Origin of the sequence: Methylobacter sp., from assembly GCF_030680395.1 — a bacterium.
GTDB lineage: Bacteria > Pseudomonadota > Gammaproteobacteria > Methylococcales > Methylomonadaceae > Methylobacter_A.
Genome location: NZ_JAUXVR010000009.1, coordinates 173,015 through 230,685, shown reverse-complemented (window position 1 = coordinate 230,685; position 57,671 = coordinate 173,015). Strand labels below are relative to the sequence as shown.

Annotated in this window: 50 protein-coding genes (2 of these 50 running past the window's edge); 22 read left to right on the top strand and 28 right to left on the bottom strand. The window is 47.6% G+C overall.

The window, feature by feature from the left end; translation table 11 throughout:
* Positions 1–1,266: the 5' portion of an arylsulfatase gene (locus Q8L79_RS06025; RefSeq protein WP_305268978.1), read on the bottom strand. 1,101 nt of this gene lie to the left of the window's left edge; only the first 1,266 of its 2,367 coding nucleotides appear in the window; it begins with the start codon at positions 1,264–1,266; its stop codon lies beyond the left edge, outside the window.
* A 220-nt stretch (positions 1,267–1,486) separates the two neighbouring features.
* The gene (locus Q8L79_RS06020) at positions 1,487–1,690 is read right to left on the bottom strand and encodes a hypothetical protein (protein WP_305268975.1); all 204 of its coding nucleotides are present in this window, start codon (positions 1,688–1,690) and stop codon (positions 1,487–1,489) included.
* 659 nt (positions 1,691–2,349) lie between these two features.
* Between Q8L79_RS06020 and Q8L79_RS06015 the strand changes: the two genes are divergently transcribed.
* Complete coding sequence (locus Q8L79_RS06015; RefSeq protein ID WP_305268973.1) at positions 2,350–4,284, top strand: triacylglycerol lipase; 1,935 nt, start codon at positions 2,350–2,352, stop codon at positions 4,282–4,284.
* A gap of 216 nt (positions 4,285–4,500) precedes the next feature.
* Here the strand turns inward: Q8L79_RS06015 and Q8L79_RS06010 are convergent, their stop codons facing one another.
* Complete coding sequence (locus Q8L79_RS06010) at positions 4,501–5,121, bottom strand: lipid-binding SYLF domain-containing protein (protein WP_305268970.1); 621 nt, start codon at positions 5,119–5,121, stop codon at positions 4,501–4,503.
* Between the two features lie 191 nt (positions 5,122–5,312).
* On the bottom strand, positions 5,313–5,645 hold the full coding sequence (locus Q8L79_RS06005) for a putative quinol monooxygenase (protein WP_305268967.1): 333 nt from the start codon (positions 5,643–5,645) through the stop codon (positions 5,313–5,315).
* 865 nt (positions 5,646–6,510) lie between these two features.
* Between Q8L79_RS06005 and ltrA the strand changes: the two genes are divergently transcribed.
* A complete protein-coding gene (ltrA, locus tag Q8L79_RS06000; RefSeq protein WP_305268964.1) occupies positions 6,511–7,839 on the top strand; it encodes a group II intron reverse transcriptase/maturase in 1,329 nt (442 codons plus the stop codon).
* Between the two features lie 407 nt (positions 7,840–8,246).
* Here ltrA and Q8L79_RS05995 read toward each other — a convergent pair whose 3' ends face one another.
* The 13 genes from Q8L79_RS05995 to Q8L79_RS05935 form a co-directional block, all read right to left on the bottom strand.
* Positions 8,247–9,350, bottom strand: coding sequence for a sigma-54-dependent Fis family transcriptional regulator (locus Q8L79_RS05995; protein WP_305268961.1), 1,104 nt, complete (start codon positions 9,348–9,350; stop codon positions 8,247–8,249).
* The gene (locus Q8L79_RS05990; RefSeq protein ID WP_305268959.1) at positions 9,335–10,222 is read right to left on the bottom strand and encodes a GAF domain-containing protein; all 888 of its coding nucleotides are present in this window, start codon (positions 10,220–10,222) and stop codon (positions 9,335–9,337) included. Before Q8L79_RS05990 ends, Q8L79_RS05995 begins: the two co-directional genes overlap by 16 nt.
* 753 nt (positions 10,223–10,975) lie before the next feature.
* Positions 10,976–12,697, bottom strand: coding sequence for a bifunctional protein-serine/threonine kinase/phosphatase (locus tag Q8L79_RS05985; protein WP_305268957.1), 1,722 nt, complete (start codon positions 12,695–12,697; stop codon positions 10,976–10,978).
* Positions 12,698–12,741: 44 nt separating this feature from the next.
* Complete coding sequence (gene cynS, locus Q8L79_RS05980; protein WP_305268954.1) at positions 12,742–13,185, bottom strand: cyanase; 444 nt, start codon at positions 13,183–13,185, stop codon at positions 12,742–12,744.
* A gap of 86 nt (positions 13,186–13,271) precedes the next feature.
* Positions 13,272–14,081: a formate/nitrite transporter family protein gene (locus tag Q8L79_RS05975; RefSeq protein ID WP_305268951.1), complete on the bottom strand. Its 810-nt coding sequence runs from the start codon at positions 14,079–14,081 to the stop codon at positions 13,272–13,274.
* Between the two features lie 416 nt (positions 14,082–14,497).
* Complete coding sequence (locus tag Q8L79_RS05970; RefSeq protein ID WP_305268948.1) at positions 14,498–16,234, bottom strand: bifunctional protein-serine/threonine kinase/phosphatase; 1,737 nt, start codon at positions 16,232–16,234, stop codon at positions 14,498–14,500.
* Positions 16,235–16,381: 147 nt separating this feature from the next.
* On the bottom strand, positions 16,382–17,860 hold the full coding sequence (locus Q8L79_RS05965) for a NarK family nitrate/nitrite MFS transporter (RefSeq protein ID WP_305268945.1): 1,479 nt from the start codon (positions 17,858–17,860) through the stop codon (positions 16,382–16,384).
* Positions 17,861–18,214: 354 nt separating this feature from the next.
* Entirely contained in the window at positions 18,215–19,483 is a 1,269-nt protein-coding gene (locus Q8L79_RS05960; protein WP_305268941.1) for an alginate export family protein, read from the bottom strand.
* 62 nt (positions 19,484–19,545) lie between these two features.
* On the bottom strand, positions 19,546–21,387 hold the full coding sequence (locus Q8L79_RS05955; protein WP_305268939.1) for an ABC transporter ATP-binding protein: 1,842 nt from the start codon (positions 21,385–21,387) through the stop codon (positions 19,546–19,548).
* A gap of 12 nt (positions 21,388–21,399) precedes the next feature.
* Positions 21,400–22,416 (bottom strand): ABC transporter permease, encoded by a 1,017-nt coding sequence (locus tag Q8L79_RS05950; RefSeq protein WP_305268937.1) that lies wholly within the window; start codon positions 22,414–22,416, stop codon positions 21,400–21,402.
* Between the two features lie 65 nt (positions 22,417–22,481).
* Positions 22,482–22,835 (bottom strand): cupin domain-containing protein, encoded by a 354-nt coding sequence (locus Q8L79_RS05945; protein WP_305268935.1) that lies wholly within the window; start codon positions 22,833–22,835, stop codon positions 22,482–22,484.
* A 75-nt stretch (positions 22,836–22,910) separates the two neighbouring features.
* Positions 22,911–24,311 carry a CmpA/NrtA family ABC transporter substrate-binding protein gene (locus tag Q8L79_RS05940; RefSeq protein ID WP_305268933.1) on the bottom strand — a complete coding sequence of 467 codons (1,401 nt, stop codon included), beginning with the start codon at positions 24,309–24,311 and terminating at the stop codon, positions 22,911–22,913.
* Positions 24,312–25,161: 850 nt separating this feature from the next.
* Complete coding sequence (locus Q8L79_RS05935; RefSeq protein ID WP_305268930.1) at positions 25,162–27,402, bottom strand: methyl-accepting chemotaxis protein; 2,241 nt, start codon at positions 27,400–27,402, stop codon at positions 25,162–25,164.
* A gap of 898 nt (positions 27,403–28,300) precedes the next feature.
* Here Q8L79_RS05935 and Q8L79_RS05930 point away from each other — a divergent pair.
* Complete coding sequence (locus Q8L79_RS05930; protein WP_305268928.1) at positions 28,301–29,218, top strand: GAF domain-containing protein; 918 nt, start codon at positions 28,301–28,303, stop codon at positions 29,216–29,218.
* A gap of 55 nt (positions 29,219–29,273) precedes the next feature.
* Here the strand turns inward: Q8L79_RS05930 and Q8L79_RS05925 are convergent, their stop codons facing one another.
* Positions 29,274–29,663 carry a DUF2721 domain-containing protein gene (locus tag Q8L79_RS05925; RefSeq protein ID WP_305268925.1) on the bottom strand — a complete coding sequence of 130 codons (390 nt, stop codon included), beginning with the start codon at positions 29,661–29,663 and terminating at the stop codon, positions 29,274–29,276.
* A 274-nt stretch (positions 29,664–29,937) separates the two neighbouring features.
* A complete protein-coding gene (locus Q8L79_RS05920; RefSeq protein WP_305268923.1) occupies positions 29,938–31,227 on the bottom strand; it encodes an EAL domain-containing protein in 1,290 nt (429 codons plus the stop codon).
* On the opposite strand from Q8L79_RS05920, the gene Q8L79_RS05915 reads away from it, so the two are divergent.
* From Q8L79_RS05915 to Q8L79_RS05880, 8 genes are all read left to right on the top strand, one after another.
* Complete coding sequence (locus Q8L79_RS05915; protein WP_305268921.1) at positions 31,216–31,488, top strand: hypothetical protein; 273 nt, start codon at positions 31,216–31,218, stop codon at positions 31,486–31,488. The genes Q8L79_RS05920 and Q8L79_RS05915 overlap by 12 nt on opposite strands.
* Before the next feature lie 316 nt (positions 31,489–31,804).
* Complete coding sequence (locus tag Q8L79_RS05910) at positions 31,805–32,773, top strand: PDC sensor domain-containing protein (RefSeq protein ID WP_305268919.1); 969 nt, start codon at positions 31,805–31,807, stop codon at positions 32,771–32,773.
* A 133-nt stretch (positions 32,774–32,906) separates the two neighbouring features.
* On the top strand, positions 32,907–33,821 hold the full coding sequence (locus Q8L79_RS05905) for a hypothetical protein (protein ID WP_305268917.1): 915 nt from the start codon (positions 32,907–32,909) through the stop codon (positions 33,819–33,821).
* A gap of 948 nt (positions 33,822–34,769) precedes the next feature.
* Positions 34,770–35,861: a hypothetical protein gene (locus tag Q8L79_RS05900; RefSeq protein ID WP_305268916.1), complete on the top strand. Its 1,092-nt coding sequence runs from the start codon at positions 34,770–34,772 to the stop codon at positions 35,859–35,861.
* 103 nt (positions 35,862–35,964) lie between these two features.
* Positions 35,965–36,336: a hypothetical protein gene (locus tag Q8L79_RS05895; protein WP_305268914.1), complete on the top strand. Its 372-nt coding sequence runs from the start codon at positions 35,965–35,967 to the stop codon at positions 36,334–36,336.
* Between the two features lie 25 nt (positions 36,337–36,361).
* The gene (locus tag Q8L79_RS05890; RefSeq protein WP_305268912.1) at positions 36,362–37,054 is read left to right on the top strand and encodes a C39 family peptidase; all 693 of its coding nucleotides are present in this window, start codon (positions 36,362–36,364) and stop codon (positions 37,052–37,054) included.
* 18 nt (positions 37,055–37,072) lie between these two features.
* Positions 37,073–37,561, top strand: a complete 489-nt coding sequence (locus Q8L79_RS05885) for a hypothetical protein (protein ID WP_305268910.1) — start codon at positions 37,073–37,075, stop codon at positions 37,559–37,561.
* A gap of 623 nt (positions 37,562–38,184) precedes the next feature.
* The gene (locus Q8L79_RS05880; RefSeq protein ID WP_305268908.1) at positions 38,185–39,510 is read left to right on the top strand and encodes a transporter; all 1,326 of its coding nucleotides are present in this window, start codon (positions 38,185–38,187) and stop codon (positions 39,508–39,510) included.
* Positions 39,511–39,558: 48 nt separating this feature from the next.
* Here Q8L79_RS05880 and Q8L79_RS05875 read toward each other — a convergent pair whose 3' ends face one another.
* The gene (locus tag Q8L79_RS05875) at positions 39,559–40,134 is read right to left on the bottom strand and encodes an ANTAR domain-containing response regulator (protein WP_305268905.1); all 576 of its coding nucleotides are present in this window, start codon (positions 40,132–40,134) and stop codon (positions 39,559–39,561) included.
* A 340-nt stretch (positions 40,135–40,474) separates the two neighbouring features.
* Here Q8L79_RS05875 and nirB point away from each other — a divergent pair, with 340 nt between their 5' ends.
* The 4 genes from nirB to Q8L79_RS05855 all read left to right on the top strand — a co-directional run bounded on the left by nirB (position 40,475) and on the right by Q8L79_RS05855 (position 45,096).
* Positions 40,475–43,012, top strand: coding sequence for a nitrite reductase large subunit NirB (nirB, locus tag Q8L79_RS05870; protein WP_305268903.1), 2,538 nt, complete (start codon positions 40,475–40,477; stop codon positions 43,010–43,012).
* Complete coding sequence (gene nirD, locus Q8L79_RS05865) at positions 43,012–43,374, top strand: nitrite reductase small subunit NirD (RefSeq protein ID WP_305268901.1); 363 nt, start codon at positions 43,012–43,014, stop codon at positions 43,372–43,374. The genes nirB and nirD overlap by 1 nt, the downstream gene beginning before the upstream one ends.
* Positions 43,371–44,288 carry a PhzF family phenazine biosynthesis protein gene (locus Q8L79_RS05860; RefSeq protein WP_305268898.1) on the top strand — a complete coding sequence of 306 codons (918 nt, stop codon included), beginning with the start codon at positions 43,371–43,373 and terminating at the stop codon, positions 44,286–44,288. The genes nirD and Q8L79_RS05860 overlap by 4 nt, the downstream gene beginning before the upstream one ends.
* A gap of 193 nt (positions 44,289–44,481) precedes the next feature.
* The gene (locus tag Q8L79_RS05855; protein ID WP_305268896.1) at positions 44,482–45,096 is read left to right on the top strand and encodes a hypothetical protein; all 615 of its coding nucleotides are present in this window, start codon (positions 44,482–44,484) and stop codon (positions 45,094–45,096) included.
* Positions 45,097–45,317: 221 nt separating this feature from the next.
* On the opposite strand, the gene Q8L79_RS05850 is transcribed toward Q8L79_RS05855, so the two are convergent.
* Positions 45,318–45,440 (bottom strand): hypothetical protein, encoded by a 123-nt coding sequence (locus Q8L79_RS05850; RefSeq protein ID WP_305268894.1) that lies wholly within the window; start codon positions 45,438–45,440, stop codon positions 45,318–45,320.
* A gap of 154 nt (positions 45,441–45,594) precedes the next feature.
* Here Q8L79_RS05850 and Q8L79_RS05845 point away from each other — a divergent pair, with 154 nt between their 5' ends.
* Positions 45,595–46,122 (top strand): transposase, encoded by a 528-nt coding sequence (locus tag Q8L79_RS05845; protein ID WP_305268891.1) that lies wholly within the window; start codon positions 45,595–45,597, stop codon positions 46,120–46,122.
* A gap of 481 nt (positions 46,123–46,603) precedes the next feature.
* Here the strand turns inward: Q8L79_RS05845 and Q8L79_RS05840 are convergent, their stop codons facing one another.
* Together Q8L79_RS05840 and Q8L79_RS05835 are read right to left on the bottom strand one after the other, a co-directional pair.
* A complete protein-coding gene (locus Q8L79_RS05840; RefSeq protein WP_292551366.1) occupies positions 46,604–47,338 on the bottom strand; it encodes a slipin family protein in 735 nt (244 codons plus the stop codon).
* The gene (locus Q8L79_RS05835) at positions 47,338–48,714 is read right to left on the bottom strand and encodes a nodulation protein NfeD (protein ID WP_305268878.1); all 1,377 of its coding nucleotides are present in this window, start codon (positions 48,712–48,714) and stop codon (positions 47,338–47,340) included. The genes Q8L79_RS05840 and Q8L79_RS05835 overlap by 1 nt, the downstream gene beginning before the upstream one ends.
* Positions 48,715–48,926: 212 nt before the next feature.
* Here Q8L79_RS05835 and cobO point away from each other — a divergent pair, with 212 nt between their 5' ends.
* The 6 genes from cobO (at position 48,927) to Q8L79_RS05805 (ending at position 53,224) form a co-directional block, all read left to right on the top strand.
* Complete coding sequence (gene cobO / locus Q8L79_RS05830) at positions 48,927–49,463, top strand: cob(I)yrinic acid a,c-diamide adenosyltransferase (protein ID WP_305268875.1); 537 nt, start codon at positions 48,927–48,929, stop codon at positions 49,461–49,463.
* A gap of 152 nt (positions 49,464–49,615) precedes the next feature.
* The gene (locus tag Q8L79_RS05825) at positions 49,616–49,987 is read left to right on the top strand and encodes a hypothetical protein (protein WP_305268874.1); all 372 of its coding nucleotides are present in this window, start codon (positions 49,616–49,618) and stop codon (positions 49,985–49,987) included.
* A gap of 201 nt (positions 49,988–50,188) precedes the next feature.
* A complete protein-coding gene (locus Q8L79_RS05820) occupies positions 50,189–50,524 on the top strand; it encodes a cold shock domain-containing protein (protein WP_305268872.1) in 336 nt (111 codons plus the stop codon).
* A gap of 73 nt (positions 50,525–50,597) precedes the next feature.
* On the top strand, positions 50,598–51,269 hold the full coding sequence (locus Q8L79_RS05815; RefSeq protein ID WP_305268870.1) for a hypothetical protein: 672 nt from the start codon (positions 50,598–50,600) through the stop codon (positions 51,267–51,269).
* A gap of 45 nt (positions 51,270–51,314) precedes the next feature.
* Entirely contained in the window at positions 51,315–52,370 is a 1,056-nt protein-coding gene (locus Q8L79_RS05810; RefSeq protein ID WP_305268868.1) for an AI-2E family transporter, read from the top strand.
* A complete protein-coding gene (locus Q8L79_RS05805) occupies positions 52,343–53,224 on the top strand; it encodes a DUF3530 family protein (protein WP_305268867.1) in 882 nt (293 codons plus the stop codon). The genes Q8L79_RS05810 and Q8L79_RS05805 overlap by 28 nt, the downstream gene beginning before the upstream one ends.
* A 37-nt stretch (positions 53,225–53,261) precedes the next feature.
* Here Q8L79_RS05805 and Q8L79_RS05800 read toward each other — a convergent pair whose 3' ends face one another.
* The 5 genes in view from Q8L79_RS05800 to Q8L79_RS05780 are tightly spaced (at most 45 nt apart) and all read right to left on the bottom strand, a layout consistent with a single transcriptional unit that may run on beyond the window.
* Positions 53,262–53,822 (bottom strand): serine O-acetyltransferase, encoded by a 561-nt coding sequence (locus Q8L79_RS05800; protein WP_305268866.1) that lies wholly within the window; start codon positions 53,820–53,822, stop codon positions 53,262–53,264.
* Positions 53,815–54,573, bottom strand: a complete 759-nt coding sequence (locus Q8L79_RS05795; RefSeq protein ID WP_305268864.1) for a DapH/DapD/GlmU-related protein — start codon at positions 54,571–54,573, stop codon at positions 53,815–53,817. The genes Q8L79_RS05800 and Q8L79_RS05795 overlap by 8 nt, the downstream gene beginning before the upstream one ends.
* Positions 54,570–55,403 carry a hypothetical protein gene (locus tag Q8L79_RS05790; protein WP_305268863.1) on the bottom strand — a complete coding sequence of 278 codons (834 nt, stop codon included), beginning with the start codon at positions 55,401–55,403 and terminating at the stop codon, positions 54,570–54,572. Before Q8L79_RS05790 ends, Q8L79_RS05795 begins: the two co-directional genes overlap by 4 nt.
* A 45-nt stretch (positions 55,404–55,448) precedes the next feature.
* Positions 55,449–56,483, bottom strand: a complete 1,035-nt coding sequence (gene nadE / locus Q8L79_RS05785) for an NAD(+) synthase (protein WP_305268861.1) — start codon at positions 56,481–56,483, stop codon at positions 55,449–55,451.
* Positions 56,484–56,504: 21 nt separating this feature from the next.
* Positions 56,505–57,671, bottom strand: the 3' portion of a protein-coding gene (locus Q8L79_RS05780) for a class I adenylate-forming enzyme family protein (protein ID WP_305268859.1). Its footprint extends 408 nt past the window's final position; 1,167 of the gene's 1,575 nt are visible here — the last part of the coding sequence; the start codon falls outside the window, past its right edge; its stop codon occupies positions 56,505–56,507.

The window sequence follows — 57,671 nt, the reverse complement described above, 5'->3', positions numbered from 1 at the left end:
GGCCATGTGCGGGTAGGTTTCTGCGCTACCCCATTTATCCAGCATCTTGAGCATATCCGGTACCGTTTCCTGCACATGGTTGAAATAGGTCATCTCGCTGAACATGCCGTTGCGGCCGCCCTCGGCACTGGTGCCGTTGTCGCCGTACACGAAGACAACCAAGGTGTTGTCGAGCTGGCCGGTATCTTCAATGGCCTTGATAACCCGGCCGACTTCATGGTCGGTCATATCAACGAAGCCCGCGAACACTTCCGCCTGACGTGCGAAGAGCCGTTTTTCGTCGTCCGACAGCGAATCCCATGCCGGAATCGCCTCGGGTTTTGGCGCGAGTTTAGTGTCTTTGGGCACAGTGCCGTTTTCAATCTGCCGCGCCAGAATCTGTTCGCGCATCTTGTCCCAACCCTGATCAAATTTGCCCTGCCAACGCGCGATCCATTCCTTCGGTACATGATGCGGCGCATGCACCGCGCCCGGCGCGAAATAGGTGAAGAACGGTTTTTCAGGGGTCAGTGCCTTTTGATACTTGATCCAGGCAACGGCCTGATCGGTCATGTCGGTCATGAAGTGATAGCTCGGATCATTCGGCAGTTCGACCTGATGAGTGCCATCATAGATGAACGGCGCCCATTGGTTAGTTTCGCCGCCCAGAAATCCGTAAAATTTGTCAAAACCCTGACGAGTCGGCCAACGGTCGAAAGGTCCCGCCATGCTGGCCTCCCAAGCCGCCGTCTCGTGCCACTTGCCGAACGCTGCAGTCGCATACCCGTTTAAACGCAACATCTCTGCGACCGGCGCGACGTTGTTGGGAATCTGTCCGGTGTTGCCGGGGAAAGCAGTCCCCGTCTCGATAATCGCGCCCATGTTATTGACGTGATGGTTGCGTCCGCTTTTGAGCGCTGCGCGCGTCGGCGAGCAAACGGCGGTGGTGTGGAAGTTGTTGTAACGCACGCCCTCGTTGGCAATGCGCTCGAAGGATGGCGTGCTGACCGGGCCGCCGAATGAACTGGTTCCCGCGAAGCCCAAGTCATCAAGGAGCACGAGCAACACATTGGGCGCGCCGTTCGGCGCTTTCACTTCGAAACGTGGCGGCGCCTTGGCGTTACGGACATCGAGTTCCTTGACGGCCGCAACTTTAGGTTCGGCAAGGGGAAGAATCGTGCGATCGGGACCGTCACCGTTGGCAGGTTTGGTTTTGGCGATAGCCATTGGGTTATGTATCAATGCCAACGTCAGTACACTCGCATTTACCAATAAATACTTGTTCATATTTTCTGTCCTTTGTTCGGAAAACTTTTCAAGGATGGCTGGGTCGGGAGTTGGCAGGGAATAACTTCCCGAAGCCTGAACACACCGTTGCTACAGTCTGTCGTGTGAATGCGGCCTGACTCAATGGCGTTAAGTTAAGCGCTGTAGAAGCGGGCCATGCCCGCGATATTGGGGCCGTAATTTATAAGTTGCGCTTCATCATCGCGGGCGCGGCCCGCTCCTACGTAATGGCAGTGATCCGGATTTTTTGAAACGGTAAATCGGCGTGTTTGCTCTGCAACTCGGGATGTTGAATAAAACCGGCATCAGCTGCGGGCTCTACGGCCATGGCTTTAACGTCATTAGTGCCGGTGCGAATCGAACTGCAGCCCATAGCGGCTGCGATTAGAGCCAGCATCACCGGAAAAAATTGATAACTCTTCATAATGTGTTGTCCCTATAAATTAAAGTTGGGTTATTGTTTGAAACCTAGTGTTCAGTCAGTCTTGTTATGTCGTGTAAAGATTGTTTAGCTCAGCGTAAATCCGCTCATCTCATTCGACAAGCTCATGACAGGCTTTCGACAGGCTCAGGACGAACGGATTTACTTTTACCCGTCAAAATAGAATTGACTGAGTACTAGATCCTTTGGCGCGACTTTAAGTGGTAGATGCAGTCCGGTCATGCCTAATAGGTCAGCATAAAATGCGCCAATATTGGATTATTTTGAATGAAGACAAAAAAACCATATTAAATAGATAGATAGATTTCATTTAAAGAAAAGTCATCAAATAAACTTTTTCAAAATAACCCGATATTTCGTGGATTCCCCGAAAAACCGGTTAAATGAAATAAAGACGCATGAAAATACCTCGACATTCATATTCGTCGAATAGCAGCCTATTAGTTTTCGTGACTCAGCTATGGATTTATCCGGGGTTTTGGTAAATATCTTGAGCTGATTTTGAAAAAATTTGGCGAATAGATAGAAATTCGCTATTTTAAAATAAAGAGATTTTGAAAAGTGGGTATTCGACCAATACACCTGGATAGCTACCCGAGTCTTTTAATCCGCCCTAAACCACTTTTAATAGGCCTGTTTGCATGACAAAATTTGCCTTTTCACTCAAAAAAAGCCACATCTTTGCCGACTTTTCAAAACTGATCGTAATCAGTTTGATCGCGCTGGTAGTCCAGGGCTGTGCTACCCCGGTGGGCATCAAGCCAGTATCCATCCAGACGGGTTATCAGCTGAATACAGTCAGCGCCCTCTCGGCGGGTCAACCCTCCGAGGCTTCAAAAACGGTACTCAGGCGAAATGGACTGATGGACCGATTCGAGACCGAACCGGCGGTAGTGCTGGCTGAACTGCATGCAGGACTTGAACCCGTGGGCGACGAAAACCAACTGTTCGCGTTGGCTGAACTGTCATTGTTGCACGCCAAAAATACCGGTGATCGAAGCTATTTCCTGGCTTCGGCGGTCTATGCCTGGTCGCTGTTGTTTCCGGGTGACGACAGTGGTGTTCAACTTGCAGCTTCCGACCCTCGACTTCGGTTGACTTATGACTTGTATAATCAGGGACTCGCCCAAGGTTTGGCGACTTCAAGAGAGGGCGAAGAGATTGAAGTTCAGCTAAAACCTGGAAAATACAAACTCCCGTTCGGGACATTGAATATAACACTCGACAAATCAGGACTATCGTGGGGCGGATACCAGCTGGAACGGTTCGTCTCAACGACATCCCTCGCCATTCGAGGCTTGAGAAACCGCTATCGCAGCCCGGGACTGGGTGCCGCCCTTGCAGCGAGCATTTCGACCGGACCGGCATCGGCTAAAGTAGTCGGTTCGGAGCGCCTCGGCCCCCGCACCAAGGTGCCGGTCACTGCGATATTACGTTTCAGGCAAGCGCGAGCCGGTTTGGCCGGCGGAAAACTTGATGCTCAGCTTGAGGTATACGCAAATGATCGAGTCAGAACTATCAACGTTGATGGCAAACAACAACCTATCGAATCCGACCCCACCGCAGCGCTTGCTTACCAGCTGAATGACAGTCCGCTGTATGCCCTGGAAATTTCCAACTTTTTGAGTGGCGGTACGATCACAGGCCAGCTTCTCAAAGATCGGACTCAGGACGGTTTGTTTACGCTCCATCCCTACCGAACCGGCAAGATTCCACTGGTTCTGGTACACGGCACAGCATCGAGTCCTGCACGCTGGGCCGAGTTAATAAACGAACTCGAAGGCGACCCCCGTATCCGCGAGAAATTTGAAATCTGGCTCTTTCTTTACGACTCCGGGAATCCGATTTCGTATTCGGCCGGCCTATTGCGGGGTGCATTGACGAATGCGCTGCACGAGTTCGATCCCGAGGGTAAAGATCCGGCTTTGCAAAACATGGTGGTCGTCGGCCACAGTCAAGGTGGATTGCTGACCAAAATGACGGCGATCGATAACGGAGTACGCTTTTGGAACAATATCAGCAACAAATCGTTCGACGAAATCCATGTCGATCCCGAAACACGGGCGCTGTTGCAGCGCTCCTTGTTTTTCAAACCCTTACCCTTCGTCAAACGGGTGATATTCATCTCCACGCCTCATCACGGCGCCATGCTGGCAGCCCGACAATGGGTGACGGGTCTTGCCGCCAGATTCGTTACCCTACCCCAAACCGTGATCCGTGGCATTGCTGAAGCCGCTACCGCCACAGGCGACGAAAAATTAACTGCGATATTGGATAGACTGCCGACGGCAATCGACAATATGAATCCAAATAATCCGGGCCTGAAGATACTGGCAGCCATACCGATTCCGCCTCAAATACCGGCGCACTCGATCATCGCAGTCAAAGGTGACGGACCCAAGGAAGAAGGGGATGACGGGGTGGTTACTTATCAAAGCGCCCACATCGAGGAGGCGATTTCGGAGAAAGTGGTTCGCTGGGATCATTCCTGCCAAGGTCAGCCCGAGGTTATCGAGGAAGTTCGACGTATTCTGCTGGAACACTTGGCAGCTCAGAATGTGCTAAATGCACATTGAGAAATCGTGGATAAGGCGCCCCGGTTCCACCAATAAGGTGCCAGGGATGGATAGCTGCACAACGCAGAAACCGATGCTTCGCGGTGTCGCCACCGCTGTTAGCGATCCGGAAACAATTGATATTACCTGTCATCTTTAAATTTCCCGCTTGTTAAAAAAAATGGGGTGCATTTAAATAACGGCTGGTTTTGAACAAATACACTCGGATCTCCTCATTCAAGGATTGATCCGGGTGATTTTGGAACCCTGCAAACCCAGGCCGGCCATCAAGCCTTTCTGGCCGAATACGAAGGCATAGACATCGTCGCGTAGCGTGGTATTGGTGACTGTCCTGGCCATGCCTTCATCCAGAACCACGATATTCGGTCCCACGCCGACTTCAAATCCTCTATCACTATCGAGGCTGGCCAGTGCGCCATCGTTCATGAAAAACATCGCATAGCCAAAGGATTGCTGCACCCCGGCCTGTAAGCCGTAAGATCCGGCAACGATGTTGTAGTAACCGGTGGTTCGGCCTTTTTTACGCATGGCGCCTTTGCCGTATTCGGCACCGCCGATAAAACCGGCCTTGATCACGTTCGGAAACACCAGTATCCCCTTGGCATTTGCCGCCAGAGACTTGGCCGCAGGCGTGGTTTCGTAAAGTCTGGCCAGTGCGGCAGTGACTTGGTGATCGATCTGGGCGGCGTTGGCCATTGAGTCAGACTGGGAGCCGCCGGTGGACTGACAGCCGGTCAGCATCGTTAGTACCATCAGAAACAGACACATGCCTGGTCTGAAATATGGACGCTTTAAGACTGGAAGTGATATGCCGGATATGGATTGCAGAGTTTTCATAGTTCGTTCCTTGGTGATGTATAGTGGTTTAAAAGCTGGTTCGGTTACTTAGGAATATGGCTTGAAATAACTTCTCGATTATCCAGCCATCGATAAACTCAAAGCCAGGAAAAAGGCAGACGATTTATGCCTGTTTATCAGTCATTTTCTGAGCCAAAGGTTTAATAAAGTATGGTTCCGATCGCATTCTGTTAGTCGCGAGGGTACCCCCTTACTTGCTCGGCAAATTCGAGTCCTAGCGTTTTGCTAATGAACCGGAATTGACAATCCGGTGGCTCGTAGGATAACTCCATCAAAGAGGCCAATTGGCTGAAATGCCGGGATACAATCATGTTGCGTAGCACCGTTTCCGATTCCCAAATTTCGTCGTAGCAAATGCTGCCTCGCTCGCCAACCGCCTTGTAAACCTCGACCGCCATGCAACCAGGTGCAGCACCCGCATTTTTGGCAAGTGCTTGCAGCGCGTCGATCATCGATCGAGTTTTACCGGGGGTAACCTTGAGAACGAGGTGTAGTTCAATCATGATTTAATACGAGCAGCAATTGTGCCAATATAAAATAGAGTCAAGAAGAGTAAAAAGTGTAAATAAAAACAATTGCTTGCATATAATTCCGGGAAAATAAGCTTATTGGAAATAAGCGGGTGATCTCCGGTATTTCGTGGATTACACGAAAATGAGCATCTTTGATGACGATAGGCAACGACGGAGACCGAATTTAATCCGGCTGTCAGACCACTCGGTATTCCGTTCGGGTTGAGCTTGCCGAAATATTTACTAAGGAATGTGCACAAAATAACTCCTGATTAGCAAGCTGCTTCAGCTAGCGCCAAAAAGCTCGTCATTCTGGCAGGGATGCCGGAATCGTGCGCCCACAAGGGCAACTTATCAACAGGGTGAAAGTCCCTGTCGGCGTATGCCATAACGCCGTAGCTGAAAGTAACTGCGTCATTGTGAAATGGGGTGGAGAGCAACTGGAAGCGAAAAGGCAGTCCGTAGGATAACGAATCCGATTCGGCAGGGCAAGGCGGCGAGTCTGCGATTCCATGATGAAGCCTGAAAATCATCAGTTACGTTGTCATGGCGAATGAAACGATAACTGGGCCTACCAAGTGGTTGGGAGCGGAATGTCTGGAAGGTAAGTTGAAGTAAGTGGGGAGACCTGCCGCTGAGGTGACGGTGGCAGGAGTCAGAGCCCTTATAGTAGTGACTCAGTAGATTGCAGAGAAAAAAAATTTCGCTCCCTGGAGAAGCGGAAAAAAAATCTCCAACAACAAGACGTTGTGTGAAACCCATCTCTGTTACACGTCCAATAGACTGAAGAAATCACGGTTAGCAAAGCCGTGACGAGCGAAGGGGGGCAGGAAGAGAAATAGGAGAAAACCATATTATGCAGTTGAGACAAGCTATTTCGTCAGTGTTGGAAACAACTAAACAAGAAACAGACATCTATGACCGTTGGTTGTGGGTAGAAGCATCAATATGGACGAAACCGATGTTGACAGCGCTGGAAAACGGCGTAAAAGGCGGCAAATGGTTTAGTTTGATGGATAAAGTGTATGCGATGGCAACCTTACAAGCGGCTTGGCAACAAGTGCAAAGAAACAAGGGCAGTCATGGCGTAGACGGGATGAGTGTGGAACGTTTTGCACTGAAGCAGGAGCATTATTTGCAAGAGCTTCAACAAGCGTTAAAGGAAGGTAGTTATCAACCACTTCCGGTCAAACGGGTGTTTATCCCTAAAGCAGGAGGTGGAGAGCGACCACTTGGAATTCCAGCGGTTAAAGACCGAATTGTGCAAACAGCTCTGAAAAGGGTGATTGAACCTATTTTTGAGAACGAGTTTGTCGAACACAGTTACGGATTCAGACCACAAAGAGGCTGTAAAGATGCGCTAAGAATAGTCGATGAATGCCTGAAAGCAGGGCAAACCTGGGTAGTGGATGCGGATATGAAAAGTTTCTTCGATACCATTCCTCATGCGCCGCTAATGGCTGAAGTTGAAAATCTCATTAGCGATGGTAAAGTTCTGAAACTGATACAAGCGTATTTGAAACAAGACATCTTGGCTGGACTGGAACGCTGGACACCCAACGCGGGAACGCCACAAGGGGCGGTCATTAGCCCGTTGTTGGCTAACTTGTATTTGCATTCATTGGATAAGAAGATGGTGCAAGCAGGTTACATGATGATTAGGTATGCGGATGATTTTGTGATTCTCTGTCAAAGCCGGGAAGCAGCTCAAAACGCCTTGGAATTGGTTCAGCAATGGGTCAATGACAGGGGTTTGACCTTGCATCCAGACAAAACCCATGTGGGTAATTGTTTGGAAGAAGGTCAAGGTTTTGAATTTCTGGGTTATAGGTTTGAGGCGGGTAAACGTTGGGTGAGAAAGAAAAGTCTGCAAGCGTTAAAAGACAAAATCAGAAGCAAGACCAAAAGGACGCGTGGTGACAGCATGGAAACGATAATAAAAGACCTTAATCCTATGCTTATAGGCTGGTTCAACTACTTTAAACACGCTCATGAATGGACGTTTCCAAAGATTGACGGTTTCATTAGGCGACGCTTGCGAAGCCTAAGAAATAAACAAAGAACCGGACAATCGGGTTTTGGACGTTCAATACACCTGAGTCAACTTATGCCAAATGCGTATTTTGCTAACCTTGGGCTTTTCACCATGAAAGAGGCTCATAGTACGGCTCGTCAATCCCGATGAGGAAATTCTCGACTGGAGAGCCGTGTGCGGGAAAACCGCACGCACGGTTCGGAGGGAGGGGAGAGTCGAGAGGCTCTTCTCTACCCCTATCAGTCACATGGATGTGAGGCTATGGCTTGGCATCAAGCCTAAATCATGCCACAGCGGTATCGGAAAGTTACCATCCCTGGCTCTGGATACTGGCATCCCTGCCAGTATGACGGTGCTAGCTGAAGCATCTTGCTAATCAAGAAATAACTTGAGCAAGTTGCCAATAGCTGGAGTGCAGGCTTTGCTTGCGCTTGCAGACGAAGCTTCCGCTCCCGCTGAAAACTTACGCCGCGAGTTGTTCAAATTGTTTCGTGCTCATTTCTAAGCAGAAAAGCACTCCGGGTAACCCGAGGCAGAGTATTTACCAGAAAGCTGCTTTAGGACGAAGACGGCCGGCGAATGCCAAGCTTAGCCATGCGGCTTTCGAGTGTACTGGGATTGAGTCCAAGAATCGCAGCCGCACCGCCTTGACCGCGAATTCGCCAGCCGCAGACTTCCAATACGCGCAGAATATGCTCGCATTCAACCTCCTTCAGCGAGAGCAAATTAGATTTCGCAGGCCTCGTCGTGGTCAACGCGTCGCAGGGCAGGTTGATTTTGAGCACTGGACCTGTGGCAAGAATCACAGCCCGTTCGATGACATTGCGCAATTCACGAATGTTGCCCGGCCAATCATAATTGCAGAGAGCCTGCAAACTGGTTTTGGCCACGACATCAATCGATTTGTCCATGGTTCTGGAAAACTCTTGGATGAAGATCTCGACCAATTTGGGGATGTCTTCCCGCCTATCGCGGAGCGGCGGTACCTGGATGGGGAAAACGTTCAGACGGTAATAGAGATCTTCGCGAAAACGCCCCTCGACCACTTCCTGCGAGAGGTTTCGGTTAGTAGCGGCGATGATCCGGATGTCCACCTTGATCGGCTTCGGACTCCCCAAACGCTCGATTTCTTTTTCCTGCAACACCCGTAGCAGCTTGGCCTGGGAGTCCAGCGGCAACTCCCCGACCTCATCGAGAAAAAGGGTTGAACCGTGGGCTAATTCGAAGCGTCCTATCTGCTTGGAAAGCGCGCCGGTGTAAGCGCCTTTCTCACGCCCGAACAGTTCGCTCTCTATCAGCGCGGCAGGAATGGCTGCACAGTTCACTCGAATCATCGACCGGTTTTTGCGCGGACTGGCCTCGTGAATAGCGTTTGCCAATAGTTCTTTACCGCTTCCGGTTTCGCCCAGGATAAGCACCGTAGCCGGAGTCAGTGCGACTTGCTCGATCTGCGTCAAAATACCTCGCATGGTCGCGCTACCACCGATGACTTGCCCAAAATCCTGATGCCCCGATATTTCGTGGCGCAGGTAAATATTCTCCTGCTGTAACTGGTCTTTAAGGCTAATAATTTCTTCAAGCGCGGTGCTGAGGTCGATGTTGGACCGCTTGAGCGCCAACTGGGTGCGCCGGATCTCGGTGATATTCAGACTGGCCCCCATTGACCATCAGCGCCAAGGAGGCAACGGCCACTGGCACAGATCCAGTGTTCACTGGCGTCAGGATGCACTACGCGATACTCATCCCGCAACTCACTTTCGCCGGGCAATATCCTTTGCAATGTTTCTCTGACCCGTTGTTTATCCTCTGGATGGAGACAGTCCAAAAACCGTTGCAAGTTCAGTGTATCGTGATCCTCAATACCGTAAAGTTTTCGGGCTCTATCCGTTACCCAGATCGTATCCTGCCGAATATTCCAAACCCAAAGGCCGACGTTAGCAGCGTCGGCGGCTAGGCGCATTTGCTCCTCTCTGGATTGGAGGGCTTGTACGGCATATTGGCGTTCCAAAACATTGGCAAATCCATCGGACATAAGTCCAAGGCCTCGCACCACGTCATCGTGCCACTGGCGCGGGTGTATCGAAGCAAAGCCGATGCCACCACACAAGCGCCCTCCTACGATGAAAGGAAACGCTAAATTGGCTCGTATTCCGTAACGTAAGAAACTTTCCCGATCAACTGCGCCCTCGGGAGGTAATTTATCCACGTCATGCATGATGAAGGGTTTACCCGCCAGGATTGTTTGCGTCAGCAAAGGACCTTCGGCCATTAAGGAAGCATCCTGCCACGCTTTGACAGAGGTTTTGGAGTACTGGTATCTTGAGTAGAAGTCTTGGCCATCCGCTGTGAGGAGGCCTATGCTGACACTATCCAAATCCAGATTTTCGGCAATTCGGCACAGACCCTCTTGAATTTCATGATCCACCATGTCGGGTGAGACACGTATTAACTTGGCGGAAAGTTCCGCCAGCAAAGACTGAAACTTCAGAAGGTCTTCCAGTCCGATCAGTTTATTGTTATTTTTATGGCTCATCCAAATATATTCTATGTTTTTAACTGAACGGAATGATGCAATGATCGGGTAGCTTAAAGAGTCTGAATAAATCGTTCAGCGCACACTTTCCAGCTGCTGATTAATCACATGTGCGACTTCCATCGTATTCAAAATGCCGATATATACGCGATGCTCACCTTTAAGTTTGGACTAATCCTTCACACTGCAAAGGCTCCCGATGCAGGCCAGTGTTCAAAAAAACGCCACGGTATGGACCGGCAATTTGCGAACAAAGCGATGGGTCGAATGTTAGAAGTCTCCGGTACGAACCTAAGCGATATTAAAGCGTTCAGTCAATTGACCGATCACCGTGTCGATGAGCCGTTGCTGGACAAAAGATGACAGTTGGGAGCATAACGTTTTTTTACAGCTTTAAGAATAAGTAACTTAACTGACTAAAGCATCTGCGACGCTGGGCGTGATCGATTATTTGACTTTTTACAAGGGTCGCCGATCGCACTAAAAGATTGAGGTATCAATCTCCACTCGAATTCGAACGGGATTTTTTTAGAAATGCGGCCTGAATGGGAGGCTATTTTTGTTTGCCATTACAGCATTCAATATCATGATCAGATGGTTGGCGGCTAATTTGCTGAAATGTATCTTTTTTCGCCACCGACAGGTATCTGACTTTGATCCGCTATTCAAAGAAAGTATTTTTAGCTTCATTGACAGGCGGGATTGGAGCAAATAACGCACTGCCATTATGATAGCAACAAGCAATTTGCTTGATTACTTATTCAATAATACTACGATGATAATGGTCAGGATAAAGGAAACGCCTTTCCAGAAAGCCACCGGATTTCGTTCCAAAAGAGGGGGGCGAGTCTTGTTTAGAAACGCTTGATTCGGATGACGCAGATCGAATATGAACTCGGACAGCTCTTCGTAACGCTTGTAAGGGTTCGGATGCACTGCCTTCCTGATGGCGTCATCAACCCAGGCCGGAATTTCGCGATTCTCATAACGCATAGAGTCATACATTAATTTGTTTTGCGCGGCGTTTGTCTTGCATTTAGCCACTTCGGCGCCATAAGGCAGCTTGCCGGTCAGCATTTGGTAAGCGATCACACTCAATGAAAACATATCCGAACGCTCGGAACCCTGTTCCCCCAGAAAATACTCCGGAGCGGTATATTGCGCGGTGCCAAGTATATTGTTGTGCCTGAGCGGTGTGGCAATTTCCATAATACCCGCGACTCTGGTAGAACCAAAATCAATGATCTTTACCGTGCCGGTGCTATCGATCATGATATTGTCGGGTCTCAAATCCTGATGCAGCATTTCCAGCCGGTGAAAAGCTCTTAAGCCTTTCGCTATTTGTTCGACAATCCCTCGCACGGTTTCCAGGTCCGGTTTCGGATTGTCGATCATCCACTGCGTCAAGGTCTGTCCGTCAATGAATTCCGTGACGACGTATAAAAAGTTGCGTTTGCGCGTCTGTGCACACGGTTTGAGTACATGCGCATTATTGATACGCCGGGCGATCCAGTCTTCCATCAGGAAGCGTTCCAGATAAGCCGGGTCGCCCCGAAGGTCGATGGAAGGGGTTTTTATAACGACCTGCGAGTCGGTTTCGTCATCTACCGCCAGATAAATGTGACTGCGGCTGCTGGCATGTAACTCCCTGACAATGGTGTAGCCGTCAAACAGAGCCCGCGCTTCCAATACAGGCGGGAACGGTAGCTCGGTTAACGAGCGGTAAAGCTCATTGGCATCCTGTCCGGGTAAGTTTTCGACCTTGACGATCTGGATCGTCAGGTTATCCGTACTGCCTTGTCGGTAAGCTTCATCGGCGATCGTTTTGGCCGTGGCATCGAGATCATCCCCGGCCTGGTTGACGGTATGGACGATAAAACGCGGACTGACAGATTCATAAACGCCATCGGTCGCGAACAGGAAAATATCGCCAGTCGTCACCGGCAGGGCTTGATAATCAATGTCAAGATGGGAGCTTATCCCCAAGGCGCGGCTAAGGTAGCTTTTATCCTGCGAAACCCAAAGCCGATGATCGTCGGTGAGCTGTTCCAGGTCATTGTTACGTAAGCGGTAGATCCGTGTATCGCCGACATGGAAAATATGCGCGGTGGTGGATTTGATGACCATCGCGCTTAAGGTACAGACATAGCCTCTGTCGTTATCGTAACAATACCGGCTTTGCCGGGTTTGGGCATATAACCATGAGTTGCCTGCTGTCAAAACCCGCTGCACCGACTTTTTTACCGACCAGGCTTCCGAAGTACAAAAATAATCTTCCAAAAAGCCTGTCACAGCGGCTTGACTGGCAATATGGCTGACATCGCTGCTGCTGATCCCGTCGGCCAGGGCAATAGCAATGCCTTTCGAGCTCAACTGCGGTTCCTTGGGGATATAAACGCCGTGAAAATCCTGATTGATTTCCTTACGGCCTTTGTCGGAATATTGGCCTACGGAGATTTCTAATTGACCGGACATTTTTTCAAGCCGGACGGGCGCAGCCAATCACAGGGCTAAAACGCTCAGTAACTTTTATAAGGAAGAAATTTGCCGCTCATCACGATCTTGACGCGGTCTCCCTTGGGATCGGGTTCACGTTGAAGATCCATGCTGAAATCGATGGCACTCATGATGCCGTCACCGAACTCTTCGTGAATCAGCGCTTTAAAGGTGGTGCCGTAGACGTTGACCAGTTCGTAGAAACGATAAATCAACGGATCGGTCGGTACCGCGGTGACTAGAGAACCCTTGTAGGGAACAACTTGCAGTTGTTCGATAGCATCGGCGGGCAACTCCAGCAAAGCACCGACCTTGGCGGCCTGTTCGGCGTTAAGCGTCATCTGTCCCAGCAGGGCGGCTGTCGTCCACTCCTTGCTCTGGCCGATGGCATCGGCCAGTTGAGGCCATGTCAGTTGTTTGCGCAGTTTGTGGATGATGATCAATTCGGTAACTTCGTTGCGTGTCATGATGAACTCTTTTACACATTAAACGGTGATTGTTAATAAGCCTCAGCCACTTATGGGCTGAGACTCTATTTTTTAATTCGGATTAATTAAAAGGTACGTTTAGGCGCGGTTTTTATATGCGTGGAATATAGGGTCAATCCGGTAAACGCAAGCCCGCCAATCAGATTGCCCAAAACAGTCGGAATCTCATTCCAGATAAAGTAATCCATAATCGAAAAATTTCCTCCCATGATCAAACCGGCTGGAAACAGAAACATATTCACGACCGAGTGCTCGAAGGCCATGCCAAAGAACAGCATGATCGGCATCCACATGGCGATCACCTTGCCGCTAACGGACGTGGAAATCATCGCTCCAACCACACCAGTAGATACCATCCAGTTACACAGCATGCCCCTGATAAAGATCGTAAACCAGCCGGCCACGCCATATTTTGCATAGCCCAGCGTACGCGCTTCACCGATACCGGCCAGCTTTATGCCCACATCATTAGGTGCAACGGAAAAACCGTAGGTGTAGACAATGGACATCATAACCGCCACGGTTAACGCTCCCAGAAAATTACCTGTAAAGACTAAGCCCCAGTTCCTGAAAATACCGTTAATGGTCACGCCTGGGCGCTTATCAAGCCATGCCAGCGGCGTTAAAACAAAAACACCGGTCAGAAGATCGAAGCCTAGCAAATACAGCATGCAAAAACCAACGGGGAATAAAATTGCACCAAAAATTGGAGAGTTCGTTTGGACAGCAACAGCGACCGCAAATACCGCAGCCAACGCCAGAATCGCACCGGCCATATAAGCCCTGATCAAGGTATCTCTGGTTGACATGAAGATTTTGGATTCACCCGCATCGACCATCTTTGTGACAAATTCTGAAGGAATCAGATAGGACATAACGCACCTTTAAAAAGTTAGATAAACAACGAATAGAGGTGCCGGATCAAAAACACCTTGATTCGTTTAATTAAGCCTGTTTTTTGCAAGCTGTCGATCCCCTTGAAACGAGCGTTTTTTACTCGTTCTTTGTAGCGGCCTAATTGAAATCAAGACGTGAACAACAGACGAGTAAAGTTATCTCCGCCTATTTAAAATAAGCGATTTTTCAACGCCGTTGTTGAAGGGAAGAGAGGATGCGCCATTGCACCATCTTTCTGAATAGAGCATAGATTGTGCCAATCATATTAATCCAACTACTTAGCGTGATTCAGCGAGACTTTAGCTAAAACAGCGCCGGATTCTTTGCACTGAAATGAATGGCATATGCACCAAAATGGGATAAATCGAGCAAAATAGAGTTCTAAATTTCTATATCAGTTTTTCCCGTCCACCAAAAAATACATCAAAACCAAATTTGTAAACAGCAGTATTATCGACAAGCCTTTCCAGAATAATAACGGATTGCGTTGTATTAAAGGGATGGCCTCTTCAGCACTCAAAAACCTGGGATTGGGCGTGGACAGGTCATAGAGAAACTCCGATAAATCGTCATAGCGAAATTGCGGGGTTATTGCGGTGGCTTTTTTTAAGGCACCGTCAATCCAGATCGGAACCATGGCATTGTGATGAAAACTGGGTATATATTGGAGTTTTGCCAGGTTCATTTTGTTGGGCTTTTCAGGCATATCCTGACCAAAAGGCAGGGCGCTGTTTAGCATTTCATAAGTGATGACGCCCAGTGAAAACAGGTCGGATTTTACCGTGCCGTGCTGCCCCAGATGATATTCAGGCGCTGTGTAATTTAAGGTGCCGAGTACGTTGTCCGCCCCGCTGTGTTCCAGTGGCGTAATTTCCGCGATACCGGCGATTTTAACCGAGCCGAAATCGATGATTTTAACGATGCCGTTGTTATCGAACATGATGTTTTCGGGTTTCAAATCCTGATGCAGCATTTCCATGCGATGAAAAGCGCGCAGTCCCTTGGCAATCTGTTCAACTATTTTCCTGGCTTCTTTAATATCAGGCTTGGGATTAGCGCTTATCCATTGTCTCAGTGTCGGTCCTTCGAGAAATTCGGTGACGTAATAAAGGCAGCTTTTTTCCCGGTTAGGGCTGAGGATTTTTAGTACATTTTCGTGACGAATGCGTTTCCCCGCCCATTCTTCATGTAGAAAATGTTCTATGTAATGGGGATCGTCATCATAGAGAATAGACGGGGTCTTCAAAATAACCTGCGTATCGGTTCTCGTATCGAATGCCCGATAAATCTGGGTGCGCTTACTGGCATGCAATTCCGATTCAATCCGGTAGCCGTCGATCACCATGCCGGGTTCCAACGGGGGCGGAAATGGCAGGTTGGTGTGGCGGCGAATAATCTCGTCTTCGTCGGCCTCGGGCAGTTCATCGACTCTGACCAGTTGGCAGGTCAGGTTATCATCGCTGTGGTTGCCTTCGGCCTGCTGCATGATTTTTTCGGCAATCAGGGTTAAGTCCGCATCTTGGTCTAGCAGTTTTTTCAGGGTTTTTTCATCGATAAAGTCGTGTATCCCGTCAGTGGTCATTAAAAACAGGTCGCCTGTTTCTAAAGAAAGCGCCCGGTAATCGACTTCCAGATGCGGTTCTATGCCCATTGCCCGGTTAAGGTAATTTTTTTCTTTAACCCAGATGCGGTGATCGCGGGTTATCTGCTCAAAATTACCCTGCCGTAAACGATAAATGCGCGAATCGCCGATATGAAAAATATGCGCGGTGGTCGATTTCAGGACAATAATGCTAAGCGTGCTGACCATGCCTTTGGTCGATTCATAGCGGCTTTGCCCCTGACTGTATAACCAGGAATTGGTCGCGGAAAGAATTTTTTGTCCGGCATGTTTGACCGACCAGGAGTCGGGGGTGCTGTAATAATCGCTTAGAAAGCTGACGACGCAGCAGTGGCTGGCCTGTTTCCCGGCGTCACTGCCGCTCATGCCGTCGGCAATGGCAACGGTTATGCCTTTATGAGTCAGTTGCGGGCCTTCCGGTATTAACGAACCGAAAAAATCTTCATTATCCGGCTTGATGCCTTTATCGCTGGCATAGCCGATGCTGACTTTGAGTGTTGGTTTGGGCATGGTTTATAGTTTATATCCGGGTACAAAAGGCATATCACCACGAAGGCACGAAGTTCACGAAGAAAAAACAAGATAAAACTTCGTGCCCTTCGTGTCTTCGTGGTGAATTAATCTATTTACATTAATGGACTGAATATTTCATCCGATTCAATTCAACTCAATCATTTCCACGGTACCGTCTTCCTGAACTTCGGCCATGTGGCCTTTCGGTTCATCGATAAACTGTACGGCGATCAACACCGATAACGCCACCGCCGCGATGACCACAAAAAATACCGCCGGTGTGACGAACGATAATATGGTCAGAAACAGGACGCCGCCGACATTGCCGTAAGCGCCGACCATGCCGGCAATCTGTCCGGTCATGCGCCGCTTAATCAACGGAACTATCGCATACACGGCGCCGCAGCCGCCGGATACAAAGCAAGAGCAGGCCATGGTTATCAATACCGCCAAGGCAATGGGCCATTCCGAATCAATCAGCGACATGCAGAAATAACCCGCCGACAAGCCCAAGACAAAAATGCTTAACGACAATTTACGGCCGAATTTATCACTGACCCATCCGCCTGCAGGCCGCGCAATCAGGTTAATGAAGGCAAAACTACCTCCCAGCAAGCCTGCTTCGACCATGGTAATGCCATGCGACTCGTGGAAAGTATCGAAGAAAAACAGCGGCAACATCGAAACAACGGCTAATTCCGAGCCGAAGGTAATGAAATACGCCAGATTCAGAATGGCAACCTGTTTGAATTTGTACTTATGAATTTCCTCTATCGGGTGTTGGAGATGTTCCTCGTTGACGTGGATAATTTTATAGACGTTATAGAGGAATAGAGCCCAAATGCCGATATAAATACAGAGGGCGGCGGCGTTCGATAACAGGTTGGCGCCGGTTGGCGATAATTTCCAGGTTAACAGGCTCAAGGTGGCATACAAAGGCACGCTCATCAGAATATAGAAGAACAAGTCCCAGATACTGGTGACTTCCATCGCCCCGGCTTTTTTAGGCTTAAAGTAAGTCGAACCCTTGGGCGTGTCGGACACGCTGAAAAAATAGATGACCGAATAAATCAGTGAAATAGCGCCTGTCGTTGCAATCGCATAGCGCCAGCCTTCGTCACCGCCATAGATCAGTGCGAGAGCAGGCAAGGCCCCAGCCGCAGCGGCTGAACCGAAGTTTCCCCAGCCGCCGTAAATACCTTCGGCAATACCCACTTGTTTGGCCGGAAACCATTCGCCAACCATGCGTATGCCGATCACAAAACCGGCGCCTATAAAGCCTAACAAGAAACGGGCCAGGGCCAGTTGTTCAAAACTGGTGGCAAAAGCGAACATAAAACAGGGAATGCTACCTGCCGCCAACAGTGTTGAATAAGTGCGTTTAGGGCCGAATTTATCGACCAGAATACCGATCACAATGCGCGCCGGAATGGTCAAGGCGACATTCAGGATTAAGATGGTTTTTATTTCCGAGTTGTTCATGCCCAGCGTTTTAGCGATCACCATCATTAAAGGCGCATGATTAAACCACACCACAAAGCTGATAAAAAAAGCCATCCACGTCATGTGGAGAATTTTGGTTTTTCCCGAAAAGGAGAGCAGGTTAAGGCGTTGAGATGACATGATAGATTTCCAGTTATAAAGATTACTGGATTAGCAAAAGCATGTTGCATGCCATATAGACTGAGACCGTCGCAATACTGTTTATTTACGGTGCAGGCAGTTGGAAATTGAGGGCATAAAGCACCAAAAGAAGGCGCTTTAAATAAGCTTATGTTCAGCGGTATTTACTTTTGCATCGCTCGCCTGCTGTATTGTCCGCATTTCTTACCCGGATCTATATAGATAATGTATGGCAAGGGGCTGAACACTATAAAACTGAAAGGAAAGGACAAACAAGCACCATAATAATGCGTCATGCATTATCATGGTGCGCCAGGAAGTGTATTATTTTGGTGCAAAGAAAAACGGTAAATTTTAGAAATTTATATTTCCTTGTATCCATATTTTTTGAGTATCGGTTGTTCCTCCAAAGGTATTCGCATCGTAATAAGCGTATTTGGCTAACACTGAATAATGTTTGCCGAATTTCTTAAGCGCCGAGAAATCATATTCCTTACCGTAATGAAAGCGTCCGGTATCGTCGGTAAAATCATGATAAATCCCGCTTAATACGACACTGCCGCGATCCAGAGTGGTAAACACGGCACCGGATACATCGCGAATACCGTCTCTAGGCGTAACCAGGAATAAGTCGGCCCAGCCTTGGAATGCATGGTTGGTGCCTAGCGGCGTATCAAACGTTTTATTGACCCCCTTGCCGTCAAGTTGTTCCACTGCTCCTTGGAAAGTAAAGTTATAAGCGGTAAAGCCGCCCATCAGGTTGATGCGGTCTGTGTCATAGTTGGTCGCGCCGTGCCCGTAATCTTCCTGATGTCCCCATTCGGCGGTATACACCAAGCCGTAGTTATCGCTAAGTTTGAGCGAATCCCCCGGTTTTTGCCAGTTGCTCATGCGCAAGCCATAGGTTTGGCTCGATTTTTCATAGTTTTCCCGCTCGGTGTAATCCAGCCAGTAGCCGTAAGCGACCAGGTTGCCGTAATCGCCGACTTTATAGTTGACGTTAAGAATCGGGGCTTCGATGTGTTCGTTTGTGGCGGTAAAGGTTTGTACGTTGCCGATATAACCTGCATTAACGGTCAGGCCGAAAATCTGCTGATTGTTGTGGGTGAGCAACACCGAATCGAAAGTCGTTTCCATCTGCCGCCAACCGACGTTGCCGATAAAGCGGTCGTCATCAAGCTTGATGCGTTGCCGTCCGCCTTTAATTAACGTATCGGGGATGCCGGCATAGCTGATCCAGAGTTGGTTGAGTTCGCTTTTTTCGGGATCGGGAATCGTTGAGTAACCGGTATTGCCGTTGCGTAAGCTATTGAAGTCCTCCACCATGGCAAGATTGCCTTCGTATTCGGCATAACCTTGAATACCATGAAATACCGGCGACAGCAGACCAGCCCGTAAACGCGAGGTGACGGCATTGGCTGTTTTTTGCGGGCCCCTGTCTTGGTCGACGTTTTCCCAGCGAGTGTTCAGGTCAAACTTGACTGCGCCATTTTTACCGTAATGATAGAAATTGAGCGCGTCTTCAACTTTCTGGTTAATGTCGGCCAAGGCCGATCCACTCACAACAGAGAGTGCCAGCAGTGAAGCTGAGGACAAGGGATGTTTGGTTTTTTTCTGCGGCATAAAGCCTCCTTTTATTGAAGTAACGCGATTGTTGATAATGTTTTTCGAGAATCGTCCTGCTATTAATGAGTATGATCACACTCGGTGAGAAAGCTCAATATGCTTTCCCTGTATTTATAATAGTCAGGATGCTCCAGGAGGGCTTTGCGACTGCGCGGCCTAGGTAAATCAATGTTTTCTATTTTGCCGATTTTGGCGTGCGGGCCGTTGGTCATCATCACCACCCGATCTGCCAGCAGGATAGCTTCATCGACATCATGGGTGACCACAATGGCGGTGACATGAGTTCTTTCCCAGACTTCCATCAACACTTCCTGCAATTCCCAACGGGTCAAGGAATCCAGCATGCCGAACGGTTCATCCAGCAACAGCAGTTTGGGCGACAAGGCAAAGGCGCGGGCAATACCGACCCGTTGGCGCATGCCGTTGGACATGTCACCGGCTTTTTTGCGGAGTGAGTCGCCCAAGCCGACGCGGGTCAGATAATATTCGACGATGTCGTCACGCTCCGATTTGGAGGCGTGCGGATAGACTTTATCAACGCCCAGCATGACGTTTTCAAACGCGGTCAACCAGGGAAACAGGCTGGGCGCCTGGAACACCACGCCGCGATCAGGTCCGGCGCTGGAAACTTCCTTGTTATCTAAAATAATAACGCCTTCTGATACGCTGTTTAGACCGGCGGTCATCGATAACACTGTCGATTTACCGCAGCCGGAATGGCCGATGATCGAGATGAATTCGCCTTTTTTCATTTTCAGGTCGAAGCCGTCCACGACTTTAACCGTGCTGTTGCCGTCGGGGGTCGGGTAGATTTTAGACAGCTGTGAAAATTCCACGTAACGGGGACGGGCTAAATCATCCTGCGCCGGTTTTATCGCCAGGGATGGTGTGTATGCCGTAAGACTGCCGGGAGCAGTCTCGGCAATTGCCAGGGATGGTGTGTATGCCGTAAGACTGTCGGGAGCAGGCGCGGCAACGGCAGGACGCTCACGATCCCAGTCATTACTGGTATTGGGTTTAACATTAGGGAGGACGATTTTATCAGCGCTTGAGCCCAGATTTTTTTCGATGCCGATATCCATCAAGTAACGGGTTATTTCGGCGCGTAATCTTTTAAACTCGGCGTTATGGTTTAATGCCGTCCGGTCTCTGGGGCGTTCGATATTGATATGAAAATCCGGGCCGAAGGTCGCATCGGGGCCGGGATTAAGCGGGATAACCCGATCCGCCATGTAAATCGCTTCATCGACATCGTTGGTAATCAGAATGACGGTTTTCTTTTCCTGCGCCCAGATTTGCAAAATCTCATCCTGCAAGTTGCCGCGCGTCAACGCATCCAGTGCGCTGAGCGGTTCGTCGAGCAGCAAAATATCGGGATTGGCGGCCAAGGCTCTGGCGACATTGACCCGTTGGCGCATGCCGCCGGAAAGTTCGGCGGGTTTTTTATCCATGGCCGCGCCGAGATTAACCATCCTGACGTATTTTTCGGTATGCGCTCTGCGTTGTTCGGCAGGCCAGTCCTTAAAAATTTCATCCACCGCCAATGCCACGTTTTCAAACACGGTCAGCCACGGCATCAAAGAGTAGTTTTGAAACACTACGCCGCGATCCGGTCCCGGTTCGGTAATCGGTTGGCCTTGTTTTAGCACCTCGCCGCTATCGGCCTGGATTAACCCGGCAATGGTTGAAATCAGCGTGGTTTTGCCGCTGCCGGAAAAGCCGACGATAGCGATAAACTCGCCTTCTTTAATGCTCAGGTTGATGTTGTTGAGTATGGATGTCGCGCCATAGCTTTTGCAGACAGCTTTTAATTCCAGTAAAGGCTGATGGGCGTCATTCGATGGCGCAGGCGACTTGTTCTGCGTGCGCGTGTTCACAATGTTAAGATTTACGACGGACATCACGGCTCCTGATTAAATCGCTCTACCGAAAGAGAATATGTTTTGTAAGGACTGCATGATGCGGTCCAATGCAAAGCCGATCAGTCCGATGGTAAATACCGCGACCATGATCCGGCCCAAGGAGTTGGAACTGCCGTTCTGGAACTCATCCCAGACGAATTTGCCCAACCCCGGATTTTGCGCCAACATTTCCGCAGCGATTAACACCATCCAGCCTACGCCCAAGGATAGACGCATGCCTGTGAAAATGTAAGGCAATGCGGACGGCAAGATGATTTTCTTGATTTGGGTGCTCCAGTTAAGACGCAATACTTTGCCGACATTGATCAGATCCTTATCTATCGATGACACGCCGACGGCGGTATTGATAAGGGTCGGCCACAGCGAACACAGCGTGACGGTAATTGCGGAAGTCAGAAAGGATTTTTCAAACCAGGCATCATCGCCGGCTGCATAGACGGCACTGACCACCAACGTGACGATGGGCAGCCAGGCTAATGGCGATACCGGCTTAAAAATCTGCACCAGCGGGTTGATGGCCGAGTTAAAGATCGGACTCATGCCGCAGAACAGGCCAAGCGGTATGGCGATCAGCGTGGCAATCACAAAGCCTGCAAAGACTGTGTAAAGGCTGGTGAAAATCTTATCCATATAGGTGGCTTGGCCGTTATAGGGGCGGGTTTTGATTTCAGCAGCCGGATCTTCAGCGTGTTTCTGATCATTACGGGCTTGCTGGCGTTGGTAATATTCGGACTCTTTAGCCCGTTCGGCGAAATGATCGTCCAATAATCCGGCTGCTTCGTGCCATACCGCGATTGGGCCGGGGATGGCGCCCAAGCTGGTGTTGATCTTGGATGCGGAGAAGCTCCAAAGTCCCAGGAAGATCATAAAAGCGAGTATGGGCACGCCCATAATCAGCCAAAGTTGCCGGATTTGCAGCGAGGCATTTTCTCCGGCGGCTATTTTTACGAAAGGAACAAACCAGGTTAGCCCGGTTATATTAAGAAATTTGATGATTTTATTGTACATGCTTGGCTCCTAAATTTTCACCGACTGTAATAATGGGTGCATTTGTTTTACGCATCGTTGCTTTGTTAAATAGGTTGATATCCGGCGTCAGCAGGCGAGACAACCGAAATAAACGCCAACGGTTCGGGGTTATCGTTAAATACCCCATGGACTTCACCGGTATGGGCGACGACGACATCGCCTGCCATAATCGGTTTGGTAGTTCCATTATTGTCCAGATAATAGTGGCCTTTGCCGGTTAATACGGTCCAGGTATCCTGTCCCTGAGGATGAACATGCAGGGGAATTTGCTGTCCCTGTTGAATATACCAAGCCACTACCACAGCATCTTTAGATTGGGTTACAACCGAACGTATTGGTTCACCGTCATCAGTCGGTTGAAAAAATGCGATGCTGTTTAATATTCTTGGCGTTGTCATGTTTAACTTTCCCCTAAATACATTTACCTCGGGCCGGTTCCCAAGCCGGAGCTTGGGAACCGGCGAATCTAGCGATTATTCGACAATCTTGCCGCCGACCACTTTTTGCTTACCTTTTAGACCGATAGGAAACTTAGTCAGGTAATCATTGGGCTTGGTGGCGTCGAAACTGATGCCGTCAATGAAGTCTGCACTAGGTGGTTTAATGCCGGTTTCGTTGTCGGCAGGAAAATCACTGGCTTTCGCCTTGCCTTCGGCAATCAGCGCCTTGGCCGCAGCCATGTAGATATCAGGACGATAAACTTTTTTAGCGGTTTCCAGGTACCAGGCATCGGTTTTGTATTCGTTGATTTGTCCCCAGCGGCGCATTTGAGTCAGACTCCAGACCGCATCACTGTAATAAGGGTAAGAGCCGTTATGACGGAAGAACACGTTGAAATCGGGCAAGTCGCGTTTGTCGCCTTTTTCATATTCAAAAGTACCGTTCATGCTGTTGGCAAGAACCTCGTAATCAGCGCCGACATATTGTTTTTGCGACAACATTTCCACGCCTTCATTACGATTTTTGTTGTTTTCAGCATCCAGCCACATCGATGCGCGAATCAAGGCTTTTATCACCGCTTTGTGGGTATTGGGGTTTTTATCCGACCATTCTTTAGTCACGCCAAAGATTTTTTCAGCGCTGTTTTTCATCAGTTCGTAATCGCTGATTACCGGTACGCCAATGCCTTTGAATACCGCTTGCTGATTCCACGGTTCGCCTACGCAGTAGCCGACAATCGTGCCTGAATCCATCGTGGCAGGCATTTGCGGCGGCGGCGTTACCGACAGCATCGCTTCGGCATCAATTTGACCGGAAGTGTCTTCAGGCGGTGCGTAAAAACCGGGCTTAATGCCGCCGGCCGCCAGCCAGTAACGTAATTTCATGTTGTGCGTGCCGACCGGAAAGGTCATCGCCATATTGAAAGGTTTGCCCGCACTTTTGTATTTTTCCAGCACTGGCTTCAAGGTATCCGCTTTAACCGGATGCACCAGTTTGCCGTCTTTTACCGGAATCTGCGGCTTCATTTGATTCCAAACATCATTAGATACGGTAATCGCATCGCCGTTCAAGGTCAGGGTAAAGGCGCTGATAATGTCGGCTTTGGTGCCATAGCCGATGGCGGTACCAAAGGGCAGGGTTGCCAGCATGTGCGCGCCGTCCAGTTCGCCGCTGACGACACGGTCTAATAACACTTTCCAGTTGGCTTGTGCTTCTACTTGCACGGAGAGGCCTTCATCTTCGAAATAGCCCTTTTCAAAGGCAACCGCCAAGGGCGCCATATCGGTCAGTTTGATAAAACCGAGTTTTAAGCTTTCTTTTTCCAGCTTTTCAGCTGCGTAGGCACTGGTTGCAAAGGAAAAGGTTGATACCGCAGCCACAGCAACCAGTGCTGTAACCAGTTTTTTGATAGTAAATCGTCCGGTTTGTTTCATATTGACCTCAGCAGGTTTGAAAAAATCAGCAAAAAAAAAGCGTCACCTAACGGAATACGTAATGCATTCAGTCTGGTAGACGCCTTTGTCTGTTGTGGTTCGCCATTGAACCGATATTTTTTTGGCGCCCCGTCGTTGGAGCTCCTGTATTGTTTAAAGCAATCGTTGTGCCAAATTTTTAAAATGCTTATTTCGTGAGCTTAAGTTAATGAATATAAGGGCTTATGGCGTGTATTGGGCAGGATAAGGTGAAATGGGTTTATATCTGCAATGCATCAATTTTGTGCATTCACCTGTTAATTTGCACCAACTATGACTCATGCGCCTCCATATCTTCCAGTTCGATGTCGAGCGCTTTTGTTGAAAGCAACAACTCGCTTATTGAGGCTAACAACGGTAAAACAATAAACACCATGCTGAAGCCGAAAGTAATGTTGCCGTAATGTTGCAAGCCGTAAAAAAATCAGCCCCATAGCTATAGGTATCTACGGACAGCCTTATTCCGGCCTATGTCGAGATGGGTATAAAGACGAGAGCTGGAGCTTGGGAATCCGCTTAAACCGAAATGGCGGGAAATAACAAGGCAGCGCGTAGCGTGAGCTGGCGTTTTCGGCGAGTTCGGGAAGTGTTTGCCGGAAACGCCAGTTCTCGCTGTCACTCGAACCAGCTTATTCCGGCCTACGTCGAGATGTGTATAAAAACGAGAGCTGGAGCTTGGGAACCCGCTTAAACCGAAATGGCGGGAAATAACAGGGCAGGTGTGGTGTGCATGCCTATTTATAAGGGCTTATCAGGTCAATATGCCGCAAAATAAGATCCGGTTTTATCATTTTCAAATAATAAGCAAGGCTTAAAACTCATCCCAATCATCATTATCAGCAAGTTGTAACTGTAACTTCTTAACGGCGTTTGTTGCGGATCGTGTTGTTTCTTTTTTCGCGGCCGGCATATGAAAATAGCTGTTTGAATTACCTGAGCTACCAGCCACTGTAAAGCTGCTCACGGTGATCACCAGGTTTTGCGCTTGTTCTTCCAGCGATTCCGCTGCCGCTGCGGCTTGTTCTACCAGGGCGGCATTTTGTTGGGTTACGTCATCCATTTGAGCAATGGCTTGATTAACCTGCTCAATGCCGGAGCTTTGTTCTGCGGAGGCGGCGGTGATTTCGGCCATCATGTCGGTAACGCCGCGGACGGAGGCGACGATTTCTTCCATCGTCAGTCCCGCTTGGGCAACCAATTTGCTGCCTCCCGATACTTTGTCCACCGAATCATGAATCAGGTGTTTGATTTCCCCTGCGGCCGTCGCGGCGCGTTGCGCAAGATTGCGCACTTCCACGGCGACCACGGCAAAGCCCCGGCCCTGTTCCCCTGCACGGGCGGCTTCTACCGCAGCGTTGAGGGCAAGAATATTGGTCTGAAAAGCGATGTCATCGATCACCGAGATAATGTCCCCGATTTTACGTGAGGATTCATTGATTTCATTCATGGTTACGACGACTTGGCCGACCACTTCTACGCCTTTGCCCGCGATGTCGGAGGCGTCGACGGCGAGCCGGTTGGCCTGTTGGGCGTTGGTGGCATTATGCTGTACGGCGGAGGTCAGTTCTTCCATGCTGGCGGCGGTTTGTTCCAGGCTGGCGGCTTGCTCCTCGGTGCGATGAGACAAGTCATTGTTGCCTGCGGCGATTTCTTTGGAGGCTGTGCTAATGCTGTCGGTGGAGTCTTTGATGTTACTTACCAGGCCTTTGAGGTTTTCTACAATACTATTCATGCCGACAATCACTTCACCAAAAGTGCCTGGATAGTCTTTGTCGATAGTTTGGGTTAAGTCACCTTGAGCCAAGGCATCAGCGACATGCAGCACATCGTTGAAGCCGACATCGCAGGTTTCCATCAGGTTATTGAGATTAGTCAAAATGCCTTTGAACATGAACTCAAATTTATCCGGATCGCTACGCTTTGAGAAATCGCCTTGAGCGCCGGCTTCTATGAGTATCTTGATTTCGTTGTTAACTGCCAGGAAGGTCTTTTTTGCATTGTCCATAATATTGGTAATGGCAATTGTTTCGCCCGGCAGAATATCCATATCAATAGAAAAGTCACCTTTTGCATACTGGTTGACGATACTGATCAGCCTTCTGTTTATAGCGATGCGCGATTGAATCAACTCATTAACTTCGTGCGCCATTTTGCCATAAATACCGGAAAACTTTGAAGCATCGAGCTGTTCTTTGACCCAGCCTTCAGAATGCTTTTGCGCCATATTGTCCAGGTCGGTAACGAAGGTGTTGATAGGATCCTGTATGGCTTTCATGGAGCGTAACAGGTCTCCTATCTCATCTTTTTGATGGATATCAATGTTGGAATTCAGGTTGCCGGCGGCGATCGCTGCTCCTATCTGTTGGGCGGTTTTGAGTGAGCGTAAAATGCCGCGACTGATCAATACGGTCAATACTATGGCCATAGCAACACTGAATACGAAAATACCGGCCAGGAAGATTTTGTACTCCTGTATTGTATTTCGTGCCTGTGATTCATCTTCTATGTTGCGGGCTGTTGTATGTTTCACTACGTCATCAATGGCGCCGCGATGGTCTTCATAAGCGCGGCGCATTTGCACCAGACTTGCCGATGAACCGTCGCGGTCGCCCGCCTGGATGCTCGGCAGAAAATGCTGACCGGCTTCGTTATAAAAGGTTTGCGCCGCCCGGTAAGAGCGGTCAAGTAAAGAAACCTGAAGTTCCTGCTCCAAAGACTGCTCCGACCAATAATGATGACGGGACTCGAATTCCGTTTTTAGTGTTCGGAAACGTGTTACTAATGCGCTGATTTCGGCAGGGTCGACGGCTTGGCTTAATTGCAGCGCCACCAGATAAGATTCGATGATATATTCAGGCGGCGGCAGAACATCGGCAATAATATCTTTACTCTGGACAATGCGTTGGTAAATGGGGCCATTAACATTAACGGTATTCATGGCCTTGAATGTTGCAAAGCCGAACAGCGAAAAACCGATGACCAAAGTGCTGACAATTATCGTAAAACGCATTTTGATCGTTAACTGTCCAAAGTCTTTCAAGTTATTTAGCATGATGCAATCTCCTGTTTCTATATTTATGATTGGGATTGTTAAATAGTCAATGTTTCGATTAGATCCATATTCCGGCCGGCCGGTCATAAGGCTGTTACGATTGTTATGCGCCGGCTATGTTAAATCTCAGGAGGTATTGACGCCTAAAATGTAACGGATGCTTAAATTGCTGCGAACGTTCAAAATCATGGCTGTTTAACAGTAACAGCCTATATAAGGCGCGTCCGTTTATTAATTCATGTCAGGTTTTTGCCCTTAAATGGACAAAAAAAAACGCCCCCAAGCTAAATGCCATGCATGCATTCAGTCTGTTGACGCCTTTGTCAGCATGGTTCGCCGTTAAACCAGGATTTTTAGTGCCCCGCTATTGGGGCTTCTATAGTGTTTAACGCAAGCGTTGTGCCAAAATGGTCATATTGTTTTTTATACGGATATTTTTTAATAATTACAATTAGTTATCAATTGTCTTTTGGGTGGCAAGGATAGTTGAGTTTCTGAAAATAACGCATCGAATGAGTGCAATCCTGCTATGTGCCGCACCAATTAAGTTCTCTTGATGTGCATTATAGAAGTGGCCGCACCAAAATTAGGCGCTTACGATGGCATGGGTAGATATTCGCTCCTCGGTAATTGCTCCTGCGTTGCCGGAGAGCGGAAGCTTTCACCACATCCCTGTGGATTATGCCGCGTGCAGAGCATCGCATGGAGTGCTCGTTTCAGCCATCCGGACCATTTCTCCAATCCGGCATAGAATCTGCTTATACATTGGATAGTCATTATTAATTCTCAGGTATTCTGGTTATGTCCAAGATAAATTATCTTAATATTTTTGAAAAATATGAAGAACGTCGATCAGCTACGCATAAGCTGCGTTCTTGTATAAAGAAAACGCCTTGATATGAAAACATTTATTAAGGTAACGGAAATATGGGTGCCTACAAAAGAGCGTACCCGCTTGGGATTTAGCGCAGGACTGTATGGCGCTTTAAATGAATTCAGAGTCGCCAGTGAAAAAGAATCCTTCGCGTATGATGAAGGTTTGCCCGGTAAAGCCTGGGCCGCAGGTCATCCTGTCATATTAACGGAATTTGATCATTCTTATTTTAAGCGGACAAAATCGGCCAAAAAGGCAGGTTTAACCAGCGGTATTGCCATACCTGTGTTTTCAGGTGAATTTATAATGGCCGTGGTGGTTTTTTTGTGTGGAGACGATCAGCATCATGCCGGCGCTATAGAAGTGTGGAGCAACAGTTTGGAGAAAAATACTGAGCTGACGGTTATTGACGGGTATTACAGTACGCTGGATGCCTTTGAAAGCATATCCAGAAGGATGAGCTTCATCAAGGGTTCCGGTTTGCCCGGACAGGTATGGGCAACAGGCATGCCCGTGCTCATAGAGGACCTGGGCCAAGCCCCTGCTTTTATCAGAAGCCCGGATGCCAGAAAAGCCGGGATAACGACGGCGCTGGGTATCCCGGTTTCAGTTGTTGCGAATCAGGTTTATATCATGACATTTCTGTCGGCTAAGGCTACGCCAATTGCCAAACGCATACAGATATGGGTGCCGGACGAAAGCGGTCAGCGGCTGGTGTGCCAGTCAGGATACAGTAAACAAAACGATGAGCTGGCAGAAATGTTTGAAACCATCTCGGTACGCAAAGGCGAGGGTATATTGGGCAGAGTGTGGCTAACCGGCGTTCCTGCCATCCGAAATAACTCGGAAGTTGCCCTTGTAGAGGGACGCTTGAGTTCCATGCTTGCAATGCCTGTCATTGATGGCGGAAAGTTGAAAGCGGTAGTCACTTTTCTGTTTTAGTCGACCGCTGTATCCGCCTCAAATCGGTGCAAAAAGAATAGCCTAAAATGGTGGGCTATTCTTCCATATCTTCCAGCTCGATATTGAGCGCTTTTGTTGAAAGCAATAACTCGCTTATTGAGGCTAACAACGATAAAACAATAAATACCATGCTGAAGCCGAAAGTAATGTTGCCGTAATATTGCAAGCCGTAAAAAATCAGCCCCATAGCCAGGGTGCAGCAGATAATGCCAACGACTCCCAGCACTTGCATCGCCACAATAAAGCGGATGCGGAGCCTTAAGCTGTCGATCTGCTTTTTGGCAACCGGACTGTGGGTTTTATTAAACAGGTTGTGCTGCTCTCTAATCCGGCTGGCAATCGCCAGAAAACGGTTGGAATAGGCCAAAAACAAAACCGAAATGGCGGGAAATAACAGGGCAGGTGTGGTGATGGTGATGTCCATGGCTATTTATCAAGAATAAGGCGCAGTAAAAAAGTTTAATTTTACTGCTTTTAGTTAATCAATAGGCATTAAAGCGCTTTCCATGCGTCATTAGCAGCGGGGTGTAACTGTCAATTTTTGCCGACACCTCTTCTTTCAGCAATTTCATTGATCTGTATAAGCCGATTGATGCCAGTACCGGTTTGGTGTGCAAGCCTTTTATGTTCAATCGTTATGTGTCGATTATGCCTATAGGAGCGTCCGAAAGTGAGGGGCGATTAAATTGCCCTGAAGATCATAGCCACTCGGCGGCAATATCGATTAATAAAATACGCTCCTCGTCCAGTCTAAGCGATAGGGTTTTGCAAAGCATATCGCTGTTAAAATCCCGATAGCGTTCCGAAGTGACCAAGCGGTAACTGTCTTTTGCCGACTCAAGCGCCAGCAATTGATAAAAATAAGGTCGCCATGCCCAGTTAAAGCCAATTTGAGCGGGGTCCTCGAACCAATTGCTATCGGCAAAATTAAAATTCGATGAGATTTGGTCGCCTTCGTTATTGCATAAATAGAATCGTAAAATGCCGCTTTTTTCAAACGGGTGCGCCGATAATTTTTTGAGGTTGAAGTCGCTTTCCAGGGCTTTTTTCAGGAGTTCGATCAAGCCCTTAATATTGGCGATAAACTGTATCTTGTGTTCTTCTTTGGCGAGGGTCTTTTTCAGGAAAGTCTTTCTGAGTGTGCTGATTTGTTTTTGATAATGCAGCGGTTCTTTAAATTCCGCTGTGGCGGGCGAAAACAGATAGCCTTGCATATATTGGGCGCCGCAGCTTAAACCGAAGTGGAAGTCTTCAACGGTTTCCACGCCTTCGCAAACGATACGGCAACCGGTGCGTTTCGCCAGACGCGATATCAAATGCACGACATCGCTGGCGATACCGCCTTTTGCCGCGCTCTGGAACAATTGCATGTCCAGTTTGATGATATCGGGTTGTATAGCCATGACTCTTTCCAGCTGAGAAAAACCGGCGCCAAAATCATCAATTGCTATTTTCAAACCGTGTTGGCGATACAGTCTGGCAATTTCAACCAGTTTGTCCAGGTCGCCTTTTGATTCGGTTATTTCAATAATAACGCGGTTTCTGTCAACATTAAACTCATCCAGCATTAGCAGTGTCGGTAATGATTTAAAGTCGGCAATCTGGTCGATCCATGCCGCTGAAATATTGATGGTTAAATAGCCCTTGTAATTTGATCGGCTGAATTGCTCCAAAGCCTGACGCCGAACCATGCGATCCCATGCTATCAGCTGGTCGGTGGCAATGTCGGTCGAAGAGAATAATTCACCGGCTGAAATAATCCGACCCTTTGCGTCATGTTGCCGGGCTAATGCTTCATAACCGATGATGGTGCCGCTGGCAGCGCCAATAATAGGTTGAAAATAAGGAAATAGTTTTTTTTCCGGGCTCATGGATTGGCGTTGTTTGGCTAATGCTTTATGGCTGCAGATAGAGCCGCTGACAGTGCTAATAATAGGCCCAAAATAAGAGAATAGTTTTTTTTCAGGATTCATAATATGGGTATTCATTTAGTGAGTTCAGCCATGGAAATAACAGTTTTTGCGATTTCCCCGATTACTATATTGCTGTTCATCGCCAGTTTTGGTTGTGTGGTAAATATCGTCTTAATTGATCTACCCGTTTCCACTCTTCAACTTCGTCTTGATTTATTTACACAGGGTATTTATCCCTGGAAATCGTCTTGGATCAGACAAAAAAAAACGTCTCCCAACGGAATGCTCAATGCATTCCGTTTAGTAGACGCCTTTGCCAATATGGTTCGCCATTAAACCGGAATTCCTGTGTGCTCCGCCATTGGAGTCTCTATAGTGTTGAACTGCAATCGTTGTGCCAAGATTTTTATATAAATTATTTATGTTAATTATTTAATAAATATAAGTAGTTATGCGTTATCTTTTATGTAACAAGGATAGTCTGGTCTCTTAAGGGGGCGCACCTAATGGGTGCGATTTTCCTGCGCACTGCACCAATCAGGTTCTTTTGATGTGTAATGTGGCATACAGGAGCGTTAGTCGACTGTTTTGGCTATCTGGCATAAAACCTGCTGGAACATGATAGTTATCATGAACTCTCAGGATCCAGAGCATGTCTAAAATGAGTCATATCAATGTTATTGAAAAATACGAGGAGCATCGCGTAGCTATTCATAACCTTCTTTCTTCGATTTTGAGCTGCTTTGCCGATGAAAAAATGTTTGAGAAAAGTCACGAGGAACTTACCGAGTTGCTCAATTCTCTGTGTGCTTATTACCCGTTTGTAAGCCTGCTTTACCTGCTTGATGTAAAAGGCAGGCAAATCTGCCTGAATGTGCCGGGCAGCCATTTTAAGCATCACCCCAAAATCGGCATGGATGCAGACCGCAGCAACCGGCCCTATTATTCGGCCGCGATGAAAGCCGATGGCGTCGTGGTAACCGAGCCTTATTTGTCCAGTGTCAGACGGGAGTTATGCTTGTCCGCCAGTATGAAAATCAGTAATGATGACGTTTCGGCAAAAGGTATCGTTGTGCTGGATATCGATCTTGGTTCCATGCTGGCAATATTAACCGGCGATAATCGGCGCATTCATTTCGAACCTTATTTTAAAACCATGTATACCTTGATTGTACTGGGTTTGTTTACTGTTGCGTTGATGCTGCTTTACGAGGCCGGAATTGAGGGCTTGGACGTGATCTATTCAATGATGACTCCCGAAAAGCGGTTGGAAATGCCGTTGAGTGTCGTTATTTATCTGACCTTGAGTCTGGCGATTTTTGATTTGGGCAAAACAACGCTGGAGGAAGAGGTGCTGTTATATAAGGATGTACTCAGGCATAGCTCAACCCGGCGGACGATTACTCGTTTTATTTCGGTAATTATTATCGCCGTGTCCATCGAATCGTTGCTGATGATCTTTAAGTTCGCGTTAAAGAGTGATAGCGAACATATTATTGAAGCGGTCTGGATTATTATTGCGGTAGCGTTGCTGTTGGTGTCGCTGGGAATTTACGTTTATTTGGGCAGCAAGGCAGAGGGAATGCTGTTGAATAATCGCGATAAGCAGAAGTCGGGTTGATAGAGCGGCAATAATAACGTAATCAAGACAACGTATAATCTTGCAGTTCGGTCATTAACGGGTGCTACGCGCCAGACATGAAATCATGGGTTCATGATTGAGCCTGAAACACAACACATTATCAATTGACATTATGACAACAAAATACATTCCCCTAAAAGATCACGATACTCCTGTCAAGGTACTGTTTACCGGTTATTTGTGTACGGTTGGCATAGGTTATCTTTTCGCATTAATCCAAATATTGTTTACGCATGGTATGGCGGACGGAAAATTCGGCTTGTCTGTTGATGATATTGTTTACAGTTACTACGGTAACCGTTCAGGCACGGTTTTGGAGCAGAAACTGAATGGTTCGATGAAGGATAAGGCGCCGGAACAGGAGCGATTTAAGATCATGGAATGGGTCAGAGAAGGCGCAGATATTGATGATTATAAAAATGACGGTGTCGACAAAATAATTGAGAGCCGTTGTGTGATGTGCCATAACAAAGACGCATCCGGTATACCGGATTTTACCAATTTCGACTCGCTAAAAGCCTTGTCGACGCAAGATACAGGTGCTACGTTCAGCTCGTTAATTCGCGTTTCACATATTCATTTGTTCGGGATCAGTTTCATTTTCATGTTTGTAGGGCTCATTTTCAGTTTTGCGGAAACCACGACAACACAATATAAGTGTATTGCTATCGGCATGCCCTATGTGTTTCTGATTGCCGATATATTGTCATGGTGGCTGACTAAAATTCATCCGATGTTTGCCTGGCTGGTTATTCTTGCCGGTATGGGCATGGCTGTTTCATTCTTGTTTATGTGGGTGACTTCTCTTTTGGAAATGTGGTTTTTTAAACCTATATTTATTAATGGCTTGGGTTCGCGGTATTTACAGTGGCGCGATAGCTCGGCAGTGTCGGTTGCCGATAAGGTATGGTTTTACAGCAAAGCGCTGGCTAAACAGGTTAAACGGTCAGCGGCTTTTGTGACCGAGCAATGGTTAACGCGCGGCTGGCCTGTTGTTAAAGATTGGGTAAAAAAATACCGTAGTTAGGAATTGCGGGCAGTCAGTTCGTAACGGTTTAGACAAACAAATCACCGACTATCGGTGGTATTTACATTTCAGGTTTAACCTGATTCTCCATTGACCGCGCCGTTTTTATCGTAATGATAGAAATGGCGCGTCTGCAATTTTCCGGCTAATGCCGGTCAAGACCCGGTCACTCCCGATTGTGAATGTGCGTTTGGTTTTTTAAACGCTCCTCTTTATTTTAAAGCGGTTGTTAATGCGATGGCCGCATTCACTATCAAAGTTTAATTGATTTGTAGTAATCAGAACTTTCCAGCAGGGTTTTACGTACGCTCAGTGCAAAGCAATGATTTCTGTTTTGGCGGGTGAGTCGACGACCCATTTCCGCGCTTCCGACAACATTCCCTGTAAATCCCTGCGAATTAAAGAATCCTGTCTATCGAAAGTTTCATTAAGCAACGTAGTTTAGGCGATGAGGCAAAGGCGCGGCGGCCAATCAGAGCCGTTGATGTATGACGTTAGATATGTCGTCAATTTTTTAAGCAGGATATTACTTACTGATATTAGCAATAGTTAAGAAATTTTCTCTGACTTGCGTAATATCAGTTACGCAAACCGACGCAGATCGAATAATGTTCGTCTGCATATCGCGTACTAATTTAGCTACCGCATGGATGGGGAGCCACCGATAACATCCTCCGTTCGTGTTGACTTTGTCGAAGCATTGAATTTTCAGTGCTTCTCTTAAATATACATTCGATTATCTAGGTGATTATGCGTATATTGCTGATATTTAATGATTTATTGATATTGTCTCTATGGAAATTTAAGGATGAGTTAAGGATACTGTTTTTGTGATGGCTGGGTTAACTCTCCGAAATAGAGAGATAGGCGGTTGTTACATCCTCATCAGATATTTTTATTGAACGGCATCTGATTATATTTTTTAAATATATTCATGGAGTAATAACAATGAAACAATTTAATAAAAAAATATTAACGGCGAGTATTCTTCTTGCATTGGGCTCAGCTTCTAGTGCTTGGGCAAATCCTACTAATACTGCGACTGATTCCGCTTATAAACAGACTGCGACAGCAAACAGCGACCAGAATGGGGCTGGTACAGCCGCAAATGAAGCTTCATCTGCTATTAGTGACAGTTACAACTCAACTGCTACGGATAACAGTGTTAATACGTCCGATAGCTCTGATAACTCAGCTACGGATAACAGTATTGATACATCCGACAGCTCCGATAACTCAGCTACGGATAATAGTGTTAATACATCCGATAGCTCTGACAATTCAGCTACGGATAACAGCATTAATACGCCTGATAGCTCTGACAACTCAACTACGGATAACAGTATTAATACATCCGATAGCTCTGACAACTCAACTACGGATAACAGCATTAATACACCTGATAGCTCCGATAACTCAGCTACGGATAATAGCTCAGCTTCTGCAGCGGATGCTGCGGCTAATAACGGTAGCACCGCTACGTCAGATCGTTCAGATCATTCTGACCAAAGCTATGCTACTGCAAACGATGCGGCGGCTAATAACGGTAGTACTGCTACTTCGGATCGCTCTGATAACAGCTTGGCTAGTGCTAGCGCTCAAGGCTCTGCAGCCGCTAATAATGGCAGCACTGCATCTGCAACTAATGACAATAGTCAGGCATATTCAAATGGAACCGGATCAGCAGCGGCTACGGGTAATGGTGTCGCAACTACGGACAACACCAATAACTCTGACAACAGCGTATTAACTGCGATTGGAAACGCTGCTGCAGTATCCAAGAACGGCAATATTGCTACCGACTACAAGGTGAATGAGTCATCTTTGTCAGGCACTGTAACAGGTGCAGCAGTCAGCTTTGGCGGTGATGTACCACATACGCGCACTTCCTATGCAGCCAATAACAATATGGATAATACTTTCAACGGCAGCGCGGGTATTAATCAAAACGTTCAAAACCTTGGTCATAATTCTCTGGCGCAGCAACAGGTATCTTTTCAAGGCAACGTAAATGTTAATCAACCAACTGTAGCTCCTTAAATGTTCATAAGTTAATCAATTGTAGTTGATGATCTTTGCCGGCGAGCGAGTAATCGCTCTCCGGTTTTTAACTGCATATCATCAAATATATAAGGAGGACGCTATGGGAACGATTTTAAAGATTTTAAAGGGCGGCTTTTTAACTTTACTTGTCGTTATTATGCAAAGTCAGGCGGCAAAAGCTGATCTTGCTCAAGATCAGGACAAATTGCTTTTTTCTTCAACTGAAACAGTATTGTTGGATGAATTGGATAATGCCCGGGGCCGTGAAGGTGTCGATACGACAATTCTTAATAACATGAATGTGCGAGCTACACTCAGTGGCAATCAAGCAAATAATAACGTCAACGGTTACAACGTTATCGATCACGGTTCATTTGCGCAGGCAAGCGGCATTACCAGTGTTATTCAAAACAGCGGTAACAACGTCATCATTCAGGATTCGACTATCGTGAATGTAACGATCGTACCTTAATAATTTTATTTAGTGGAAGTGCGACATGATACGATTTTTTGTTAAATGTGTTCTTCTCATACTACCCGCATTTTGTAGCAATGCAGGTTCTCTGAATTTTAACGGTATAGCGGGTGCCGGTAATTATGACGTCCCTGTCACGACTTTTTCAGAGCGTCGATTTAAAACTGTATACAAGCAGCAGTACGATTTCAGTTGCGGCTCGGCAACTTTGGCCAGTCTGCTTACCTATCACTATGACGATGTCGTAGACGAACAAAGTGTATTTGTTGATATGTATCAAAATGGCGATCAGCAAAAGATTCAAAAACAGGGATTTTCATTACTGGATATTAAACTTTATCTGGAAAGACGGGGCTATCGCTCCGACGGATTCAAGATCAAGTTAGATCAATTGATTACCGCCAATGTACCTGCAATCACTATTATCAATAATAACGGTTACTTACATTTCGTTATTATTAAAGGACTTAATGAGCAGGAAGTTTTGGTAGGAGATCCCGCTGTAGGCATAAAGGCAATGCCCCGCGATGAGTTTGAAGCAATGTGGGAAAACCGCATTTTATTTCTAATTCATGACAAACAGGATATAGCAGCAAAACATTTTCAAGATCAGCAAGAGTGGGTGCTTCGGGTCAAAGCGCCATTGGGTTCCGCTGTCGATCGGGCCAGTTTAGGTCTGTTTAATATGTTGCAACCCGGACGTTGGGATTTTTAATCAAGCGGAGTGTTTAACGTGAAAACATATAAATTTAACGACTGCCAAAAACTCATGAAGATTGCGCTATGGATAGCTGCTTTTGGCGGTTCCTGCTTCACTTGTCAGGTATTAGCGGATGAAATGTCAAACATGGCCGCCCAACGATTTGATAATTGGCATCGTGCGTCTGACAACGAGTTGGATCAACTAAGAGGCGGGTTTGTACTTCCAAATGGGACAAACATCGATTTTAACCTGGAGAGAATCACTTCTTTGAATGGCGCTGTAGTTTATTCCTCATTTTTCCAATTACCGGAGAATGCTTCATTGTTTCAGAACGGAGTCCTGAATCAAGCTCCGGATTTGGGAATGTCGGGGTTGGGTTCTGTTATTCAGAATAACGTTGATAATCAGGTTATTAGAACTGTTACCGATATTAATATAGCGATTAGTCACTTAAAAGGTTTAGATTTAAATGATAATGGCGCGGTTTTTAATAACCTGATCGTGCCCAATGTGCATTAATCAATTATAAGGCGTGCAGTGATCGATAATTGTCCACTCTGTAGCGTTGTTAATAAATCTTCATAAATCGTATCAAGTCATTCTCGTGCAAAACGGGCATTTTAAAAAATTTATAGCCTTGCATCAGTATTCCGGTTTTTTATGGAACTGATTTAAGTTTTTAACAAAAAGTCGGCGTGTGTTGTTTGTTTGAGGCCTTGGACGCCAGCATGGATACATGCTGACTTGTTGTTAAGCGCTTATACCGGTAATAAATATAAAAACGCCATCATTTACCAATTAATAATATATAACTTACGTATTTATACTAATTGTCCTGACGAAGTTAATAATTTATAAAGTCAACGAAATAGCTTATTTATTCGTACCTGTCTTTATGGGCGATTTATTTATATAAAAAACTACTCCCATCTGAGCAAAAAACCGTCTAACTCTTAAAAAATAATAACTTATTGTTATTTAATGAATTAAAGGCATTTTAAACTGATACGTTTTTTGAGTAAAAAGTGCTGTTAAAAAAACAATTAATAAGTCCTCTATGGTTATTAATTGCTGCAGCTAAATGGTAACGTAGGGAATTTAATAGCTGTTAATCTTATACCATAAAAAATGGAAATAATAATATGAAGATGAAATTTAGGAGCGGGAAATGTCCTCTATTTTTGGCTATTAAGGGGAGTGTTTTTATCTGCTGCGTTTTTTTTGTAAATGGGAGTTATGCAGAAACAGCCAAGCAAGATAATTCTGCGGGACAATACAAGAAATTAATTGCCGAGCAGCAAAAAGAATTCCAGATACAACGACAGATTATTGCCGAGCAAGGCAAAGAATTGGAACAACTTAAATTACGTCTTGATGCGTTGATAAATCAAACCGCAGAGAATAAACAGGCACCGGTCAAACAGGCGGCAAACAAGCCTCAAATTGTTGCGGCGAAAAATACCAATGAGCCGTCGACATCTTCTAATAAGCTTCCATCCAAGCCTGTTGGCCAGGCGCCTCCCGGAACAACGGAAAAACGACGACCGCCGGAAATACCCCGATTAAGCCAAACCGTAGGCGGCGTGTTAACCAGAAAAGGCAATATCGTTGTTGAACCCTCACTTTATTATGCCTATACCAGTAATGACCGGGTATTTCTTGATGCCTTTACATTTATTCCTGCTATTGCCATTGGCCTTATTGATCTTCGCTCAGTTAAGCGACACAGTTTCATCGGCGCTCTGGGGGCTCGTTATGGCATAACTGACAGTCTGGAGGTAGAGTTCAGGGTGCCTTATGTCTATCGTGATGATACTCAACGCTCAAGGCCGGTCAGTATTGGTGCGGGCATTGATGAAACCTTTAATGCGAACGGAAATGGTATAGGCGATCTTGAATTTGCCAGTCGTTATCAGCTTAACAGTGGGTCCGGCGGCTGGCCGATTTTTGTCGGCAACATACTCGCAACGGTACCCACCGGAGAAAGCCCTTTCGACGTTGCGTCCGTCCAGGCTCAAGGAGTTCCTGGTGCAACATTTCCAACCGAATTGCCGACAGGCGTCGGATACTATAGTTTTCAACCCAGCATTACAGCCCTTTATCCAACAGACCCAGCGGTGTTTTTCGGTAATCTTAGCTACAATTATAATGCTGAAACCAGCACCAACTTCGGTAAGATTAACCCGGGGGATACGCTAGGATTAAGTTTTGGCATGGGGTTTGGTATTAATGAACGGTCATCATATAGTTTAGGATACTCGCACAAACATGTTTTGGAATCTGAAATTGATGGAAATGAAATTAAGGGAAGCACCTTGGATATCGGACAACTGTTGGTTGGCTATTCGTTCAAATATTCCAAACGAACTACCTTCAATTTATCTTTAGGCATAGGCACTACGTCAGATTCACAAGATGTTACGCTTAATTTCAGGGTGCCAATGACTTTCGGTTTATTCGATAGCTAAGCGTTTTTGCCACGAAGCTCTATTCCGCTTCGTGGCATTTTTATGCGATTACTTAAGAAGTTCAGCCATGGCAATAATGTTTTTCGCCATTTCGCCGATTGCAATATTGCGATCCATCGCCAGTTTTCTCAGGGTGTGATAAGCATCGTCTTCGGTAAAGCCGCGGGTTTTGATTAAAATGCCTTTTGCCCGATCGATTAGCTTCCGCTCTTCAAGCCTGGATTTCGTTTTTTCCAACTCATTTGTCAGCCGTTGTTGTTCCTTAAATCTGGCCACAGCGATATTGATGATGCTGTTAATGCGGCTGGTTTCCAAACCGTTGACAACATAAGCGCTGACGCCGGCCTTAACGATTTGCTTAATGGTGTCGGAGGTATCGTCGGCTGCAAAGATAATGATGGGGAGCGGGTGGTTCTGGTTAAGGTAATGTATATGCGGAAAATATTTTTTGGGGCTGTCAATATTAAAAATAACCAGGTCAGTTTTGTCGTTCATCGCCAAGGATGCAATATTTACTTCGGATGTTACCGTGTTTGTGACTGAATAGCCTTTAGTAATCAGTATCTTTTCCAAGAACTGGTCTGTCGTTTCATCTTCAATAAGTAATATATTTAAGGTGTTCATTCTCAAATAATTAGCACAAACTACGCCATTTATTGAAGCCGATTGAATTAATCGCCTAAGTAACCAGCTCAATAAATAAAGCCGCCATTGATTTCTATAGATGTGCCGAATAATACGGATGCGTGTCGGTATGATCGCAAACTTGTCTGCGGCGAGAAAAATGTAATTGTTGTTGCACTCATAAGGAGCATTACTTGTTTGTATGCACCATATTGGCCCGTTAGGATGCTTTGTTTTCAGGTTGATGATTCAATAAGTAATTAAAATCACTGGCTTGTCCATTGTGGCACAGGCATTGCTCTAGAACTCCAAACAGGAAACATCGTTATCGGGGTTGTATATGAGTGTAAAACAAACATTAATCGTCATTGGTAATGGCATGGTCGGGCAGTCTTTTCTGGCGAGTCTGGTCGAAAGCGCCATTAAAGAACAGTATGAAATCATTACTTTTTGCGAAGAACCCAGAGCCGCCTATGACCGGGTGCATTTGTCGGCATTTTTTACCGGCACAACTGCGCAGGAGTTGTCTTTAGTCGAAGACGGTTTTTTTGAGCGGCATGGCATTACCATTCATCTGGGCGATAAAGTCGCAAGTCTCGACAAGGTTGGTAAAACCGTAACGTCGGCAAAAGGCCTGACGATACCTTATGACAAGCTGGTGTTCGCGACAGGTTCTTATCCGTTCGTGCCCCCCGTTCCCGGGCATGATCGTGCGCAATGTCTGGTTTATCGCACTATTGAAGATCTTGAAGCCATAGCCGCCGCTGCCAAAACCGGCAAGATCGGCACTGTCGTCGGCGGTGGCTTGTTGGGGCTTGAAGCGGCCAAGGCACTCATGGATTTAGGCTTGGAAACCCATGTGGTTGAGTTCGCCCCGCGCTTGATGGCGGTGCAGCTGGATGACGCGGGCGGCGCGATGTTGCGGCACAAGATCGAGAATCTGGGCGTAACCGTGCATACCGGAAAAAACACCAGCATCATTACCGACGGCGACCAGTGCATCAACAAAATGTGTTTTGCCGATGGCGAAGAGCTGGAAACCGACATCGTGCTGTTTTCGGCAGGGATTCGCCCGCGTGACGATCTTGCCAGGGCTTCCGGGCTGGAAGTCGGCCAGCGCGGCGGCATCGTTATCGACAATCAATGTCGCACCTCTGATGAAAGCATTTATGCGATTGGCGAGTGTGCGTTGTGGAATGGCATGATTTACGGACTGGTCGCTCCGGGCTATGCGATGGCGCGCACTGTGGTGGCTGATTTGGCAGGCGATGCCGCCAGTTTTACCGGCGCGGACATGAGCACCAAATTGAAACTGATGGGGGTCGATGTTGCCAGTATCGGCGACGCGCATGCTAAAACCCAGGGCGCGATGGTTTACACGTACCAAAATGGTGCAAGCGAAGTTTATAAACGCCTGGTGGTCAGTCAGGATAAAAAACAATTGCTCGGCGCGGTGCTGGTCGGCGATGCATCGGGTTACGGCACCTTATTGCAATATTGCCTGAACGGTATCGAACTGCCGGAGAATCCCGATGCATTGATATTGCCGCACCGCTCCGACGAGTCGGTTGGATTGGGCCCGGATGCCTTGCCCGCGTCGGCGCAAATTTGTTCCTGTTACGACGTGACTAAAGGCACGATTTGCTCGGCGATTGAGGGCGGCTGCATGACCATGGGTGCCTTAAAAGCGGAAACCAAAGCCGCAACCGGTTGCGGCGGATGTTCTGCGTTGCTTAAGTCGGTTTTGGATTCGGAATTATCGAAACAGGGTTTTGAAGTCAATACCGACCTTTGCGAGCATTTTGCCTATACCCGACAGGATCTTCACAACCTGATTCGGGTTGAACAAATCAAAACTTTTCCCGACTTACTGCACAAACACGGCAAGGGTAAAGGCTGCGAAATTTGCAGGCCGACCGTCGGCAATATTCTCGCTTCGCAGTGGAATGAGCATATTCTGGAAAAAGACCATTTGGGGCTACAGGACACCAACGATACCTTTTTAGCCAATATGCAAAAAGACGGCACTTATTCGGTGGTGCCGCGCATCACCGGCGGCGAAATCAGTCCCGACATGCTGATTGCCTTGGGGCAGGTCGGCAAAAAATACAAACTCTATACCAAAATTACCGGCGGCCAGCGCGTGGATTTATTCGGTGCGCGGGTCGATCAATTACCGCATATCTGGAAAGAACTGATAGCTGCCGGTTTTGAATCGGGCCATGCTTACGGCAAATCGCTACGCACGGTTAAGTCCTGCGTCGGCAGCACCTGGTGTCGTTACGGCGTCGATGACAGCGTAGGTCTGGCGATAGAATTGGAAAACCGCTACAAGGGTTTGCGCTCGCCGCATAAAATCAAGTTTGCGGTGTCCGGTTGTACCCGGGAATGCGCCGAAGCGCAGGGCAAAGATGTCGGCATTATCGCCACCGAAAACGGCTGGAATTTGTATGTCTGCGGTAACGGCGGCATGAAACCGCGTCATGCCGATTTGTTCGCCACCGCTTTGGATAAGGAAACCCTGATTAAATATATCGACCGCTTTTTGAGCTTTTATGTACGCACCGCCGACCGTCTGCAACGCACCTCGGTATGGATGGAAAACATGGAAGGCGGACTGGATTACCTGAAGTCGGTAGTGATTGAAGATAAACTGGGGCTGTGCGATCAGCTGGAGCAGCAAATGCAGTATGTGATCGACACTTACCAATGCGAATGGAAAACCGCGATTGAAGATGAATCCAAGCTCAAACGCTTCCGGCACTTTATTAATAGCGACCAATCCGATGATAATGTAATCTTTGTTGAAGAGCGCGGTCAGATTCGTCCTGCCGATGAAAACGAGCGCAAGCATTTTAAATTGGTGGAGGTCGCGTAATGGTTCGGTGGATAGATGTTTGCAGTGTTGATGACTTACAGCCTGATTCGGGCGTGTGCGCACTGGTTGAAGGGGAGCAGGTGGCGATTTTTTGGATGCCGGAACCCGATGCAAAGGCTTATGCGGTCGGTAATTACGACCCGTTTGGCAATGCCAATGTCCTGTCGCGCGGTTTAATCGGCGATATTGGCGGACAGCCTGTTGTAGCTTCACCTTTATACAAACAACACTTCAATCTGGAAACCGGCGTTTGCCTGGAAGATGAAGCCGTGAAAATCCCCGTTTATGCCATTCGTATTGAAAACGGCAGCGTTCAAGTCAACCTTTCATCATTGCCGCAGGACGGAGCACAAGCGTTATGAAATACAACTATTACATCGCCGATGCATTTACCAAACAGATTTTCAGCGGTGCGCAAATAGCCGTTTTCCCGAACGCCGAAGGCTTAAGCAAAGAGCAAATGCAGCTGGTGGCCAGGGAATTGAACCTATCGGAAACGGTGTTTGTATTTCATCCCGATAAACAAATCACCAACCGCGTGATGCGGATTTTTTCACCGCTAGGCGAAGTCGATTTTGCCGGACATCCGATTATCGCTACCGCCTTTGTGTTGGCAAGTTGCGGCGATATTCAATTGAATGCCGGGATTACGCCAATGGTTTTCGAGCAAAATACCGGCCCGGTTAATGTCAATATTTCCGCAGAAGACGGCAAACCCAGCTTTGTGCAGTTCACCCGCAAAGTGACTTCGGTCATCGATTACTTTACGCCCAGCGATGAGGACTTGGCGAGTTTCCTGAGCATACAGCCGTCGGAACTCGATCATAAAAAATATGCGATGCGTCTGGTGTCTTGCGGCGTTCCATACCTGATCGTTCCGGTTTGGCGTTACGAAAGCGTCAGGAATGCAAAGTTCAATTACGCGGCATGGAGCCAATCGATCGCCCCGCAAACCGCCGCGCAGGAAATTTTGCTGTTTTCTCCGAAAACGCCGTATGCGGATGCCGATTTTAATGCCCGTCTGCTGGGGCCAAGAATCGGCATCCACGACGATCCGCCGGTCGGTAGCGCGATGCCAGCGTTTGCCTCGTATTTGTGCTCATTTGATTTTATGCAAAAGGGGACTTATACGTTTACCGTGGATCGTGGTGAGCAGAGTAACCGGCGCAGTGTGCTGAATCTGGAAATGGATCATAAGGGGGAAAATACTTTGGCCATTCGGGTTGGTGGCGCGGCGGTTATGGTGGTTGAGGGGGTTATGGATATTCCTGAGTAGGATAATTCAAGTAAATTCGAACGGATGTTTTGAAGGTGTATGTTGGGTTTTCTTAAAAAGGCTGCTATCGATAATTGAATATTTATAGTATCTTGCCTAACGGATTGCAGGAGTTGCATTATGCGCCTGCGATTGAAAACTAGTAGACATCTGCTTAGGTGTCTACTTTATGTTAGGCGTATAAGGAATTAACATGTCAGATCCTACTTTAATTGCTGGAATTATTGGAGCTACAGGTTCAATTATTGGAACCATAGGCGGGGTTATTCTTGGTGCAAGACTAAATAATAAAAAGGCCAAAATAGGTGTCTACATTGATAACAAGATTAATGTTTATTACCTCAGGAAGAATTTTTGTATGTACTTGCCCCTAACGGTAACAAATGAAGGTAATCAATCAGCGACAATCACTACTTTTGAGGGGAAGCTTATATCTCCTACAGGACAGTCTTGGCTGCTTTATTGGACGAATTTCGCCGAAGATAATTCACATAATGGCGAAGGTTGGACTGACGGCAAAGCAGCAACCCCAATTCTTGTTCATGGGAATTCGGGGTTACAACACTATATAAAGTTGGTGGGGATTGGAGAAACATCAGATGGCTTCTCTGATGTAGCACTTTCTACAGGAAAATATGAGCTGTTATTAAAAGCCTATGATCGCAATAAGAAAGTTTTTAATGAGCAACGTTACAATTTTCAGATAGAAACTGAACCAATGGAAGTGTTGGCTAAAAGACGCAAAGATCATGAAGATTTTGGCTCTTGGTGGTTTCTTCTATATTCGACCGCAACACAAAATGCTTAACAAAGGGCCGTAGGCTGGGTAACGCTGTAAGGTGGATCATTGTAGGGTGGATTCGCCGTTAGGCAATCCACCATGATCGGAGTCTTGAACTTGATTCCCCTCTTGGATTTTTCCAAGCGGGGATTTTTTATGTTCGATTGCTTTGGATATTGGAGCACAGGGTCAGGTCTTGAATTGTGCATTCTTAACGCTTTTGCGATGCCTGAGCTAAACGGGCACATTTAAGTCAACGCCTTACGTTTCGGACGGGGCAACATGCCCATACGCGCCAACTTGTCTTGTTCCCACGCAACGCTGTAAGGTGGATCATTGTAGGGTGGATTCGCCGTTAGGCAATCCGCCATGATCGGAGCCTTGAACTTGATCCCCTCTCGGATTCTTCCAAGCGGGGATTTTTTATGTTCGATTGTCTTGGATATTATGCGTTGATTGGCGGTTTGCTGACGCGAAACCGCCCTACGCCTATACTACATTTTATTTATTGATATGGAGTGAGGTATGCCCAACTATCGACGTAACTTTGTCGCGGGTGGTTGTTATTTTTTCACCGTTAACCTGTTGGAACGGCGACGCACCTTGCTAACCGAGCATATTGATTTGCTGCGCAATTCGGTACGGCGGGTGCGTCGTTTATATCCCTTTCACATTGACGCTTGGGTGGTATTGCCCGATCACATGCATTGCATCTGGACATTGCCGCCCGATACCGATGATTTCCCGATGCGTTGGCGTCTGATTAAATTACTTTTCTCCAAAGGTTTGCCGCGCACCGAACGCCTCTCGGCGACACGGCAACGGCGCGCTGAACGAGGAATATGGCAGCGACGCTATTGGGAACATACCATTGTTACCGAACGGGATTATGCCCAACATATTGACTACATTCATGTAAATCCACTCAAACATGGCTATGTGCAAAGGGTTTGCGATTGGCCGCATTCAACTTTTCACCGTTATGTTGCCGATGGTATTTTACTGCCTGATTGGTGCAGTGATATAGATGATTTACCGACTGTTTCGGAATGATCGATCGTAATTCGTAACCGCTCTAAGGTGGATCATTAGTAGCCCGGTAGGGGGGCGCATCGCGCCCCTTTTCGGTGTCCAACAGTGCCGAAAATTTTGATGTTCGAAACGGATTGCTTGTAATAGCTTGGCATTCGTAAATGGTGCGCGGTGCGCACCCTACTTCGCTTAAATTGTCTATCCCAAGCGGGGGGGTATGCCCGATCGAGAATTGGGTGGCAGATTAAATAGATCTGATTTAAAACCGCTTTGTTTGCCGGCGAGTAGCGAATAGCCCGTATTCTGCAAGCTGCATACGGGCTACGCAGCTAACCATGGCGGAAGTAAAGATACCAGGATGGAGCAACGCGACTTGTTAAACGAACCGAAGCCCAGCGCATCGGCAACTAATCATGATGGGTTTTGGCCAAGCCCATCCTACCGCGCTTTTTGTTGGTCTTGGAAATGTTCGATGAATCAGCGTCTATTACCCACCTCATTGTTATTGCTTTAAATTTTTCAATAGCTCCAGTGGAAACACGATAGTGGAAGATTTATCGCCGGCAATTTCAGTTAATGTTTGCATGTATCTCAGCTGAATCGCTTCGGGTTGTTCCGACAGTATTTTTGCCGCCTGCAACAATTTCTCGGCAGCCTGCATTTCCCCTTCCGCATGAATGACTTTAGCGCGCCGGGTACGTTCGGCTTCCGCCTGTTTGGCAATGGCTCTGACCATGCTTTCATCCAGATCTACGTGTTTGATTTCAACATTCGACACTTTAATTCCCCAGGCATCGGTTTGCTGATCCAGACTGGTTTGAATGTCGATATTGAGGCGCTCACGTTCCGCCAGCATTTCATCCAGTTCATGCTGTCCCAATACCGAACGCAAGGTCGTTTGTGCCAGCTGGCTGGTGGCTTCGTAGAATTTTTCCACTTGTATGATCGCCTTCTCCGGTTCTATCACACGAAAATAGACGACGGCGTTGACTTTAACGGAAACGTTGTCGCGGGAAATCACATCTTGTGTCGGCACATCCATCACGACGGTTCTTAAATCAACCCGTTCCATTTGTTGAATCAACGGAATCAAAATGATTAACCCCGGCCCCTTTACCTTGTAGAAACGGCCGAGCATAAAAATAACGCCGCGCTCATATTCTCTGAGGATTTTGAACGCACTGATCAGCAGTAACAGCACGATACTGATGAGGATGAAAAAGAAATTTGTAACCATCACTCGTTCTCCTGTGTTGGGATAGGTATAACCTGTAAAAGCAGGCCATCGATCGCGGTCACCCTCACTTTTTCATTTTTGTGCAGGGGCTGGTCACAGGATGCCCGCCAGTTTTCACTATGAATACGAACCATCCCTGTTCCGGTAAAATCATCTATCACCTCGCCTACTAGGCCAATCATTTCTTCCTTACCGCTGACAATCGGTTTATGTCTTGATTTTAATATCAGGCCGATAGCGATGATGAAAAATGCTGCGCTGCTCAAGGCGAAACCGGCGATCAGGCCCAAATCTATCCCGAATCCCGGCGCATCGGTATTCATCAATATCACTGAGCCAATGACAAAAGCGACAATGCCGCCCAGTCCGAGAACCCCGAAACTGGTCACAAAAGCTTCAGCAATCATCAGGGCGATCCCCAACAGGATCAGGCCCATGCCGGCATAATTGACCGGCAATAGCTGAAATGCATATAAAGCCAGCAACAAACAAATACTCCCTATAGTGCCGGGAACAATGCTGCCCGGATTGGAGAATTCAAACACCAGCCCATAAATGCCGACCATCAACAAAATGTAGGCTATGCTGGGATTGGTAATGACAGCCAAAAACCGACTTCGCCAGTCCGGCTGGGTACTTATTATTTCGGCCTGCGCGGTATTTAAGAGGATTTCCTTGCCGGAAACATTGACTTTCCGGCCTTGCAATGACGTAAGCAAATCCGTCACATCCACTGCCACAATATCAATTACGTTCAGTTTTAACGCTTCAGCCGCAGAAAGGCTGGCCGCTTCACGCACCGCCTTTTCTGCCCATTGTTCGTTTCTGCCGTGCATTTTTGCCAAACCGCGAATATATGCGGCGGCATCATTGACCATTTTCTGAGTCATTGAATCAGGGAACGGTTTGGCTTTATCGCCATTCTTATCCGTCTTGTCTTTGTCGTCATCAACGTCGCCAAAACCACCGAATTGCACAGGCGTTGCTGCCCCCAGATTGGTTGCCGGCGCCATTGCGGCTATATGGCTGGCAAGGAGGATATAGGTTCCGGCACTGGCGGCGCGCGCACCGCTGGGAGCTACATAGCTGATCACCGGTATGGGAGAGGCAATGATTTGTTTGATTATCCGGCGCATGGAAATATCCAGGCCTCCTGGCGTATCCATGCGAATCAGTACGGCCACGGCCCCACTGTCAACCGCTTTTTGCAGATTGCGTTCTATATAATCAGCTGTTGCCGGACCGATAACATCGTTAATTTCAAGTTGTATGATTATCGACGTTTGGACGGGGTGACTATCCTTTTCCCCGGCATAAGCAGCTGCCACAATAGTCAGAAAAACCAGAAAAACAAACCGAATGTTCCGTATAATCATGGTCTTATCCACTCATTTGATATGCAGATAATTTCAGTCTACTCCTAACCGATACGTGCAGCAATGATTTAAAACCCGCTGCATTAGCAGCCGGTCAACTTTTAAGTTATCCCTGCCAAGACTTGTCGTGTTTTGACGCCAATTCAGGCGATAATGCCGGTTGCTATAAGACGCGCGAGCTCTTTGTTCGCTCAAATTAAGGAATAACGGTTATGAAATCCAGAGATAGACGGCGGGGATTGGTTTTGGTCAATACCGGCTCGGGCAAGGGTAAATCTTCCAGTGCCTTGGGCATGGTGTTTCGTGCCGCAGGCTGGGATATGAAGGTTTGTGTGATTCAGTATATTAAGGGGAAATGGCAAACCGGCGAACAAAAAGCCGCCGAACGGTTTGATAATATCGAATGGCATGTCTTGGGTGACGGCTTTACCTGGGATACTAAAAATCCCGAACAGGATATTAAAACCAGTCGGGAAATTTGGGAATTCAGTAAAGCCAAGATTATGTCTGAAGAATTCGATGTGGTGCTGCTGGATGAGATCAATTATTGCTGTGGCTATAATTGGATTTCCGGTCAGGAAATAGCCGATTTTATTCGTGATGAAAAACCGGCTTGGCTGCATTTAATCATGACCGGCCGCAATGCTGCGCCCGAGGTTATAGAAATTGCCGATACCGTAACCGAGATGACCAAAATAAAGCACGCTTATGAGCAGGGGATCAAGGCTGAACAGGGGATTGAATTTTAAAAAATATTACGTTTAGCGGATGATGCAAGGCTCAATATTTTGAATCGGTGCGACATAAGTCGTTGAGGATAAATAGCGGGTATAGAATTTTAAGGTAAATACGCCGGGCAACCTGTAAAATGATGGACGATTGTCACAACGAGGAGAAGAAAATGTCTGAAGCACAAAAAATCATGATGGCTGTTGCCGCTGTTTTTGTAATAGGCTTTGTTATGGTGGGTTTAAGCAAAGAAGATCAGCCTATTGAACAAGTAGAAGCCGCCGCAAAGATTAGAAACAATGTTGCAATGCAAACGATGGCAAGTGAAAAATGTCCTCCGAAAATCAAGGAGGAAACAGGAGAACAAGTATTTTTCCCTTCTGCAGTAGAGGGTGACAAGGAAACTTATGTCACTTTGAAGTGGGTAGGTGAAAATGCTGATAAGGGTGGATTCAAAAACGCATCGTGTACATTGCACGCGTCTTTGGGTGGAATCTCGGAGTTGATTATTGATGATAAGGTCCTCATAAAGAAAAAAATGTAGGTTAATGGAAATCTGGTTTATAAGCCATTAGATTGATTGATCAGGCGACAAGGTCAGTGTTTTATTGCATGATTATCATCGTCTTGAAACACGCCTTGTTTATTGAACCTGAAAAACGGCTTTAAAACTGAACACTACAAGACTAACACCCTTAATCTACAGTTATGTAGGCAAGGCTAAAATAACAAAAAAGAAATTTTTATGACAAAAACAATGATTAAAGGAGTTTTAAAAACATGGAAAGAAGATCGGGGCTTTGGTTTTATTAGCCCTGATGATGGTGGAAAAGATATTTTTATACATATCTCGGCGCTCAAGGGAACGAGTCGTCGCCCGGTGACGGGCGATGTTATTTATTATCAGGTGGCAAGAGATAATCGGGGCAAGTATAAAGCGGTTAATGCCTATATTGAAGGCGTGGAAATTCTGGAAGAAAAAGCCGCAGGTTTTCTTAATACCAGGAAGGGCATTGTGCTGATAGTATTGGCCTTAGTGGCTATTGCCGCTGTGGTTGTAGCGCTCAACCTGGCGCCTTAATCGTAGCGGAATATTTTCTACAAGCCGATGCAGCACAAAGCATCGGCTTGTTTATAAACCGTTGGTTGCATCAATGAATTTATATTTTCTTCTTATTGGCGCCGCCATGCTGAGCCTTATTTATTTTGCGATCAAGGCTAATAAAGCCAGGCAACTTAAATATATCGAGCAATATCACTTTCATAAAGGCATTCGCCATAAACTATCACAGAAGCATCCGCAGTTAAGCGAGCAGCAGCTTGATATGGTTTTTCAGGGTTTGAGAGACTATTTCCGTATTTGTCACCGGGCGAAAAAACGTAGGGTGTCGATGCCGTCTCAAGTCATTGACGATGCTTGGCATGAGTTTATTCTTTCTACCCGTATTTATGAAAAATTCTGCACCAAGGCGCTGGGGCGTTTTTTGCATCACACGCCCGCCGAGGCCATGTCTACACCGACGCTAGCGAAGGACGGCATTAAACGATCATGGCGCTTGGCTTGTGCGCTGGAACAGATCAATCCTAAAAAGCCGGTTCGATTGCCGCTTGTTTTTGCAATGGATGGCTTGCTAAATATAGCTAATGGTTTTACCTATCAGTTAGACTGTAAAAAGAGTTCATCGGGCAGTTATTGCGCCAGCCATATCGGCTGTTCTTCGGGTTGCGGCGGTTCTTCCGACAGTTCAAGCGATTCGTCAGGTTGCTCCGGTAATTCCGGCGACTCGTCAGGTTGCAGCAGCGGTTGCGGCGGTGGCGGGGATTAAGGGATGTTAATCCACATAGATACCTAATTGCATTGAGGACTAGTAATGACCGATTCACAAAAATGGCTGATTTTCGCTTTTATTACCGGTTCAGTCTGGCTGATTTACCTGTTGGCGCCGGTGTTGATGCCGTTTGCATTTGCGGCGATGTTGGCTTACCTCGGCGATCCGCTAACCGATAAGCTGGAAACTTACCAGTTATCCAGAACCAAGGCCGTGCTGGTAGTTTTTTCTGCGATGACGCTGGTTTTTGTGTTGGTTCTACTGCTGCTCGTCCCCGTTTTGGAGTATCAAGTCGAGCATTTTGTGAGCAATCTGCCTGCCTATGTCGCGTGGTTGAATGAGACCGTCATCCCCTGGACGCAGAGACGATTTCATCTGGGCATCAGGCCGATCAACCTCAATCAGATCATTAATCTTGTTAAAAGCCACTGGGAGCAAGCGGGCGGTATTGCCGCGACGGTAATGAGCTCGGTTTCGCATTCCGGCGGAGTAATAGCCGAGTGGCTGATGAATTTGCTGTTAATTCCCGTAGTCACTTTCTATTTATTGCGCGATTGGGATAATCTGGTTGCCAAAGCTCATGATCTATTACCCCGCCGTATAGCGCCTACGGCCGCCAAACTTGCTGCCGAAGTTGATACGGTGCTGGCGGCTTTTGTTCGGGGGCAGTTCTATGTCATGTTGGCCTTGGGTTGTATTTACAGCATTGGTCTTTGGATGACCGGCCTTGATTTGGCTTTGTTGATAGGCATGTTGGCCGGACTGGTCAGTTTTGTGCCTTATCTGGGGTCAATCGTCGGCATTGTTATGGCCTGTGTGGCAGCCTTGGTGCAATTTCATGAGTTAATACAGCTGGTGCCGGTCGCCATCGTTTTTATAGTCGGACAATCTCTGGAAGGCATGGTGTTAACGCCCATGCTGGTGGGCGATAAAATCGGCTTGCATCCGGTTGCTGTCATGTTTGCGGTATTGGCAGGCGGTCAGTTATTTGGTTTTTTGGGTATTCTGCTGGCATTGCCTGTCGCTTCGGTCGTTATGGTATTGTTACGGCATGTGCATGATTTATATCGATGCAGCGACTTTTATGTACGGCAATGAGCCTGATGAAATTACTCAGGTCTGTTGTGTTTGTACTTTGCATGACGCCCTTGCTGGGCGATCCGTGCTTGGCCGGTGATGAAAAGCGGGAAGCCGATTTTGCCGAGGGTATTAACAAGACTCTGACGATGGGTAAGGCGGTCTGGCTGGAATCCGAAGGAAAAAAGTTTCTTGGTCTTTATACGGAAACAGAGAAAACATTCGGCAAGGGTGTGGTTATTATTCTCCATGATATGGATGGGCATCCCGACCAGCAGCAATTGATTTACGGTTTGAGAGTCTTTTTACCGGAACATAATTGGGCGACGCTTTCGCTGCAAATGCCGCTGAGGGAAGTGGGTGTTGAAAAGGAAGAATATTATGCGTTGTTTCCTGAGGCGGCGGCGCGGATTCAGGCGGGAATCAACTATGTAAAGGCCAATGGCGCCGGAGATGTTGCTGTAGTCGGTTATGGTTTAGGAGGGTTGATGGGCATTTATGCCCTGAGTGAGCAGGCGATGGATATTAAAGCATTGGTGACCATTAGTTTGCCGGTGCCGATAACCGAAAACAAAGCCGCCCAAACGCTGGAGTTTATCAAGAAGACCAAAATTCCGATGCTGGATATTTATGGCGCATTAGATGTGCCGGATGTTACGAAAAGCGCCAGGGAACGACGCTTGGCTGCAAAAGATAATACGGATTACCGGCAGATTAAAATCAATGATGAAGGTCACGCTTATCTGCATGATGAGGGCTTGCTTGTTAAACGGATATACAGTTGGCTGGGGGTAACGGTCGGGGCGGCTTCAGCAGCCGATAAAGATGGCAAGAAAATTTCGGACATGGATTTGAGCGGGGGATCGCACCCATAGGATGGGTTTAACAATCGAACATGGCAGGAGAGGGACCCTACAAGATTGCGCGATTGTCATAATCCCGTTGAGCAATACGGCTTGGATTGCCGAGCGCTAGGCAGTGGTGAGGGACGTCCTGAACAATTACAGTGCCGGCGGCAATGGTGGCGCCATCCCCCACATTGATATCGCCGCATATGCGTGAATGAGCTCCGATCCACACTCGTTCACCAATCACAGGTCCCTTGGCCGCGGCCGCCCCCAACTTGACCTGCTGTTGAATGGAGCAGTAAGGCCCAATACGGCAATTCCTTACTTCAATCCCTCCATAGTGACCGATGTAAAGACCGGCTCCAATATCCGCATTTTGCTCCAGATTGATACCATAAGCTTTATTGACAAAAGTTGACAATATCCAATAAGCCGGATAAAGGGGAGCAGCAACGGCCCAACCAAACGGTTGTTTGCGTATGCTTCCTAACCAGCGGCCAAAGCGGTAGATCACCAGCGCTCGAAGCCCATAGTATTCCCATAGTAAACGCAGGACATCAATTGCTCGGAGGGATTCTTCCCGGCGATGTACACGCATCGTGTCTGCACGAATATTCTCAAACATTTAAACCGCCGCCTTCGCCTGGTTTTGCATGCACATACCGTACGGCATCTACATTCTGGCGTTTTCGCAACTCGGAATTATCAAAGTTTCGCAACACCAACCGTGCAGGGTTGCCCTGCATTACAACGCCAGAGGGGATACTTTTGGTAAGTACGGTGCCGGGCAATAAGGTAGCGCCATCGCCGATAGTGATCGCACCATATATTACACAATCCGAACCAATCCACACATTGCGCCCTATCTTCGGACGTCCTTTATCGATCAAGCTCATGCCTACGGTAACCCGCGTACCAATCACCGTCCCGGAGCCTGTTTTTTGGGCTCCGAAAATAATATTTCCCTGATCGGAAAATAAAATGCCACCCTCAATCTCACAGTCTTTGTCAATATCGCTTTTGGCGTTGATCTTAGTCGCCCACTTCGGCGGTGCAAGAGGAATCGACACGGCGCGCCAGAGCCACCAACGCCTACTGTCATTCTCACACTTTGAATGCAACCATTGATCCACGCGATGTATCAATATCAGCCGCAAACCCGGAGAAATCGCCAGCAACCACAAGCGTGAAGCCAGATTCATGCGGCGATCCGGCCAGTGCCGCACATGGGCAGCGTCGATGTCCTTGCTCATCTTGCCGCCTGTTTCCCAACGAAATGGTTGAATCCTGGAAATACGATGAACACTACTATCAACAACTGTCCGCATTCGTTCAGGTAGATGAGTAATATTATTTTCCCTGGATATTTTGCTCATTTCGCCACCACCTGTCTGGTCGCGAGAGAACTGATAAAACTTAGAAAATTGGTGGCTACCAATTCCTGGCCATGTTCGTTGAGATGACCGCCATCATTGGTAAGATCAGGGCACAAGGTCTCGACCGCTTGGTCACCCACTTGCGCCATGCAGTATTTGCCGGTCGATCCGGCCTCGGCCCGGGCAAGGTCAAACAAGCGGCCCGTCGAAAGGTATCGTTCGCGAAGCAGGGTATTGAACTCTGCACGTCTGAGATTATCGACATAACCATTTGGCTGCTTGCCTATGAGCCGTTTGATCCAGGCTTTCGGCCCGGTTTGCACGGCCATCAACGGCGCGGTAATTGCCACGAAGTTTGTCTCCGGATGCCTCTGAGCCAAGGATTCCAGATTGGTGATATAAGCGTTCGCCACTTGCCGGGCATCGGTAGCGGCATTGAAATCGGCATAGCATAGCTTCATCATGGCCACATCCGCATTTTGGGCTGCGCCAGCGTCAATGGCGGTCGCAAAATCCTTTATCTTGGATAACGGGTCACCGTTGTTGCCGATGAAAAAGTGACTGATACCCTTCGCAGCAGGTGCTGTCCGTTGCTCGTGAATATCAAGATTGACTCCGTACTTGGCGGCTAATCGTTCTACCCCGTTGAGGATATTTCCACCCACCGACTGGTGACCGAAAACCACTCGTTTTTTTTCCAATGCCTGCCATTCCGGCTGGCTAATTTGCGTTGTTATCGCCATCGATGTGTCCTCAGGTTTGGATTGATTACATCCTGGCAGTATCAGCATCGTCGCTGCAATCAACCACCATCCACATATATTTGTCATCGTCTTGCCCCTCGTCTTCGTTTAGCATGATTCAATCGCTAGTTTTTAGCCAAGCACCGGCGGTTTAGTCATCGGACCGGCCACTGTCTCCATTGGAATCCCCGGCCAATGTAGCGGCGCAGTAGCTTTACGCTTGGCTTGGATGTCACGGTAAATAAATTCCGCTTGATCAAGACCAATACCTAGTTCCTCAGCTAATTGAGAGGATGGTTTACTGTTGTTGTAAGCCAGCAAAGCAATGTCCATCTTGTCGTAAGGTAGTGCAAAATAGAATTCGTCCTGCCCTTGCGTCATGCTGTAGGTGTCGGTGGTGGGCTGAGCGTTGCAGATATCTTCCGGAAGCTCCAGATAGCGTGCCAGAGCGTAAACCTGTGTCTTATATAAATGCGCGATGGGTTTTACATCGGCCGAGCCATCGCCGTTTTTTACAAAAAAACCTTGATCGTATTCCAGACGATTGGGCGTGCCGACGACTGCATAATGCAAACGGTCTGCATGAAAGTATTCAAGCGTTTTGCGCACCCGTTGTTTGAAATTGGTGGCGGCGACGATTTGCAGGTAATGCTTCGCATCCAGTCTCTCCTCGAATAGTCGCCCATCCGGCGATTGCACCACCAGTTTGAAATAGTTGAAAGTTCCTGCCTGTCCACCGGAGATAACGATTTTGTTTTTCCATTCGCTAGTGTAGCTCGGGAAAACGGCACGGATGGCCTCGTCACGCCAGTGGTAGCAGCCCAGAGCGTCCAATACGGGGGCGATATCGAATTCCTCGTAGGCGATGCCGAGTTGTTCTGCCACCATACGGCCGCGGATAGAGCTTTCGGAGGCGGAATCGCGCTCAGGCAATAGCAGGCCAAACACACGCTCGCATCCGACCGCGCGCACGGCCAATGCGGCACACACCGCGCTGTCTATGCCTCCCGAAATAGCAACGATCAGTCCACGACGGTGTAAGTGGCTGCGTAACAGCTCACGCAGGCGCTCGGCAATTTTAGCGATTTCAGCAGTCTCGTCCAGTTTGAGCGAGGCAGTAAGATTTATAGGTACGCTTTTCAACGCAGCATGAATATTTTTAGACACGGTAAATTCCTCAATAATGAATTATTCTAATGTGGCAAGTAGTGTGACGCACTGTTCCAGAACCAGTTTGCGAGACAACTTGCCGTTGGCTGTGTGTGGCAATTCGGGCAACAACACGATGTGTTTAGGTACCATGTAGTTTTCCAGCCGCTCGTTACAGATATGCTTAATTTGTTGTATGCTCAGGTTTTCGCCGTCGCGGATAGTCACAAAGGCGCATACCGCCTCACCCAGTATGGGATCAGGGATACCGGCCACCACTACTTCTTGTACAGAAGAAAGGCTGTAGATTGCATTTTCAACTTCGGTAGGACTGACTTTTTCCCCGCGGCTTTTAATGATTTCGTCGCTACGTGCGACGAAATAGAAATCGCCATCGGCATCCCGCCGGAATAGATCGCCGCTTTTTAACAGAAACTCGCCGGGCAGCAGGCCGGGCACCAACACCTCGGCGGTTTTTTCCGGTTGCTTCCAATACCCCTGCATCAGATGCGGGCCGCGTACGTATAAGTTACCAATCTCGGTCGGCGCCACCGGTTGTCCGTCTTCATCCAGCAACAATAGTTCGGTGCCGGGTATGGCGCATCCCACCGATTCCGGTTTGATATCGGCCAGGGCGGGATTCAGGTAAGCGCTACGGATACACTCGGTTTGCCCGTACATTTTGTATAAACCGGCCTGAGGAAACATCCGCCGGATACCGGGGATAAATTCCACAGGCAGCACCGCTGCAGCATTGGTAAGTATCCGCACACTGGGAAAATGTAACGGTTGCTTGGCATCCTGCGCTAACATCATGGCGAATATGGTAGGTACGCCGGCGAAACTGGTTACAGTTTCGTTGTTCATGCGATTGAATACCTGCATGGGATAAGTAAACGAGCGCGCCAGCACTAGAGTTGCTCCTGCGCGTACAGCGGATAACCATTGGAAAAGGCCATAACCGAAATTGAGCGGTAACGCAGAAAATAACCGGTCATTTTGGGAAAAACCCAGATATTCATTGATACTGTCCAACACAAACAATAGCGACTGGTGAGTGTGCATCACCCCTTTGGGGAAGCCGGTTGTGCCCGAAGTGTAGATCAGTGCCGCCAAATCCAGCGTAATAGCTGACTGTGGCGGCGGCGTGGTCGGCATATCGGCCAATGCAGCGTCCAGACTTTCAATGCCGGTCGGCAATGCTTT

Excerpts from the sequence above, each read along its gene's own strand:
- Q8L79_RS06020 (WP_305268975.1), bottom strand. The coding sequence starts at position 1,690 with ATGAAGAGTTATCAATTTTTTCCGGTGATGCTGGCTCTAATCGCAGCC.
- Q8L79_RS06015 (WP_305268973.1), top strand. The coding sequence starts at position 2,350 with ATGACAAAATTTGCCTTTTCACTCAAAAAAAGCCACATCTTTGCCGAC.
- Q8L79_RS06010 (WP_305268970.1), bottom strand. The coding sequence starts at position 5,121 with ATGAAAACTCTGCAATCCATATCCGGCATATCACTTCCAGTCTTAAAG.
- Q8L79_RS06005 (WP_305268967.1), bottom strand. The coding sequence starts at position 5,645 with ATGATTGAACTACACCTCGTTCTCAAGGTTACCCCCGGTAAAACTCGA.
- ltrA (WP_305268964.1), top strand. The coding sequence starts at position 6,511 with ATGCAGTTGAGACAAGCTATTTCGTCAGTGTTGGAAACAACTAAACAA.
- Q8L79_RS05995 (WP_305268961.1), bottom strand. The coding sequence starts at position 9,350 with ATGGGGGCCAGTCTGAATATCACCGAGATCCGGCGCACCCAGTTGGCG.
- Q8L79_RS05990 (WP_305268959.1), bottom strand. The coding sequence starts at position 10,222 with ATGAGCCATAAAAATAACAATAAACTGATCGGACTGGAAGACCTTCTG.
- Q8L79_RS05985 (WP_305268957.1), bottom strand. The coding sequence starts at position 12,697 with ATGTCCGGTCAATTAGAAATCTCCGTAGGCCAATATTCCGACAAAGGC.
- cynS (WP_305268954.1), bottom strand. The coding sequence starts at position 13,185 with ATGACACGCAACGAAGTTACCGAATTGATCATCATCCACAAACTGCGC.
- Q8L79_RS05975 (WP_305268951.1), bottom strand. The coding sequence starts at position 14,081 with ATGTCCTATCTGATTCCTTCAGAATTTGTCACAAAGATGGTCGATGCG.
- Q8L79_RS05970 (WP_305268948.1), bottom strand. The coding sequence starts at position 16,234 with ATGCCCAAACCAACACTCAAAGTCAGCATCGGCTATGCCAGCGATAAA.
- Q8L79_RS05965 (WP_305268945.1), bottom strand. The coding sequence starts at position 17,860 with ATGTCATCTCAACGCCTTAACCTGCTCTCCTTTTCGGGAAAAACCAAA.
- Q8L79_RS05960 (WP_305268941.1), bottom strand. The coding sequence starts at position 19,483 with ATGCCGCAGAAAAAAACCAAACATCCCTTGTCCTCAGCTTCACTGCTG.
- Q8L79_RS05955 (WP_305268939.1), bottom strand. The coding sequence starts at position 21,387 with ATGTCCGTCGTAAATCTTAACATTGTGAACACGCGCACGCAGAACAAG.
- Q8L79_RS05950 (WP_305268937.1), bottom strand. The coding sequence starts at position 22,416 with ATGTACAATAAAATCATCAAATTTCTTAATATAACCGGGCTAACCTGG.
- Q8L79_RS05945 (WP_305268935.1), bottom strand. The coding sequence starts at position 22,835 with ATGACAACGCCAAGAATATTAAACAGCATCGCATTTTTTCAACCGACT.
- Q8L79_RS05940 (WP_305268933.1), bottom strand. The coding sequence starts at position 24,311 with ATGAAACAAACCGGACGATTTACTATCAAAAAACTGGTTACAGCACTG.
- Q8L79_RS05935 (WP_305268930.1), bottom strand. The coding sequence starts at position 27,402 with ATGCTAAATAACTTGAAAGACTTTGGACAGTTAACGATCAAAATGCGT.
- Q8L79_RS05930 (WP_305268928.1), top strand. The coding sequence starts at position 28,301 with ATGAAAACATTTATTAAGGTAACGGAAATATGGGTGCCTACAAAAGAG.
- Q8L79_RS05925 (WP_305268925.1), bottom strand. The coding sequence starts at position 29,663 with ATGGACATCACCATCACCACACCTGCCCTGTTATTTCCCGCCATTTCG.
- Q8L79_RS05915 (WP_305268921.1), top strand. The coding sequence starts at position 31,216 with ATGGGTATTCATTTAGTGAGTTCAGCCATGGAAATAACAGTTTTTGCG.
- Q8L79_RS05920 (WP_305268923.1), bottom strand. The coding sequence starts at position 31,227 with ATGAATACCCATATTATGAATCCTGAAAAAAAACTATTCTCTTATTTT.
- Q8L79_RS05910 (WP_305268919.1), top strand. The coding sequence starts at position 31,805 with ATGTCTAAAATGAGTCATATCAATGTTATTGAAAAATACGAGGAGCAT.
- Q8L79_RS05905 (WP_305268917.1), top strand. The coding sequence starts at position 32,907 with ATGACAACAAAATACATTCCCCTAAAAGATCACGATACTCCTGTCAAG.
- Q8L79_RS05900 (WP_305268916.1), top strand. The coding sequence starts at position 34,770 with ATGAAACAATTTAATAAAAAAATATTAACGGCGAGTATTCTTCTTGCA.
- Q8L79_RS05895 (WP_305268914.1), top strand. The coding sequence starts at position 35,965 with ATGGGAACGATTTTAAAGATTTTAAAGGGCGGCTTTTTAACTTTACTT.
- Q8L79_RS05890 (WP_305268912.1), top strand. The coding sequence starts at position 36,362 with ATGATACGATTTTTTGTTAAATGTGTTCTTCTCATACTACCCGCATTT.
- Q8L79_RS05880 (WP_305268908.1), top strand. The coding sequence starts at position 38,185 with ATGAAGATGAAATTTAGGAGCGGGAAATGTCCTCTATTTTTGGCTATT.
- Q8L79_RS05875 (WP_305268905.1), bottom strand. The coding sequence starts at position 40,134 with ATGAACACCTTAAATATATTACTTATTGAAGATGAAACGACAGACCAG.
- nirB (WP_305268903.1), top strand. The coding sequence starts at position 40,475 with ATGAGTGTAAAACAAACATTAATCGTCATTGGTAATGGCATGGTCGGG.
- nirD (WP_305268901.1), top strand. The coding sequence starts at position 43,012 with ATGGTTCGGTGGATAGATGTTTGCAGTGTTGATGACTTACAGCCTGAT.
- Q8L79_RS05860 (WP_305268898.1), top strand. The coding sequence starts at position 43,371 with ATGAAATACAACTATTACATCGCCGATGCATTTACCAAACAGATTTTC.
- Q8L79_RS05855 (WP_305268896.1), top strand. The coding sequence starts at position 44,482 with ATGTCAGATCCTACTTTAATTGCTGGAATTATTGGAGCTACAGGTTCA.
- Q8L79_RS05850 (WP_305268894.1), bottom strand. The coding sequence starts at position 45,440 with ATGGCGGATTGCCTAACGGCGAATCCACCCTACAATGATCCACCTTAC.
- Q8L79_RS05845 (WP_305268891.1), top strand. The coding sequence starts at position 45,595 with ATGCCCAACTATCGACGTAACTTTGTCGCGGGTGGTTGTTATTTTTTC.
- Q8L79_RS05840 (WP_292551366.1), bottom strand. The coding sequence starts at position 47,338 with ATGGTTACAAATTTCTTTTTCATCCTCATCAGTATCGTGCTGTTACTG.
- Q8L79_RS05835 (WP_305268878.1), bottom strand. The coding sequence starts at position 48,714 with ATGATTATACGGAACATTCGGTTTGTTTTTCTGGTTTTTCTGACTATT.
- cobO (WP_305268875.1), top strand. The coding sequence starts at position 48,927 with ATGAAATCCAGAGATAGACGGCGGGGATTGGTTTTGGTCAATACCGGC.
- Q8L79_RS05825 (WP_305268874.1), top strand. The coding sequence starts at position 49,616 with ATGTCTGAAGCACAAAAAATCATGATGGCTGTTGCCGCTGTTTTTGTA.
- Q8L79_RS05820 (WP_305268872.1), top strand. The coding sequence starts at position 50,189 with ATGACAAAAACAATGATTAAAGGAGTTTTAAAAACATGGAAAGAAGAT.
- Q8L79_RS05815 (WP_305268870.1), top strand. The coding sequence starts at position 50,598 with ATGAATTTATATTTTCTTCTTATTGGCGCCGCCATGCTGAGCCTTATT.
- Q8L79_RS05810 (WP_305268868.1), top strand. The coding sequence starts at position 51,315 with ATGACCGATTCACAAAAATGGCTGATTTTCGCTTTTATTACCGGTTCA.
- Q8L79_RS05805 (WP_305268867.1), top strand. The coding sequence starts at position 52,343 with ATGCAGCGACTTTTATGTACGGCAATGAGCCTGATGAAATTACTCAGG.
- Q8L79_RS05800 (WP_305268866.1), bottom strand. The coding sequence starts at position 53,822 with ATGTTTGAGAATATTCGTGCAGACACGATGCGTGTACATCGCCGGGAA.
- Q8L79_RS05795 (WP_305268864.1), bottom strand. The coding sequence starts at position 54,573 with ATGAGCAAAATATCCAGGGAAAATAATATTACTCATCTACCTGAACGA.
- Q8L79_RS05790 (WP_305268863.1), bottom strand. The coding sequence starts at position 55,403 with ATGACAAATATATGTGGATGGTGGTTGATTGCAGCGACGATGCTGATA.